The following is a 57671-nucleotide window of genomic DNA, read 5'->3' as shown; positions in this document are numbered from 1 at the left end:
CGGACCCGCGAAGCCGTATTTCCGGAACACCTGTGTGAACTTCATCGAGGCCGCAGACCGCTGATCCGGCTATGCGCCCCCCGCGCATCGACGTACATGGCCGCTGAGTGTATGCGACGATGCGGAGATCGGACGAAGCGGGCAGACGCTGCGCTACCGAACTCGGGCCGCGCTCAGCCGCACATTGCCCGCACCGCTCGGTGGGAGAACACCATGCTGGTCCCGATCGGGTTGCCGCCACCCGGATAGGCGGTTCCACTCGGCGCGGCCATGGTGTTGCCCGCGGCGTACAGACCGCGGATCGGTTTACCGTTGCAGTCGAGGACGCGCGCGTCGATATCGGTGCGCAGGCCGCCCTTGGTACCGAGGTCGGAGATCCCGAATGCTGCAGCATGGAACGGCCCCTGGTCGATGGATACCAGTGGCAGTTCCCCGCCGGAGAAGGCACGGTCGTAGGCCTCGTCTCCGCGTCCGAAATCGACGTCACCACCGGCGGATACCAGCTGATTGAACCGGTCCACGGTGGCGACCAGGTTTTCGGCCGGTACTCCAATCATGGCTGCCAAGTCTTCCAAAGTGTCTGCGGTGTGCCACAGTCCGGCCTCGACATTCTTTTCGAGCGAGGCCATCGTCACGTTCGGGGCTTGCACCGGTGGCACCGCTCCCGCCTTGTCGTCGTAGATCATCCAGAACGGCAAGGTCATCTCGCCGCTCTGCAGCCGATCGACGATCACCCGTCCGAGCCGGTCGTAGGGTGCGGATTCGTTGACGAAACGCCTGCCCGTATTGTCGACGAAGATGCCCCCGGTGAACCACAGCGCGAAAGCGGCGCGTCCGTCCGGATGAATCAAACCCGGTGACCACCACGCCTGATCCATGAGGTCGGTGTCGGCGCCGATGGCGATGGCGGCCTGATGTGCGGCACCGGTACTGCCGGGCGATCCCATCGTGTCGCGGGCATCTCCGGGCACGCCGTACCGCTGCCGGAGCTCAACATTCGCCTCGAAACCGCCTGCAGCCAAGACGATTCCACGGCGGGTGCGGATCTCGCGCCGCGTGCCCTCGTGCTCGACGACAGCCCCGATCACGGTTCCTTCTTCGTCGCGCAGCAACTCCACCAACGCGGTGTTCAGATGCAGTGCGGCCGTTGGGTATTTCTCGATTGCAGTAAGGAACCGGGCGACGAGCGCGCGTCCGCCGACGTAATAGTCGTCAGGCACATCGGCGCCCAACCGCTCGACGTCCAGTGGGCCTCGCACCACATCTCGGTACTGCGGCGCCTTGGCGACTTTGAGCGCTCGCGCGGCAATATGGCGCTGGCCGTCGAGGCGGGCCTTGGGTGCCTTGCCGTAGTAGTCCGGCCACGGCATTGCCTGGAACTTCAGGTTCTCGTCCTGCTCCAAGTACTCGATCAGTGGAGCGCCGCTGCGGACGTAGGTCTCCTGCAGATCGAAGGGAGTTCGATCACCCACGACCGCGTGGTAGTACTCCAGCGCGTCCTCGAGAGTGTCGTCGGTGCCCTCGCGCAGCAGCACCGGATTGCACGGAAACCACATCCCGCCGCCGCCCGAATACGCTGTCGTGCCACCGAATTTGTCGGTCGACTCGACCAGGACGACGTCGAGTCCTTCACGGGCCGCGGTGTACGCGCCGACCAGTCCGCCCGCCCCGGAACCGGCCACCAGGACGTCGCACTCTTCAACCTGTTGAGGCATTAGCCTTCTCGCTTTCTGCAGCCGTTGTAGGTGCGTGCAAACCATGCAGCAGGAACTGGTTGACGAAGGGGCGCATCGAGTCCCGGTCGTCGGTGTCGACTACCCGACTGGGCACGGTGCACATCGACAGCACAATTCGGGCCACCCATTCCGAGGCCAAGTCCAGCGAGATTTCGGGACTGACCTCGCCACGCCTCTGTGCGGCGACGAGGTAGCCGCGCCACGTCGCCGACAGCCAGGGGATGAAGTGCTGCATGCCGATCTCGGCGACTTGGCTGAATGCCGCCGGCTCGGATTCGCGCAGCTTGACGATGAGCGGCCGTTGCTGCATCTGGCGGGCAAGCAGCACCGACTCCACGATCGTGTCCACCAGGGTGGTGGCCGCACGCACCCGCACACCCTCGCTTTGCCAGTGCACGGAGTCGATGCGCACCATCACCGCACCGAACAGGCTGACCTTGTCCTGGTAGAGCCGGTAGAGCCAGGCACGCGATACTCCCGCCGCGGCGGCGACTTCCGCCATGGTGGTCTTGCCGATGCCTCGCTCGAGCAGGCAGACCTCGGCCGCGTCGAGGATGCGGTCGCGATCGGAGCGTGTGGGCACCGAGGGCCGGTCGCGCGCGCCCATCCAGTCATCATCCCCGGCCATGAGTCAGGGCTTGACGTACCCGGTGATCGGCGGCAGGCCCGCCAGGGTGACGATGCCGGGCGGCGCGGCCACGACACGGGAGACCGCGTTCGTCACGGGGAGGGCGGTGTAGATCATGCCCAGTTCCATCCATTGCTCCGGGGTGTCCCAGTCGAACGGCGGCAGGCAATGGATCACCGTGCGCATGTTGGGCACTCCGAAGACCTGGATGACGTGTCCGTCGGCGAGCGGCTTGGGCGGGGTCACATGCTCGCCCATCGTCCAGTTGAAGCCGACACTGACGATGTTGCGGTCACCGACCCAACCGCGGTGGTAGCCGTACACGCTGCCCACGGTGCCCTTCGGAATCTTCATGAAGCCCAGGTCACTGTCGTCGGTGGCGGCGGTGAACTGCACGTCGAAGGTCATCCGGTCGAGCGTGACCCCCATCGCGTCGGCCATCATCGCCGCCGACTCGGCGAACACTTCACTTTCGCGGCGTACCGATTCGGCCAGCCCCGGGGTGTCGGGGTCTTGCGAGAAGCCCATCGCGGTCTGCGTGCCTGCCGACTGATAGGTGGAGCAGTCCACCGACTCGGTAATCCGGATCTCGTCGACGCGCTCGCAGCAGCCGCTCAGCACCATGCCGACCATGTTCGTGATGCCGGGGTGCGCCCCGCTGCCGAACATCGTCGAACCACCTGCCCGACAGGCATTTTCGATTCGATCACGATCGGACTGCGGCAGCTTGCCGCCAGTGATCCAGCCCGCCGTCGTGCACACGTTGATCCCGGCGCTCAGCAACGCCTCGAGTTCATCGACGCTGGACCACAACGGGTTGTAGCAGCACGCGTCCGGCTTCAGTGCGATCAGTTCGGCGATGTCGTTGGTGGCGATCACTCCGGTCGACGTGGGATACCCGCACAGGTCGGCGGCATCCTTTCCGACCTTCTCCTCGCCGTGGGCATAGACGCCCACCAACTCCATGTCGTGGCGTTCGATGATCGAATGCAGTGACCGGCGCCCGATATTGCCCGTCGTCCACTGAATCACCCGCAATGGCGCTCGATCTGTACTCGCCACCGTGCACGCTCCGATCCTCGAGCCGTAGACATCGAATGTCATTTGTCTACACGGTGGCCGGGCAGTGGGGAAGGGGCAATTCGCTCGGCGCGCACGAAAGCGCCCCGGCCCTGCGTAGCAATTGCTACAGCAGGCCCGGGGCGCTTGTGGCGGAGGATAGGGGATTTGAACCCCTGAGGGCGTTAACCCAACCCGCGTTCCAGGCGAGCGCCATAGGCCACTAGGCGAATCCTCCGTCGATGAGCATACCGGGCGACCCCCGGCACCCTCCAAATCGAACCCCGCTACACTTGCCGATGGATCCCGCGCGGCGCGCATCCTGTGAACTCCCCCAGGGCCGGAAGGCAGCAAGGGTCAACGGGCTCTGCCGGGTGCGCGGGGTCCCCTTAACTTTCCGGCCCCCACCTCTCGGGCCGCCACACTTCTCGTGCCCCCGGCTCTCGGCCGACATCGCCGGTCCGCCCCCAGGTAACGTGGTCGCGACAGCTTGCTGTGGACGCGAAGCAGACGAAAGGTGCGCGTGGGATGCCCCGCCAAACGCAGATCGGGTTGATGAGCCGAGACGAGTTGGAGGCCGAGTCCAAGCGGCACACCGCGGACTACGCCAAGTTGCAGGCCGCCGGGCTGAAGCTGGACCTGACCCGCGGCAAGCCGTCGCCCGAGCAATTGGACCTGTCTCGGGCGCTGCTCACCCTGCCCGGCGACGACTTCCGGGACGGCAACGGCACCGACTGTCGCAACTACGGCGGGCTGACCGGTCTACCCGAGCTGCGCGCCATCTTCGGTGAGCTGCTCGGTATCGGCGTCGACAATCTACTGGCCGCCAACAACGCCAGCCTCGAGATTATGCACGACCTGCTCGTGTTCGGGTTGCTGCACGGCACCCTGGATTCCGAGCGGCCGTGGGCCGCCGAGCCGGGGCGCAAATTCCTCTGCCCGGCCCCGGGTTACGACCGGCACTTTGCGCTCGCGCAGTCGCTCGGCTTCGAGTTGATCTCGATCCCGATGGGGCATGACGGCCCGGACGTACAGGCCGCCGCGGAAATCGCCGGCTCGGACCCGCTGGTCAAGGGTCTGTGGGCGGTGCCGAACTACTCCAATCCCACCGGCGCGGTGTACTCCGAGGAGGTCGTGCGCGGGCTGGCGACGATGCGGGCCGCTGCGCCGGACTTCCGGCTGTTCTGGGACAACGCCTACGCGGTGCATCCGCTGTTCGGTGAGGTGGCGCCCGTGTACGACGTGCTCGGGATGGCGGCGGAGGCCGGCCACCCGAACCGTCCGTATGTGTTCGCTTCGACGTCGAAGATCACCTTCGCCGGTGCGGGAGTGAGCTTCGTCGGTTCGTCGAAGGCGAACCTGGATTGGTATCTCGGTCACACCGCGAAGATGAGCATCGGTCCGGACAAGCTCAACCAGCTGCGACACCTGCGGTTGTTCGGCGACGCGGCGGGTGTGCGGGCGCATATGGAGAAGCATCGCGAATTGCTCGCGCCGAAGTTCGCGCTCGTGCTGAAGATCCTCGAGGACCGGCTCGGTGCGTCGAAGGTGGCATCCTGGACCGAGCCGAAGGGCGGCTACTTCATCAGCCTCGACGTGCTCGACGGCACCGCGGCGCGCACCGTCGCACTGGCCAAGGATGCCGGGATCGCGCTGACCGCGGCCGGCGCCTCCTTCCCGTATGGCAAAGACCCGGACGACCGCAATATCCGTATTGCGCCGAGCTTCCCCGGCACGGAAGAACTGGGCACGGCCATGGACGGCCTGGCGACCTGTGTGCTCGTCGCGGCGACGGAGAAGCTGCTCGCCGAGTAGGGAGATCGGGACATGGTGAAGCTCAACCTTGTGGGTGACCGGGAAGCGGACGAGCTGCTGGCCGGTGATGCATTTGCGCTGTTGGTCGGGATGCTTCTGGATCAACAGGTGCCGATGGAAACGGCGTTCCTGGGTCCGAAGAAGATCGCCGACCGGATGGGCGGCATCGATGTGCACCGCATCGCCGAGGCCGATCCGGACGAGTTCGCCACGCTCTGTTCGACAACTCCTGCGGTGCATCGCTTCCCGGGTTCGATGGCGAAGCGGATCCAGGCGCTGGCGGCCTACATCGTCGAGGCCTACGGGGGCGACACCGCGGGGATTTGGACCGAGGGAGATCCGGACGGGCGCGAGGTGCTGAAGCGGCTGAAGGCGCTGCCGGGCTACGGGGATCAGAAGGCCCGGATCTTCCTCGCCCTGCTCGGTAAGCAGATCGACGTGCACCCGGACGGCTGGCGGGAGGCGGCCGGCAGTTACGGCGACGAGGGCTCCCGGCGGTCGATCGCCGATGTCGTGGACGCCGATTCACTCGCCGAGGTGCGCGAGTTCAAACGAGCGGCGAAGGCTGCGGCGAAGAAGTCCTGACGTTCCGGTCATTCTCGGCGCTGGACTCGCACCGGATCCCCCTTCGCCGCACACTTCCTGCGGCGCCGCATAGGGTTTGGGGTGCTACAGCGTGTGCGCGGCCTCAGAAAGTGTGCGGCGAACTGTGGACGAAGGTGAAGTTATCCACAGGTTGGCGTTCGCCCCGGTTTCGGTAGCCACGGTGCTGCAGGATCGACCGCATGGACAGCTCGATGGTTCGCCGCCGAGAAGCGCTGCGGCTGGGACTGACCGACCACGAGATTCGCCAGCAGCGCCGGCATGGCCATTGGGAGCGGATCGGGCGAGGCTGTTATCTCAGCCGATCCGTGTACGAGGAGTCGGACGATTCGCGTCGACATCGCTATCTGGTCGAGGCGACCCTGCCAGGGATGGCGCGCGCGGCCGTATTGAGCCATCAGTCCGCCGCGGTGATGTACGGGCTGCCGTTGTGGAATGCGCCGCTGGATCGTGTGCACATCACCAGGAACCGGCGCAACGGCGGACGACTGCGCACTTCGCTCGCGGTGCACTGTGCTCCCATCGATGACGGGGTGGCGCGGGTCGAGGGGGTGCTGCTGACCTCGCCTGCCCGCACCATCGTGGATCTGGCCAGGACGCTGCCGTTCGAATCGGCGCTCGTGGTGTGTGAGGCGGCCGTTCGACGGTTTGGAATTCACAACGAGACCTTGGCGCTCGAATTGGAGCGGGCCAAGCATCGACGCGGTGCGGCGGGCGCGCGGCGGTTGATCGCGATGCTCGACGCCCATAGCGAGAGTCCGGGCGAGTCACGCAGCCGCGCAATGATATTGCGCAGTCACCTGCCGTTGCCGCTCGGCCAGGGCGTGGTCACCGCCGCGGACGGGCGCTTCCTGGGACGCGTTGACTTCTACTTTCCAGATCACGGGGTTGTCGGGGAGTTCGACGGCCGGACCAAGTATGGCCGCACGCTGCGGCCGGGCGGGGACTCCGCCGAGGTTGTCTATGCCGAGAAGCTCCGGGAGGACAACCTGCGAGATGCGGGCTTTGTCGTGGTCCGCTGGACGTGGCCGGAACTCGACGCCGTAGGTCTGCCGGCGAAAATCCGTCGCGCACTCGAACGCGGTACGCGACTTGCGGACCCCACCGCGACCATCGTGCAGGCACCGCTGCCGAAGCCCGAACCCGTACTGCTGAGTCCCCTCGACGAGCCGCACACATGCTGACGGCGCGCACAAGGTTTGCGGTGCGGGACTGTGTGCGGCGCGTCAGCAAATGTGCGGCGGGAGCGCAGAAACCTGCCCGAAATGCAGTGCGCCCCCGGCACCTTGTGGGTCCCGGGGGCGCTGCCGAACGCAGATCGGCGGTGAATCAGAACGCGGCTTCGTCGAGCTCCATGATGTCGTTGTCGAGGTTCGACAGGATGTTGCGGGTGGCGGTCAGCTCGGGCAGCACGTTGCGAGCGAAGAACGCCCCGGTCGCGATCTTGCCCTCGTAGAACGGCTTGTCCTTCTCCGATGCACCGGTGTCGAGCGCCTTGATGGCGATCTCGGACTGACGCAGCAGCTGCCAGCCGATGAGCAAGTCACCGACGGAGAGCAGGAAGCGGACCGAGCCGAGGCCGACCTTGTACAGCTCGCTGGAGTTCTCCTGCGCACCCATCAGGTGGCCGGTCAGCGTCGCGGCCATCGCCTGCACGTCCTCGAGCGCTGTGGCAAGCAGCTTGCGCTCCCGCTTCAGTCGGCCGTTACCGGCCTCGCTCTCGATGAACGCCGAGATCTGGCCGGCGACGTGGGCCAGCGCGACACCACGGTCGCGGGCGATCTTGCGGAAGAAGAAGTCCTGCGCCTGGATCGCGGTGGTGCCCTCGTACAGGGAGTCGATCTTCGCGTCGCGGATGTACTGCTCGATCGGGTAGTCCTGCAGGAAGCCGGAGCCACCGAGGGTCTGCAGCGATTCGGTCAGGTACTGGTAGGCCCGCTCGGAGCCGACGCCCTTGACGATCGGGAGCAGCAGGTCGTTGACGCGGAACGCCAGCTCCTTGTCCGCGCCGGACACCTTCAGGGCGGTGTCCTCGTTCTGGTGCGCGGCGGTGTAGAGGTAGATCGCGCGCAGGCCCTCGGCGTACGCCTTCTGCAGCGCGAGGCTGCGACGCACATCCGGGTGGTGGGTGATCGTGACGCGCGGGGCGGCCTTATCGGTCATCTGAGTCAGATCGGCGCCCTGCACGCGCTCCTTGGCGTAGCCGAGTGCGTTCAGGTAGCCCGTGGACAGCGTGGCAATTGCCTTGGTGCCGACCATCATTCGAGCGTGCTCGATGACCTGGAACATCTGCGCGATGCCGTTGTGCACCTCGCCGACGAGCCAGCCCTTGGCCGGGACGCCGTGGCCGCCGAAGGTGACCTCACAGGTGGCCGAGACCTTCAGACCCATCTTGTGCTCGACGTTGGTCACGAAGGCGCCGTTGCGCTCGCCCAGCTCGCCGGTCGCCGGATCGAAGTGGAACTTCGGCACGAAGAACAGGCTCAGGCCCTTGGTGCCCGGTCCGGCACCCTCGGGACGGGCCAGCACCAGATGCATGATGTTCGGGAACAGGTCGTCCGAGTCGGCCGAGGTGATGAATCGCTTCACGCCCTCGATGTGCCATGAGCCGTCGTCCTGCTTGATGGCCTTGGTACGGCCGGCGCCGACGTCGGAGCCGGCGTCGGGCTCGGTGAGCACCATGGTGGCGCCCCAGCCCTGCTCGGCGATGACCTTCGCCCATTCCTTCTGCTCATCGGTGCCGTTGTCGTAGAAGATTTCGGTGAAGCCGGCACCCGCCGCGTACATGAACGCGGCCGGCTGCGCGCCGAGCAACATTTCGCCGATGGCCCAGTACACCGCGCGAGGCACGGCCATGCCGCCGAGTTCCTCGTTGATGCCGAGCTTGTCCCAGCCGCCTTCGGCGAAGGTGCGGTAGGACTTCTTGAAGGATTCGGGCAGCGCGACGCTGTGCGTCTCGGGATCGAAGACCGGCGGGTTGCGGTCTGCATCGGCGAAGGACTCGGCGAGCGGGCCCTCGGCCAGCCGGCGAACCTCGGCGAGCATTTCGCGGACGGTGTCGCCGTCCAGGTCTCCGTACGCGCCCGTGGCGAGGGTCTCGTCGATTCCCAGTACCTCGAAAAGGTTGAACTCGAGGTCGCGAACATTGCTCTTGTAGTGGCCCATGCTGTTTTTGCTCTCCGTCGATGGGGTGGGTTGGTGCGGTCCCGCTATTCGGCTGTCGGTTCCCGCCCAGGTTGGTCACGATGGGATCGGGTAACTGCTACCCACCGGTAACTTACGACTCATGTTACTCCCGGGTAAACCAATCTTCAAGCGGTGTAATCCACGTGTGTGTCTAACCTCACAGCAATGTCGAACCCATTGGCTACCAGCGTATTTGAGTGTTTCACGAGGATGAGAATCTGAGGATTCCGTCATGTTTCGGGAGTGTGGCAGGCGTTACGGTGAGGTCATGGATATCGAGACGATTGCGGGCCCGGCGCGAATTCATCTCGACACCGCGACCGATCCGGCCTTCCTCCTTGTCCTCACGCACGGCGCGGGCGGCGGGGTGGACTCGTCGGATCTGCTCGCGGTGCGCTCGCTCGCGCGCGACCTCGGTGGCGTCGTCGCCCGGGTGTTGCAGCCCTACCGGGTTGCCGGCGGACGCGCGCCGGGTTCGGCGACCCGGCAGGATGCGGCCTGGCTCGATGTCATCACCGCGCTGCGCGAACGCGTCGGCGACGTGCCCCTCATTCAGGGCGGGCGCAGTAACGGTGCCCGCGTGGTCTGCAGAACGGCCGCTGGTGCCGGCGCAACCGGAGTGATCTGCCTGGCCTATCCGCTGCACCCGCCGGGCAAGCCGGAAAAGTCCCGAGCCGATGAACTGCGGGCCGCCCGTCCGACGGCGGAGGCCGTCGTCCTCAACGGTGACCGCGATCCGTTCGGTATCCCGGATGCAACCGACGCAGCGCTGGTACACGTGCTGTCCGGCGAGACCCACGCGTTGAAGAAGGCCGGCCCGGAAATCGTCGCGGTCCTCGAACCGTGGCTGCGCCGGTGGAGCGGGCAGCATTAGCCGCCGGTTATCGGTCAGTCAACGACGGGCGGGGGACGGAACGCGAGCAGCACCGCGTCGATCGCATCGCGGCCCTCGGTGAGGCGCCGGCGGAGCTCGGCAATCCGCACGTCGAGAAGGTCCTCGAGTTCGGTGCCGAGTTCGTCCGGGTCGTACAGCACATCGGGGTCGTCGGGTCCGCCGTAGCCCTCCGTCGGGTTGCGCACGTCGTGACCGACCACCACCAGCGTGCCTGCCGGCGCGAGGGCGTCGGCCGCGCGACGCAGCAACTCGCTGCGCTCGATCGAGCGCACGTGCAAGTATGCGACCACGATCAGGTCGGCGGGATCCTCGAACTCGATGGTGGTGACGTCCGCGCAATGCCAGGTGATCCGGTTGCGCACCGACCTGTTTGTGCGGCTGGCCACGGTGCGTGCCTTGTCGATCGCCACCTGGGAGAAGTCGATGGCGGTCACCGTCCACCCGCGTTCCGCCAGCCAGATCGCGTGTCTGCCCTCGCCGCAGCCGAGGTCCAGGGCGCGGCCGGGCGGCAGATCCCAGCACAGCTCGGCGACGACGGTGTTCGGCGGCGCACCCCACACGAGTGCGGACGAGCGGTAGCGCTGGTCCCAGTCCCCGGCGTCCATCAGCCCGGCGTCGCAACGCGGCGACGCCGGGAACTCGGCGTGGTCACCGCAGCGACGTGTGCATCAGCACGACGTTGTACTGCGAGTGAATCGTGGTGAGGAAGTACAGGTCCGAGCCGGTCTGATACGGGTAGATCGACGGGGCGTAGGCGGTGGGCAACTGCCGGGTGTCGATCAGTACCCGCGGCGGGCTCCATGGTCCTTCCGGATTCGGCGAGGTCATCATCACGACCGAGTTGAACGCGTCCGTGGTGAGCATGACGTACTGGCCGAGGAACTGGTTGTAGACCACGGAGAGCTCGCCGACCCCGCTCGGCACGATCGGGATGGCCGCGTTGACGTCGTTCTTCCGCCACTCCTTGCCGTTCCAGTATTCGTATTCGGCCAGGTTGCGGATGTTTTCGGGCAGGACGCGCGCGAGGTAGGCGGAGTTGTTGCGTCCCGGCGGCGTGCCGTACTGATAGACGAATCCATTGCTCTTCAGAAACGCGTTCATCTGGAAATTGAGGTCGCCGCCGACGGGTGGCCGCCGCGTCTCCGGTGCTTCGACCCAGTTCTCGCCGTTGTCTCCGGACAAAGCGAGGGTGGAGAAGTTGGTGTCCCACTGGCCAGGGTCGCCCCAGTTCTTCACCGACATCATGCTCATGTACTGGACGCCGTCGACCGCAATGCCTGCGGTCGGGATCCGGCTGATCTCCACGAGGGGGATCTTCGGGCTCGGAATCAGGTCCTTCGCCTGGCCGGACCCGTCGCGGACCACGCTGTCGTAGGTGATGCCGTTGCCGGGGGTCTTGTCGTTGCTGCGCATCAGGACATTGCTGCGCCATGACCAGAAGCTTCCGGTGAGGAGATTGGGCACCCCGAGTCCCGCAGTGTCGCCGTACGCGGTCAGCATCTGGCCGCTGCCGTTGTCCCACATGATGCCGAGGTCGGTGCCGAGAACGTTGTAGTTCTGCGTGTTGTTCGGGCTGCCGAGCCCGGTCACCTGGAAGATCGCCTGCGTTGGACCGGAAAGTCTCGGCAGACCGACCGTCCCGTTCAGGATCGGGATCGGGTTGACCGCGTTGGGATCGGCCCCTGCCGGTGTGGCAAAGGCCAGCGCAGTGCCCGCTGTCAGCGCGAGCGCGAGCGCCGTCAGGTTCAGTTTCCGGTTCAATTTCGAGTCCTGTTCTCTCGCAATTGCAGGACCGCAGCGGCTTTCGACCAGCGTAATGGGCCGATTTAGTCCGCTGCGAAAGCCACAGAAGTGTAACAAGATTGCGCCTGACGGGTGCCAATTCGGAATCAGCGCATGTCGCAACCGGTCCTGCGAGGGCAGGTCATCGGTCGGCTCGAACGCCCTTCGATCCGCGTGTGCGATCGGGCACGCTGGGGGGATCGTTGCGGTGGCCGTTGTGGATCATCTGGCCGAGAAGCAAGGCAACGGCGATCGCCACCGTTACCCAGACCCCGAGCAGAATCAGCCAAGCCATTTCCCCAGTTTGCCAGGTAACCGGGTGCCCCTGGAAGTTAAACATTCCTTTTCAATTACGAATCGGCGTTTCGGAATGCGATAACTAGCCGAATGCTGTAGCGCTTGCGATTGCGCTCAGCTGACGTGCGACCATGCGCTCGGGCACTCCCGCGAACAATCGGTACGCCATCGGACGCAGCGCGTCCGGGATGAGCTGCACGCGCCCTGCCAGTGCCGACAGTCGCACGTACCGCAGGGCGCGTCGCCGTCGAGCCGACTCGTAGGCCGCAAACGCGTCGACCGGGTGCTGCTGGGCCAGAAGTTGCGCCAGGGTCGCTGCGTCCTCCAAGGCCTGGCAGCCGCCTTGCCCCAGGTGTGGACGCATCGGGTGTGCGGCGTCTCCGACGAGCGTGACTGCGCCCGATATCCAGGTACGCGCGATCGTTCGATCGTAAATGTCGTGTCGTGAGACTGCGTCCCGTTCGGTCGCAGCGAGCAGTGCGGCGACCGGCGCGGGCCAGTCGGCGAGCGCCCCGTGCAGGTGGCCGAGGTCGTCGTCGAAGGCGGTGTCGGCGGGCAGGGTGCTTATCGAGCCGGGCTTATTGTTCGCGGCCGGGCAGCCGCACCAGGGCGGTGATGTGCTCGTCGGCGAACTTGCGCGCTGCGGCCTCGTCGTCGATCGGGATGATGCCATCGGGCGTCAGCGCCAGCGAGAGGGCGAGCCGAGCGCAGATCTCCGCGACGCCGTCGACGTCGAAACTCGGCAGGCCCTCCTCGTTCTGCAGTCGGTGCATCGTCTCCGCGAGATAGGCGCGACCGACCGCGAGGGTCGGCGCGGCACCGGTCGTCAGCTGCGGAAGGATCGTCTCGGGCTCGGTGATCAGCAGTCGGCGCAGCAGCCGGTTGCCGGCAAGCATCACGGTGAACGCGACGAAACCCTCGACCACCTGTTCGCGGGCAGAAGCGGCGCGGTCGACACGGTTGTCCACGGCGGTCACGAACTCTCGTGCTTCGCGCAGGACGACGGCCTCGACGAGAGCGGTCTTGTTGGCGAATCGCCGGTACAGGGTGGCCGGGCTGATGTGTGCTCGCTTGGCGATTTCGTTCATGCTCGCGCGGCGAATGCCGAAATCGAGAAACGCCGATAGCGCCCCGTCGAGAATCGCGGGGTCGGATGTCGGGTCGTCACCGAAGACGCTCGTGAACGAATGGGAACCGGCAGGCACGGGGACGACTCTACCGGCTGCCGGCGCGGCGTAGCGGTGGCGGATATTCACCCAGCTTTAACCGCGCGCGCCCGGGCGGGGTCGAGCCCCTGTTGTTGAATATGCAAACAGCAGCCGGTCGTCGGGGAACCGGAATCGCATCGACGAGCTCCATGCGCGGCCGATCGATGTTCATTCGTGCGCAATTGCACTGCGGCAGTGAGGGTTTCCAGTGAGCTCATCGGTCGTGCCGTCGGTCTTCGACGCGCCTGCGCCACGTACCCGCGCCGCGCACTTGGTGCACGGCGAGCGCGCGCGACGGGTGACGCGACGCCATCTCGGAGCCTTTGCCGGAGTGGTGCTGCTCATCCTCGTCGGCGGGTATTCGGCAGTCGATAGCTTCCGGCACTTCCTCATCGCCGCCGGTGCGTTCTTCTCGGTATTCGCCATGCTGATGAGCATGTCCTTCCTCGTTTCGCTCGCCTATGCCAAGCGGGAGTCGGGGCTGGAGGACGAACTGTTGCTCGCCCCGCCGCGCGGTCCTGCCACCGCGGCGATTGCGGTGCTCATCCCCGCGCGGCACGAAACGAGCGTGCTCGCGACCACGATGCTCAACACTTGTTACACCCAGCTCGACCACGGCAGGCATCGGATCGTCGCAATCACCAACGATGACGATCCCGAAACCACCCGAGTCGCGGCGATCACCGCGGCCGTGGTTAATTCAGCACTGCTGCACCGTGTTCCGCAGGAGATCGGCGCCCGGCAGCTCGACGAGGCACTGGCCCGTGCGGACCGCTCGGTCGCCGTTCTGCTCGACGCGATCGGGCCCGGCCCGCTCGGAGTCCTCGTCTACCCACTGAACGGCCGGCGACCGAACAAGCCGCAGCAGCTCAACTTCGCGTACCGACTCCTGCGTGACGCGGTCGACGTGTTCACCGTGCTCGATGCCGAGAGCATCGCGGCGCCGGGCCTGCTCGCCGCAGTCGATCAGGCATTCGCCGACGATCCGGGCGTCGAAATCGTCCAGGGTGGAATTCAATTGATGGATCCCGACCATCTCGGTTCGTGGTGGCAGCGCACGTGCGGACGGTTGCGTCGCTGGTATGCCTGGCACAACCTGCTGGAGTACCTGCGCTGGTTCAGTTCTCAGATGCGTTACCAATCGGACAAGGGGTTCATGCCGCTCGGCGGCAACACCGTATTCCTGCGGACCTCGTTGCTGGACAAGACCAACGGTTGGCCGATGTCTCTCACCGAGGACTGCGAGCTGGGTGTGCGAGCCACCGCGGTGCACGGCGCGCGGACGCTCACCTTCTACGATCCACGGCTGACCACCCGCGAGGAGACACCACCGGATCTGACGACGCTGATCAAGCAGCGACGGCGGTGGAACATCGGCTTCATCCAGAGTTTCATGGCAGGCAACTGGCGATCGCTGCCAAGGTTCCGGCAGCGGATGATCGCATTCTGGATTCTCACCATGAGCTTGTTTCAGACGCTTGCCTTCGTCATGTTTCCGTTGACGCTGGCGACGACGTTCCTGATCAAATCACCTGCCCCGCTTGCCGTTGCGATGTGTATCCCGACAATTCCGATCCTGCTGGCCATGGCGCTGCAATTGCTGCACATCAATGAGTACGGCCGTGTCTACGGTCGACCCGTGCGTTGGCACGTGCACGTGCTATTCGTGGTGACGTTTTATCCGTACCAACTCGTGCTGTCCTACGCCGCCGCCCAGGCCGTGCTGTGGTACGCGCTCGGCCGGCTCGGCTGGGACAAGACGGCGCATATCGGCGACCATTTTCGGCGGGTCGCCGAATCCGCATCGCCGGCCGCAGGTGTCGCGGTCGAGCCGGCATGAGGTCCGACACCGCCGAGCTGTCGGCCACGCTGTCGACGGCCGCGGGCAGGCGGCCGGTCGCGAGCGAGGACCGCAGGCTCACCGTCGGCATCGGCGCAGTGCTCGTCCTCGTTTGTGGTATCGCGACGGCTATCAATCTTTCGGGGTACCCCGCCAGGTTCGGTGACGAGGGGACCTACGTCGCGCAGGCCTGGGCGGTGCCACATCTGGGTGAACTCGCCCATTACACCTACTGGTACGACCACCCGCCGATGGGTTGGTTGCAGATGTCGGTATGGGCCGAGGTCACCGGCGCGTGGACCCGTTGGCAACACAACACGACGATGATCGGTCGAGAGTTCGTACTGTTCGCGCGAATGGTTTCGTGCGCAATGCTCTTCGTGCTCGCCCGCCGGATCGGCATGCGCCGATTCTGGGCTGCCGCGGCGGTGGTGTTGTTCGTATTCAGTCCGCTCGCCATGCACTACGGCCGGCTCGCGCTGCTGGACAACATCGCGATGCCGTGGGTGCTCGCGGCGTTCGTGCTCGCGCTGTCGCCGCGGTGCCGTTGGAGCGCTGCGATCGGCAGCGCACTGTGTTTCGCGATGGCGGTCACCACGAAGGAAACACTGGTCTTGCTTCTGCCTGCGCTGCTGCTCGCGTTGTGGCAGAACTACCGCGACTCCGCCAACCGGGCATTCGCGTTCACCTCCTTCGCCATTGTCGGTGCCCTGTCGGTGGCGATGTATCCGCTCTACGCCGTCGTCAAGCACGAGTTGTTCTCCGGTGCAGGGCACGTCAGCCTGGTCGACGCCATGCGTTGGCAACTCGGCGAGCGCGCCGGCAGTGGCAGCGTGTTCGACGCGGGCAGTGATGCGAACAACCTGGTGCGCTCATGGCTCGAACTCGACGCGTGGTTGCCGGTGGCAGGCGTCGTCGCCGGAACAGTCCTGTTGTGCTATCGGAGATTCCGACCCTTGATGCTGGCGCTGCTGCTGCAATTGCTGATGCTGCTGCGGACGGGATACCTACCGGCGATGTATGTCGTCATGCTCACGCCGTTATTGGCCCTCGCCATTGCCGGACTCTGCGATCAGTGGTGGCCCCGCACGAGCGATCCGCCCTCCGGTCGTCGCGCCGGCACAGTCCTGGTGGCGACGGCGACGGTGGCGGTCGCCGTGTTCTGGACGCTTTCGCTGACCTGGGCGGGCCCGGCCTGGCAATCCGGGGTGGCGAGGCAGTGGACAACCGACGCGGACGCCCCGCAACGCGATGCCGTGGCGTGGCTACGTGATCACGTGCCGCACGACGCGGTTCTCGTCTCGGAGGCGGAGCTCTGGCTCGATCTGCACAATGCCGGGTTTGTCGGTGACAACAACGTGTGGGTGTACAAGGTCGACAGCGACCCGGCGGTTGCCGAGCAACTCGGCGGCTGGCAGCGCATCGAATATCTCGCGCTGTCGAAGGCCACGCTCGATTCGCAGAATCCGCAGACGATGCCGTGGGTGTTCGAAGCGATCACGCATGCCGTGACCGTGCGGAGCTTCGGCTCGGGTCAGAACACCCTCACCGTCATGGCCGTCACGCCCGGATAGTGCGCGCGCGGCCCGCCGCGTCTCTAGTGTTTTCCAGAGCCGGGTGGGCAGCGGTGACGAGGAGAGCGATGACAACGCGCGATGATGCGGGATCCGGGCATGTCATCGTCTGTGGCGTCGGCGGTATCAGCACGCGCATCGTCGAGCAGCTGGTCGGTGCGGGCGAGCGGGTGACGGTGATCGACGACTCCGGCCGCGGCGGAATAGCCGGCCCGATGCGTGCGGAAGTCGAATGGATCGAGCTGCTGCCCGATCTGCCGCGAACGCTCGACGTCGCCGGCATCGGAAGGGCGCAGGCCATCGTATGCGTGATGGCCGATGACCTGCTCAACCTGGAGATCGCACTGCTTGCGCGCGACCGCAACGCGGTGGTGCGGGTCGTGGCCAGCCTCGACAACACCGCCGTCGCGCGGGCGGTCGCGGTGGGAAACGGCCCGGGCGCGGTGCTCAATATCGCCAGCCTCGCCTCGCCGGCGCTGGCCGAGGCCGCCCTCGGCCGGCACGCGACGGATCTCGAGATCGACGGGATCCGGTTCGTCGCCGCGACGCTCGATATCGACGCAGATTCGACACTGCGGGAGCTTTTCGGTGATTTGACCCCGGTCGCGGTGGTGCGCGGGCGCGAGTCTGTCGAAGTCGTTGCCTGCCCCGGTCGCGACCTGGCGGTGCACACCGGCGATCGGGCGATCATCCTCGGACCCGAACAGCGGGTCCGTTTGCTGGAACGACCGTCCGCGCCGCGGGGCTCGGGGCACCGGCTCGGGCCGCTGATGAGGGCCAGGGCCACGGTGGCCGGCGTCCTCGGTGAATTCGAGCCGGGCCTGTTTCGGGCGCTCGTGTTCATGTTCGTTCTCGTGGCCGGTTCGTCGGTGCTGCTCTGGCAGAACTATCGCAAACCGGGAATGAGCCTGCTCGACGGTGTCTACTTCAGCGTCGAAACCATCGCGACCGTCGGCTACGGCGACTTCAGCTTCAGCGATCAGCCGGCATGGCTGCGAATGTGGGCGATCGCGCTGATGATCGGCGGGATAACGACGGTGGCGGTGCTGATGGCGTTCATCACCGACATGCTGATCAGCCGACGCCTCGGAAACACGTCGGGGAAACGGCGCGTGCGGACGATGGCGGGGCACTATCTCGTGATCGGACTGGGCACCTTCGGACTCGGCGTGGTGCGCGAGCTCATCGCCCGCGGAAAGCAGGTCGTGGTCCTCGAACGCGACGAACGCAACCGGCACCTCACCGAGCTCGCGGTGCTGGGCGTGCCCGCGATCTTCGGTGACGCCACGCTGGCGGTCACCCTCGATGTGGCCCGCGCGACGCACGCGGCGGGAATCGCGGTCGTGACGAGCGACGACATGGTCAATATCGAGACCGGTATCGCGTTGCGGGACATGTTCGGCGACAGTTGGACCGCCGGTCCGGACGTTCCGGTGGTGATGCGGGTCTTCGATCGCTCGTTGCGGCGCACGGTGGCTGACCGATTCGCGTTCACCAATGCGCAATCCACCGAGGAGCTTGCCTCGCCGTGGTTCGTCGGCGCCGCGCTCGGACTCGAAGTAACCGCGACATTCGTCATCGCCGAGCAGACCTTCATCGTCGGCACTCTGGATATCGATCCGGGCAGTGCGCTGGTCGGGACGGCGATGGCCGATCTCGTCGGCGCGGCGCGGGTGGTGGCGTTGCACCGCAAGCGGTCCGGCCGACACGAGTTGCCGCGTCGAGACGCCAGGTTCGAACCGGACGATCGCGCGTACGTGGTCGGGACCGCGGGCGCGGTCATCGCGTTGCAGCAGAGTTCGCGAGCGTCGAGTGGTAGGACGGTGACATGAGCGATGCTGCACTCCCGGCCGGAGCGGATCAGGCCTTCGAGACGATCGTCGGCGGGCTCGACTACCCGATGTTCCTGGTGACGACGAGGGCGGGGGATCGGCTGGCCGGGTGCCTGGTGGGCTTCGCATCACAGACGAGCATCGATCCGCCACGCTTTCTCGTCGGACTGTCCAAGCAGAACCACACCTATCGGATCGCGCTGGACGCGCCGGGTCTGGTAGTGCATGTCCTGGCGACGGACCACCTCGAGCTCGCCGAACTGTTCGGCGGCGAAACCGGTGACGAGGTGGACAAATTCGCGCGGTGCGACTGGTCCGACGGTCCGCTGGGCATACCGGTGTTGCACGATGTCGCCGGGTGGTTTTCGGGTCGCACGCTCGAACATTTCGACCTCGGCGACCACACCGCGTTCCTGCTCGAGCCCGGCGCGGGTGAGGTGGGCCACGGCCTGGACCGGCTGGTGACGTTCCAGGATGTGCGCGAGCTCGAGCCCGGCCACGACGCGTAGTGCTCGCGACCGGGCTCCTTTCGACGCATCAGTTCGGCCGGCGGAACCCGTCGACGATGTCGAACAGATTGCCTTCCCCGGCGCGGAACCGCTGCTGGTCGATGATCTTGAACGGCTCCCAGAGCACCTGACGAAAACGCGGCTCGATGGTGACCGACGGCTCGGGCGACCCGGAGGCGTGCAGGAGGGCGTTCGCGGCAAGCCTGCCGCCCTCGTTGGCGCCCTCCATGCACGCGACATTCATCTGCGTGTGGATCCAGTCACCGCCGAGGAACAGATTGTCGATCTTCGTGAATGCGTCCGGCCGGTCATGCCATGATCCGGGGTTCTGGACGAAAATCGGGTCCTCGTAGGCAATTTGCGGAGTCCCTGCCCCTGTGAGCGCGGTGTCGATCATCCACGAGTGCAGCATGTCGTCGGTCAGCCGGGTGCCACCCTTGCCGTCGACATGTGAGCGAATCTGTAGCCACGTTTCTCGGGCCAGTTCCGCCGGACTGCACTCGCGCGCCGTTTTCCCGGTGAACATACCCGGTGTATCCCAGTCCGAAATAATCGCCGAGACAACATCTTTCACGCGACCGTCGCCGTAGGAGGTGAGCGGCCGGTGCCAGAACTGTCCCTCGCTGATCGAGGTCACGCCCCAGGGCGCGTCGTTGTATCCGACGTGGCCGTTCGCGATGGGAGCGGGTTCGGTGACGAAGTACTGCAGCCCCACCATCCAGGCGGCCTGCAACTCGCGGATACTTTCCAGGGCGGGGTCGGCACGTACCACCTCTGGTGTCAGTAGCGCCGGCCACTTGTCGAGTGGAATCGCCGACAGGTAGTAATCCGCTTGCACGGTCTGGGGTCCCGACGCGGTGCTCACCGTGGCCGAACGAATATGCGAACCGTCCATCTGGAGCCCGGCCAGCTTCGTGCCCAGCCGCAATTTGACACCAAGGGAAGCGAGATAGTTGGTCCACGGTGTGACGAACTGTTCGGTGGTCGGGCCGTTCAGTACCCGGTCATTTCCGCGGAAACTGTCGTCGTTGTTGAGATTGAGCAGCGACCATACGTATTCCTCGCCGACCACGCCGATGGCGTTGGCGCTGCAGTTACTCGACTTGGTGGCAACGAGTTCCTTGATGAAGCCATCGCCGAGGAAACGGTTGTACTCCGGTGAAGAGTTGTCCAGCTTGGCGAATTCGGTCCAGGTGATGTTCTCCCATTGATTCACCTTGCGGGCGTCGCAACTGGTGACGTACACGCCGAGCCGCTCGGCGGCGAATATCGCCTCGTACAACGGCAGTCGGAACAGGGTCTGGAATACTGCGACGGTCGAATCGACGAACTGCTGTGGGGTGAGGGGCAGTTGAGAGAACGGCAGCGGGAGGGGGAGCGGGATAGTGAGATTGGCGCGGTCGTGCCCGGCGATCATCGCCGCGTTGAGCCGGACCAGATTGTCCCATACACCATTACTGTTGCCCGGGAACGGTATTCGGCGCAATGTGTCCGGCAGGTTGTGATAGAAGCCGAAGAAGCTGCGAAATCCATGCTCGCCGGGTAGGCCTGTGCCGGGAGCGTAGAGGCTGCGGCACTTTCCGCCGAATACCGACATCGCCTCGTAGACGGTGACGTCGAACCCGCGTTCGGCCAGTTCGTGCGCCGCAGTCAGGCCCGCCGGTCCGGCGCCGAACACGGCGACCGTCTTACCGTTGGGGCGTCCGCTCGTTTGCGGGGAACCCGCACTGCCGCTGTTACTGCCGTTCTCGTTGCTGAGGGCTCCGCCGCCAGAGGATCCCGTCACCGACTGCGCATTGGCCGCCGCCGCGCCGGCCACCGTTATTGCGGCCGCGCCGGCCGCTCCTTGCAGAAACTTCCGCCGAGATTGTCGCTGATTGGACCCGTCCATCATCGACCCCACCTACGGTATGCGGGCAACTGCCCGGGAACGTCGTTGTCAACAACAAGTTAATCAACGTTCCGCAATTGTTCGGGGCGTTTTCGCAAAATATTTAGTGGAAATCGGGGCGATGCACCCCGTCAATGTGAATGGTGACGCTGATGATGCGAATTGAGGCCGGCGATCAGCCGCCGTACGGGCGGGTGATGATCTCGAGCGAATGACCGTCCGGGTCGCTCCAATACACGCCGCGGCCGCCGTCGTTGTGATTGATCTGCCCTGGCCGGTTGTGGAACGGATCCGCCCAGTACTCGATTCCCCGTTCGCGTATCCGCGCGAAGATGGCATCGAAGTCGTCCACGTCGACGAGGAACGCATAGTGCTGCGGCATTACCGGACCGGTTGAGTCCATGAAATCCAGTGACAAGGAACCTATTTGGACGATGCGGAACGGACCGTAGTCGGTCGGGTCGGGGAGGCCGAGCAGGTCGGCGAGGAACTGGGCCGAATGATTCCGGTCCGACGCGTACACGATCGTGTGATTGAGTTCGACAGACATTCCAGCGCTTCCGTTCGCGGCGGTCAGGTGTCGTGCGCGCCCATCCGTTCACGGACCGCGGGCGCGAACGGACTCCAGAGGAACCAGGTGCCGAACGCACGCTCGAGCGCGGGCGGGCCACCGATCTGCACCGTGCCGTCCCCGCGCGCGGCGGCGAGTGACTTCTGCCCGGAGAACACCCGCATCATCGACACCGCGTCGGTGCGTACGACGAGATCGATGTCGAAGCCGGGATACTTCATGCACACCGATGGTTCGCCGCTGTCGAGGACGAGCCACAGCACCGTCGCCGGGTTGCCCTGGTAGACGAACTCGATCACGACGCGCCCGGCGGGTAGCCGAGTGCGGTCGATCCGGCGATGCATCCACCAGGTGAGCGTGACCGGATCGACGAGGCGGGGTTCGGGTTCGACGAACCGCCACCGCACCGCCCACTCGCCCAACAATTGAATGACCGGTTCCAGGTCCCGCCCGGAATCGGTAAGCCGGTATTCGCTGCCCCGTCCGGTTCGTGAGGGAATGCGATCGAGCACCCCGACACTCTCGAGATGGCGTAGTCGGGAGGACAGCAGGGTGCGCGAGATCCCGGGAAGTCCGCGTTCGATGTCGTTGAAACGAGTGTTGCCGAGTACGAGTTCGCGCAGGATCAGCGGCGTCCAGCGGTCGGCCAGCACCTCGCTACCCAAGGCGACCGGACAGTACTGACCGTATTCATGCATGGGGTCAAGGGTAGGTGCCGGATCTGCGGCATTGAAGTCCAGAATGGATACTAGTTGGACACTCTTGCGCAGCTTAGCGTCATTTGCATGACCATTACCGCCCCCGCTCCTGCCCCCGTCGAGCACACCCTCGACCCGGTTTCATTTGCCACCGATCTGGGTCGAAAGATCCAGCCGTTCAGCGAAAGTCACGATCGCGCTGGAACATTCGTTGCCGAGGCATACGAACTATTCTCCCGCTCCGGATATTTCGCGCTCGCGGTGCCGGAAGAACTTGGCGGATATGGCGCCTCCATTCGTGACGTGGCGGCCGCGCAGCGAACGCTGGCCCGATTCTGTGGCTCGAGTGCGTTGGCCTCGGCGATGCATCAGCACGTCACGCTCTTTACCGCGTGGCGTTACCGGCGCGGGCTCCCCGGTGCGGAGAAGACACTGCGCCGGATTGTGCAGGACGCAATTGTGCTCGTCTCGACCGGCGGCGCCGATGCGACGCATCCACGCGGCAGCGCGCGACGCGTGGACGGCGGCTACCGAGTGAGTGGCCGCAAGATCTTCTGCAGCCAGGCACCGGTGGGCACCGTGATGTCGACGATGTTCCCGTACGCCGATCCCGAGTCCGGGCGCATCGTGTTGAACATGGCTGTGCCGCTCGGCGCGGAGGGGGTCACGGTCCAGAACAACTGGGATGCGCTCGGCATGCGTGGGACCGGCAGTCATGACATCGAACTCGACGAGGTCTTCGTGCCGGATGCCGCGGTGCTGGCGCGCCGTCCCTACGGCGTACTCGACCCGCCGCTGCAAGTGATCTTCAGCATTGCGCTGCCGGTGGTCGCGGCGGTGTATTTGGGCGTGGCCGAAGCCGCACGTGACGCGGCCGTCGCCGCGGTTCGGGATACGTCGAAGGCAGCGAATCCCCTGGTACAGCGGGCGGTCGGGCTGATGAACAACCGGCTGCAGGTGGCGTCCTGGGCACTCGACGGTGCGCTCGACGCGGTCGGTGACGACCCTGCACCGATGATGGAGACGGTCGTTGCGGTGATGGCCGCCAAACGCGAGATCGCCCACGCCTCGATCGAGGTGTGCGATATCGCGATGGAGGTGACCGGCGGGCAGTCGTACTACCGCGGGACGATCGAACGGTGTTACCGCGATGTTCGGGCCGCCAAGTTCCACCCGTTCACGCCGGAGGAGACGCTGCAGCATGCCGGCCTGGTGGGTCTCGGATTGCCCCCCGGCCAGCATTGATGACCGCGGAGCGGCTGAAACGGTGCCGTCGCATTTGTCCGATCCGTAACGAATCGGCGCAGCTTTCGGGATAACTGATCATGGACACGAGCAAGAAACTGGGACGTTTGTGCGCCACGGCGCTTGTCGCTATTGGGCTTGCGACCGCCGCTACAACCGCCGCCGGCGGTATCGCGAGTGCGCAGCCCCCGACCTCGACCACGATGACATGCTCGAGCCTGAATCCTCTGTTCTGGGCACCGTCGTTCACCTGGACCGTCACGGCGTCATCGGGCGCATCGCGCCCGCCGGGCGGGTCCGTACTCGAACCGTCGATTCTGCTCAGCGGCAACAACGAACTTCCCGTGCCGCCGGGCGGTCTCTTCCCGAGTATCGGTCCCAATTGGTATGGCACGCGGTTGTTCGTCGACTGGACCAACCGGGCGAACGGTGTGTCGGGGCGCAGCTTCAGCGATGAGGTGGCCTTGCAACAAAAGCCGGGGATCCCGATCAACCGCACGCTGTCCGGAGCCGGAACGGTGGACTTCACCGTCACCGTTCAGACCGGCGCGGGTTGGTGGTTGATCAATTCGCAGAACGCGGTGTGCCGCGGAACGATCACCGTCGTGCCTGCATAGCGGCTCCGCACTCTCGACCATCCGATCTTCCCAGTAGCGCCTGTCGGTGAGTGCGCTGTGCACGGCGTCGATGCTCCGTGTCGCGTCACGACGAGGGTCTGGCCCGGTACACGCGCCGGGGAGGCGGTGTCCGGGCCAGACCGTGGCCGTGCTGTTGGCGCTGCGTCAGATCCGATCGGGCTTCCAGGCCGTGACGGCCCAGATTCCGAACACGGCGAGGGCGATGACGGTCAACGACCACCACGGGTAGTAGGGAATCCAGAGGAAGTTCGCGACGATCGACAGCGCGAGCGCAACGACACCTCCGATCCTTGCCCAGGTGGCACCGGTGAACAAACCGATCCCGATGAGTACCACGACGATGCCGAGAACGAGGTGGATCCATCCCCACGTTGTCAGGTCGAACTTGTAGACGTACTCGATGCCGACGACGAAGACGTCATCCTTCGCGATGGCTGCAATGCCCTGGAAAATCTCCACCGCGCCGATCGCGACGAGAATGCATGCCGCCGCGATCGAGGTCCCCGCTGCCACGCTGTCCGACGTCGACGGATATTGTGTCGCCTCTTGTGTCATCTGCTTGTTCCCCTTCGGTCCGAGTCCATGCCGACATTGCCCTGCGCAGGCGGTACCGCGCCTCATCCGGTTCGGATGAAGTCACTCAATCCGTGCACTGGCAACATTTGTAGTGTTCGGATTACTGCGGATCGGCTTTCAAAGGGAGATCAGCACGATGAACGAAGCCCCTCCCGCGCCGCCGCGCCGCCCCGGTGCCCCAACCGAGCCAGCGTGGCACGGTCTCGACGCACCGACCGTGGTTGCGGCCCTCGAATCCGACCCGAGCGTGGGCCTCACCACCCGCGAGGCCGCGGCGCGGCAGGATCGATTCGGTGCAAACGTGATCGCCGCCGAGCCCGCCTTGTCGGCGTGGATGATCGCAGTGGCACAGCTGAAAGACCCGATGAACCTCATGCTGGTCGCAGTGGTCGTGGTCAGCTTGATCATCGGGGAAGTTCCGACCGCCATCATCGTCGCAGTCCTGGTGCTGGTGAACATCGTCCTCGGCACACAGCAGGAGTTGAAGGCCCGCGCCAGCGTCGATGCGCTGGCCAAGATGCAGACCCCGCAGGCGCGGGTGCTCCGCGACGGCGAATTGCGCATGCTGCCCGCGACGGAGCTGGTGCCCGGCGACATCGTCGACGTCGAAGCCGGCGACGTCGTACCCGCCGACGGGCGGCTGCTCCGGTCGGCGACGCTGGAGACGCAGGAAGCGTCGCTGACGGGCGAGAGTGCACCGATCCCAAAAGACCCGACGACGGTCGATGGACCCGATGTCGGCCTCGGCGATCGCACCGACATGCTCTACCAGAACACCTCTGTCACCCGCGGTACTGCGCGAGTGGTCATCACCGAAACCGGGATGGCAACGCAGATGGGCCGGATCGCATCGATGCTGTCGGCGGTGGCTCCGAACAAGTCCCCGCTACAGCGCGAACTCGACACGCTCACAAAGGTGCTCGGCATTATCGCGTGGACGTCGGTCGCCATCATCGTGGTGATCGGGCTGCTGCGTGGCCAGAGCCTCACAATCGTGCTGTTGCTGGGTATCTCGATGGGCGTCTCCGCGATCCCAACCGGTCTTCCGACGTTCGTGCAGGCCATGCTTGCCGTCGGCGCCCGCCAACTCGCCGAGGCGAAGGCGGTGGTCAAGAACCTCAGCGATGTCGAGACCTTGGGCGCGACCAGCGTGATCAACTCGGACAAGACCGGCACCCTGACCATGAACCAGATGACGGTGCGGTCGCTCTACTTTCACGGCCAGTGGTACTCGGTGGCCGGCGAAGGCTACGCCAAGACCGGTGCGATCACCCACGCCGCCGGCGCGGCGGTCCCGGATTTCACCCTGCTCGCCTATGGCTTGTGTCTGGCCAGCGACGCCACGATTTCCGACGCCGGCGCGATCGTGGGGGATCCAACAGAAGTGGCCCTCGTCGTCCTCGCGGCGAAAACCGGAGTTGATGCCACGCTGACCCGGCAGAGCTATCCGCGAATGGCCGAAGTGCCGTTCGACTCCGCGTACAAGTTCATGGCCACCTTCCATCACCTACCGGTCGGCGGGACCACGCGGTTCATCGAATTGGTCAAGGGCGGACCGGATGTGCTGCTCGCCCGTTGTGGCGCGGCGTCTCGGGCCGACGGCGCGGTCGTCGACATCGCCGAGGTGCGTGCCGAAATCGACACCGCAAATCGCGAGCTGTCCGAAAAGGGCCTACGTGTACTGGCTTTCGGCTACCGCCTGCTCGATGGTCGCGAGGACGAGGTGCTCGCGGACCCGATGCGGGCCGTCGACGACCTGGTATTCGTGGGCCTGGTCGGCATCATCGATCCACTGCGGCCCGAGGCGATCGAGGCCGTGCACACCGCGCGCGCGGCGGGCATCGAGGTGCGGATGATCACCGGCGACCACGCGATCACGGCGTCGGCGATCGCTGCGGACCTGGGCCTGGGACCGGGCGCGATGAGCGGGTCCGAACTGGCGGCGCTCACCGACGAGGAACTGATTGCCGTATTGCCGAACACGCACGTGTTCGGGCGGGTGACGCCACAGGACAAGCTTCGCCTGGCCGACGTGATGCAGCGCGGGGGCGCTGTCGTCGCGATGACCGGCGACGCCGTAAACGACGCTGCGGCACTGAAAAAGGCCGACATCGGCGTTGCGATGGGATCGGGCAGCGAGGTGACGAAGCAGGCCGGCAAGATCATCCTCACCGATGACAACTTCGGCACGCTGATCACCGCGATCCGCCTTGGTAGGGGGGTCTACGACAAGATCGTCTCCTACATTCGCTATCAGATGGCCAAGCTGTTCTCGCTCGTCCTGCTGTTCCTGGTCGCGAGTATCTTCAACATCAACGACGGGGTGGCATTGTCACCGTTGATGGTGGTCTTTCAGCATTTCTTCATCACCCTTTTCCCGGTGATCGTCATCATGGCCGACCCGCCGGCACCGAACCTGATGGACAATCCGCCCCGGGACCCGAAGGTGCCGCTTACGAACCGCACCTCGATGACGCAATGGTTGGCCTACGGAATCCTGCAATTCGTCGTCGCGCTGGCCGCGATGTTGCTGGCTCCCGGACAGATGAGTCCAACCGAGGCCAATGTTCCGATGACGATGACCTTCGTAGTGCTGTCGCTCGGATCGATCTTTGCCGGACTTGTGATGCGCCGCGATCCGGAATCCGGCCTCACCGCGCCGGTCCTCGGCGCGCTGAAGATTCTGGTTGTCCCGATCGTGGTAACCGTGCTTGCCGTGGAACTCGGCTTCCTGCAGGAACTGCTCCTGACCACCTCGCTCACCGGCGGTCAGTGGCTGGCGTGCATCGGGTGGTCGCTGATTATCCCGGTTGTCATCGAAGGGGCGAAAGTCGTTCGCCGGCAGCGTCGCCCCGCTCCGGTGGTAGCGCTGCCGCCTGCTGCCGCGCTCGTCCCGTCACGGGCGCGCTGAGCTACTACCGGCCACCAGGGTCGCGGTCGCTCGCATCGGCGACCGCTCCCGTCAGGGTCGGCGAAAATCGGTCAGCGTCGAACCGCCCGCCCAGTTCGTAACGGCGCAACTTGTCCTTGACCGGGCCCTTCATCTCGGCGAAGACGAGTGTGATCCCCTGCGCGCCAAGGTAATCGTCGAGCTCGACGAGTTCGTCGACGGCCGTGGTATCGACATCGGTGATCGGCTCGGCGGCAAGAATAACGGTGTGCACCGCGCGTTCGGTGCCGGTGACGACGGAGCGCACGTAGTCGTCGAAGACGCCGCCGTTGGCGAAGAACAGCGGCGCATCCCACCGGACGATCACGACGCCGGGGAATGGCTGTGCGTCGGAGTGGCGAGCGCGGTCGTGGTAGCCGGGTACCCCGGGGCGTTGCCCCAATTCGGCGCGATACGGTCGCCAAGCATTGTTGACGAAGGCGACGAACGACAAACCGACCGCGATCAGGATTCCCTCGAGCACCCCGATCGCGGCGACGCCGACGAAGGCGGCGAGCGACAACATGCACTCGACGCGATCGACCCGCCATAGCGACGCGACCCCGCGGAAGTCGACGAGTCCGGCCGCCGCGACGATGACGACAGCAGCCAGGGTCGAGGACGGCAGATACGCGGTGAGCCCGGGGGCGAGCAGCACGAACGCGATGATGAGAATCGCCCCGACGACACCGCACAGTTGACTGCGTGCACCGGCCTGCTCGGCGACCGGAGTGCGCGAGGAGGAAGCCGACACCGGGAACCCGCCGAGCAGTCCACCACCGATGTTGGCCGCGCCGATCCCGAGCATCTCCTGGCTGCCGTCGACGCTTTCGCCGCGGCGTGCGGCGAACGTGCGGGAGAGGACGCCACTGTCTGCGAACGCGATCAGCGCGATCCCGAACGCAGGACCGATCAGTTCGGCCACGTCCGACCAGCCGATGCCGGATAGCGCCGGTGCGGGCAGACCCCGCGGAAGGGCTCCGACCACCGGGATCTGGTCAGCCAGGCCTGCAACTGCGACGAGGATCATCGCCGCGACGACGGCGACGAGCACCCCGGGGACCTTGCTGCCGACCACGCGCAAGCCGACGATCACCAGCAGCGAGGCGATTCCGATCGCACATGCCGCACCATCGACCTCGCCATCGGATATGCCGCGCACCACCCCGGCCACCTCGCCGCGCAACGTATCGGCATCGACCGAGAACCCAAGGAGCTTCGGCAGCTGCCCGATCACGACGGTCAGGGCGATACCGTTGAGGTAACCGATCCGAATCGGTTTGGACAGCAGGTCGGTGACGAACCCGAGGCGCAGCAGTCCGCCGAGGACCAGTATCAAACCGACCATGATCGCGAGCAGGCCCGCGAGCGCCACCGCGCGATCGGACCCCACCACCGCGAGCGGCAGAATCGCCGCGGCGATGATCGGCGCCAACGACGAATCGGGTCCGAGCACGAGGATCCGCGACGGACCGGCGACTGCGTACACCAGCAGCGGCACGATTGTCGCGTACAACCCGGCCTCTACCGGAAGTCCTGCGGCCTCGGCATAACCCATGCCGGCGGGGATCAGGAGTGCCGTCAGCACCACCCCGGCAACCAGGTCGTTTCGAAGCCACTTCTTCTGGTAATTGCGTGCCACACGCAATCCCGGAAGCCGCGCGGCTATCGCGCTCGGACCGGCCACCGTCCACCCCCACCGAATTCGAGGGACTCGTGATCGCCGTCGATGCCTTCGGTTCGAGCCCGGGAAGCATGCATATGCCGGTGACTTTCACTGCGAGAGCCGATTACGACTCACCCGGTTGGTGTGAGTGCGGGACCCCGACCGTACCGCACAGCGGTGCGTCAAGGGAGCCGGATGAGTCCGCTACCAATCGCGAGGCGCCGTGGCGGGAATGGCGCCAACGCCTTGTGCTACTTCCTGCGTAGGGGTGTTTCGCCATTGTCGCGGGCTGCGTCCGAACTGTTCGCGGAACCATCGGGAGAAATTGCCCGCTGTCGAAAAGCCGAGCAGCGCCGCGACGTCCGTGAGGCTGTAGCGGCGGCCGGTGACCATATGTTCGGCGAGTTCGACCCTGGTGGTGTTGAGCACCGAACTGAAGGTCTCACCGTGTGCCGCGAGGTGGCGATGCACCGTCCGGCGGTCCACGCCCATGCTCCGGGCGACCTGGTCGACCGAGCAGCGCCCTGTCGGGAGTAGCAACTCGACCAGTTCGCGCACCCGGCGAACGGTGGTCGCTTCATCGCGGGCATTGAGGGAGTCGAGGTATCGCTGCACGTAGGGTGCGAACTCCGGCGCGGACGTGACATTCGGCGAATCGAGTTGGTCGGTAGACAACACGACCCCACTGAACTCCTGATCGAAGCGCACCGTCGTGCCGAACACTCGTTGGTGCGTGGTCGCGTCGGCGGGAGCTCGGTGCGTGAACGACACCGCGAGCGGCTGCCATGCTGCGCCGACGAGGTCACGCAGCAGCCGATGCAGCACCCCGACCGCCAATTCGGTGGCCTGGCGAGTGTCGCCGGGTTCGCCGAGTTCGATCCCGAGCCGGATCGAGGCGAGGTTGTGCAGGGGTCGCTCCGCAGGCTCCGCTCGGGTGTCCTCGACCACCCTGATCCGCAACGCCTCGTTGTACATGTGCTGATAGCGGATCAGGAACTGCACTGCGCTGCGGATATCCGGCTCCTCTCGGATGACCAGGCTCACCGGGCCCAGGTCGGCGAACCGCCGCCGCTCCACCAGGCGCAATGCGAAATCGGGGTGCTCGGTCACCGCGGCCGTGATCTCCAGCAGCCGGGTCACCGCGATAGCGGGAATCCAGCGATCGGCCGAGCTCGGCCCCGCGGGATCCAGCCCGACGTATCGCATCAGCGGGTCGGGGTCTTCACCCATCGACCGGACCAGATCGAGATAGCCGGCGATCGAGGCGTATCGAACCAGTGGCTTCATCGATCACGACGCTACTCCGGAACGGCTGTCCCGAAAAGCACAGTTCGTGTCCCGTAGTGATAAGTATTGTCGGAGTTTCCACCGTAGTGTCAGTGACATCACAAAAGCAGGACCGAGGTGAGGGGCCTCACCTCCGAGAACTGCGGTAGGCGCGCCGATCGCCTGCAGGCGCACAGGCCACGCACGAAACCTGTTACGCCGCTACATATTCGAAATCCGATCGAGTTCCGATCGAGGAGAGGAAACACCATGGCGAACGCTGTTCGATTCTACGAGACCGGTGGACCCGAGGTGTTGCGTTGGGAAGACGCCGTAGTCGGCGACCCCGGCCCCGGCGAGGTGCGGGTTCGGCACGGCGCCGTCGGCCTGAATTTCGCAGACACCTACTTCCGGACCGGGCTGTACCCGGCGCCGCTGCCCGCGGGCATGGGCGTCGAAGCCGCCGGGACCGTGGAAGCCATTGGGTCCGGCGTGACCGGTGTGCGCGAGGGCGATCGGGTCACCTACACCGGCAGCCCGCTCGGTGCATACAGCACCGAACGCATCATGCCGGCGGAGCATCTCATCACGCTGCCGGGCGGAATCGGCTTCGACACCGCCGCAGCGACAACGATGCGGGGACTCACCACCGCCTACCTGCTCCGTCGCATTGCGCCGCTGAAGCGCGGTGACACCGTACTGCTGCACGCGGCCGCCGGTGGTGTCGGATCGATCTTCACGCAGTGGGCAAACCTGCTGGGTATCAACGTCATCGGGTCCGTCTCGAGCGACCGGAAGGCCGAGATTGCGCGAGCAAACGGCTGCGCGCACGTGATCGTCTACACCCGGGAGAACGTCGCCGAGCGCGTCCGTGAGATCACCGACGGCGCGGGCGTGCCGGTGGTGTACGACAGCATCGGCGCATCGACCTTCGAGACCTCCATCGACTCGCTCGCCCGCCGTGGCCTGTTGGTCTGTTTCGGCACCGCGTCCGGTCCGACCCCGCCGATCAACGCGATGCAGCTCGCGGTGAAGGGGTCCCTCTACGTCACGCGTCCTGCGCTCGCCGACTACATCGCCGATCCCGCCGAGCGGGCCGAGCTCGCCGGCGAATTGTTCGGCCACATCGCGGCCGGCCGCATCGACGTCTCGATCAATCAGCGCTACGAACTGCGCGACGCGGTCGCCGCGCACCGCGACCTGGAGGCAGGCAAGTCGGTCGGCGCCTCTGTCTTCGCCGTCTGATCATCGCAATCGCAAAACAGGAGAAACTGACATGACCATCACTGCGGTTGATCCGGCCGACACCGGAATGCAATGGCGGGTAGAGCAACTGACCTGCTCGCTCGGCGCCGAGGTGTTCGGCGTCGACCTCGGCGAGGTATCGCGCAGCGAGGAACAATTCGCCGAGCTGAGCGCACTCCTGCTGCGGCACAAGGTGTTGTTCTTCCGGGACCAGGACATCACGCGCGGCGAGCATGTCGCGCTGGCTGAGCGCTTCGGGCCGCTCGAGGACCATCCGGTCGCCGGTAGCGACCCGGAACATCCCGGTCTCGTGCGTATCTACAAGGACCTCGACAGCCCCGCCGAGCACTACGAGAACGCTTTCCACTGCGATGCGACGTGGCGGGTGATTCCGCCGATGGGATCGGTGCTTCGCTGCGTGGAGTCTCCGCCGGTGGGTGGCGACACGATCTGGGTGAACATGGTCGAGGCATACAACAAGCTGCCCGCCGCCGTGCGCGAACAGATCGCCGGCCTGCGCGCCAGGCACAGCATCGAGGCCTCCTTCGGGGCGAACCTGCCAATCGAGCAGCGGCATGCGATGCACGAGCGTTTCCCCGACGCCGAGCATCCGGTGGTGCGGACCCATCCGGAGACCGGCGAACAGGTCCTGTTCGTCAATGCCTTCACGACCCATTTCGTCAACTACCACACACCGGCAAACGTTCGCTTCGGTGCGGATTACGCCCCCGGCGCCGGCGACCTGCTGCGCTACCTGATCAGCCAGGCCGCGATCCCGGAGTATCAGGTGCGTTGGCGCTGGACACCCAACAGCGTTGCGATCTGGGACAACCGGTCCACGCAACACTATGCGGTGCAGGACTATTGGCCCGCCGTGCGCAAGATGGAACGTGCCGGAATCGTCGGCACTCCCACTTTCTGAGCATTCATTCGAAGCCGCCCAACCAACCACAGAACGGAATTACCAATGCATTTCCACGACGATTCGCTCTTCCCGGAGACCCAGGAGAAGCTGGTCATCACCGTCGCTCCGTACGGCCCCGAGTGGGAGATCGACGACTTCCGCGAAGACCTTCCGCTCACCATGGACGAGCACGTCCAGAAGGCTGTCGACTGCTACGAGGCCGGCGCCACGGTGCTGCACATCCACGTGCGTGAACTCGACGGCAAGGGCTCCAAGCGCCTCTCGAAGTTCAACGAGCTGCTCGGCCGGCTCCGCGAGGCCGTGCCGGAGATGATCCTGCAGGTCGGCGGCTCGATCTCGTTCGCGCCGGAAGGTGATGGTGCGGATGCGAAGTGGCTGTCCGACGATGCCCGCCACATGCTCGCCGAGCTGGACCCCAAGCCGGACCAGGTCACCATCGCGATCAACACCAACCAGATGAACATCGTCGAGTTGATGACCCCGAGTGACGTCGCGGGCACCTCCTTCGAGCGCCCCGAGGTCTGGGACGCCTACCGCGAGATGACCGTCCCCGCCGGACCGGGCTGGGTCGAAGAGCACCTGCGTCGCCTGCAGGCCAACGGCATCCAGCCGCACTTTCAGCTCGCCAACGTCGCGCAGCTCGAGACCGTCGAGCGGCTGATCCGCCGCGGCGTCTACACCGGCCCGCTGATGGTCACCTGGGTCGGCATCGGCGGCGGCTTCGACGGACCGAACCCGTACAACATGATGGAGTTCATCCGTCGCACCCCCGACGGCGCCGTGCTCACCCTGGAAACCCTGATGCGGAGCGTGTTGCCCGTCAACACCATGGCCATCGCCATGGGTCTGCACGCCCGCTGTGGCACCGAGGACACCCTCTGGGGCCGGCAGGGCGAGAAGCTGACCTCCGTCCAGCAGATCGAGCAGCTCGTCCGGATCGCCAACGAGCTCGGCCGCGAGGTCGCCACCGGTAAGGAGGCTCGCGAGATCTACCGGCTCGACGAGCACTACTCCAGCGCCGAGGAAACCCTCGCCAAGCTCGGCTACGCGCCGAACCGCCATCCGGGCCAGCGCGGCTTCACCCAGCACGCCTGACCCACTAGCCAAACTCGATGGGGGCGTGGCATAGGCCCTATGCCACGCCCCCAACAAGTATGCCAATCCGGCTCGTCCACAACACTTCTCCACCGAGGAAGAAGATCATGGTCTCTCCCACGACCTCCAAGGCCGAAACGGCCACCACGGCCGCCGCGCCGTCCGCCACCCGCAAACTACTCTCCCGCCGCTACCCGTGGATCGTGTTCGCGCTCACCTTCGGGCTGCTGCTGTCGGACTACATGTCCCGGCAGGTGCTCAGCGCGGTGTTCCCCCTTCTCAAGGTCGAATGGTCACTGACCGATTCGCACCTCGGATCCCTCAACAGCGTCGTCGCGCTCATGGTTGGCCTGCTGACGCTCCCGCTCTCGCTGCTTGCCGATCGATGGGGCCGCGCACGCGCACTCGTTGTCATGGCCACGCTATGGAGCCTTGCTACGTTGCTCTGTGCCGTCGCCGGCTCCTACGACCAGATGCTTGCCGCGCGCTTCCTCGTCGGCGTGGGCGAAGCAGCCTACGGTAGCGTCGGAATCGCGCTTGTGCTCAGCGTTTTCGCGCCGCGACTGCGGGCGTCGCTGTCGGGTGCATTCATGGCCGGCGGTTCGTTCGGCTCGGTGCTCGGCGTTGCCTTCGGTGGCGTCATCGCTGTGCAGCTGAGCTGGCGGTGGTCCTTCGCCGCGATGGCGGTCTTCGGCCTGATCCTCGTTGCGATGTTCCGCGCCTTCGTCACCGACCGCAAGCTCGCTCCCCACGTCCTCGAGCAGACCTCGGACGTGAGCGGTGCTGTGGTGCGTGTGCCGATCTCGAGCCTGTTCACCAACCCCGCGGTGCTGTGCGCCTACATCGGCGGCGGCCTGCAGATGTTCACGGCTGCGGCGCTCATGGCATGGCTGCCCAGCTACTTCAACCGGGCCTACGGCCTGGCCGCTGACAAGGCAGCCGGGATGGCCGCGATATTCGTCCTGCTGATCGGCGCAGGCATGGTGTTCTGCGGCATCCTCACCGACCGGGTCTCGCGTACCGATCCGGGACGTAAGTGGACCACCGCAATCATCTTCTGCGTGCTGTCGTGTGTGTTCCTCGTCGTCGCCTTCCGGCTCGACACCGGCACTGCCCAGTTGGTCCTCATCGGCGCCGGAGCCTTCTTCTCCGCCGGCTCTTCGGGACCGATCACGGCCATGGTCGCCAACCTGACCCACTCCTCGGTGCGAGCCTCGGCGTTCGGGTCGCTCACGCTGGCCAACAGCCTGCTCGGTCTCGCCGCCGGCCCGTTCATCGTCGGCGTGCTCGCCGACAAGATGAGCCTGATCCAGGCACTGCAGCTGGCACCGCTGGTCTACCTCGCGGCAATAGTTGTCCTGGTTCTCGGAAAGCGCTGCTACCCACAGGGACTGCAGAAGCTGGCCACCCTCACGGCGAAGAGTGAGGCCAACGCATGAGCGCGCTCGACTCCACCACCGTCGTCTTCGTGCCCGGTCTGCGTGACCATGTCGCCGACCACTGGCAGACGCTGCTCGCCGACGAACTTCCCCGCACTCGGACCGTCGAGCCGCTGAGGGAGAACAAGGTCAGCCTCGATGCGCGGGTCGCCGCGCTCGACAAGGTGCTCGCCGACGTGGACGGCCCGGTCGTCCTCGTGGCGCACAGTGCCGGCGTGTTGATCACCGCGGCGTGGGCCCAACAGCACTCCCGCCCGATCACCGGCGCGCTGCTGGCCACACCGCCCGACCTCACCGTCGCACTGCCCGACGGCTACCCGACTCGAGAGCAGTTGCGCGACAACGGGTGGTATCCGACCCAGCGCCGGCCGTTGCCGTTCCCGAGCATCCTCGCCGCCAGCAGCAACGACCCGCTCGCCCGCTACGACAGCGTCGTCGCCCTGGCCAAGCAATGGCACTCCCGCCTCGTCGACATCGGCCCGGTCGGACATCTCAACCCCGCCGCCGGATTCGGACCGTGGCAGCCCGCCGAAGCACTCGTGGCGGCCCTCGCCGAGCAATCGTCGAACATCCCCTCCCGTATCAGCTCCAACATCGAAAGTGCATTAGTTTCATGAAGATTCGCAAAGCAATCACAGTAGCGGCACTCACCGTCGCCACCATCGGTTCGGCCGTGGGCACCGTCAACGCAGCGCCCGTCGCGTCGACGACGGCGCCGAGCACGCAGATCGCGCCGCGGATCAACTACACCGCACACAACAACGGGACTGCGGCCGTGATCACGACCGACGCGGGCAGCCTCACCGTCGCGAACGGGCAATTCCAGATCAAGGCCGCCGACGGAACTATCGTCGGAGGCGTCCCGCTCGAACTGCGAGTCGACGACATCTCGATGCCGGTCGACGCCAAGGTGGCCGGCAATACCGCGACCCTGACGCCGGATCCGACCCGGGCGGTGTACAAGCCGGTTGGCCTGCCGTTCCAGGAGAGCGCGCCGTGGAAGACCCCGTACGAGCGTGAGCAGGCCGCCTGGGCGCGGCTGACCACGACGATCACCACCGGCGCGGCGGTCGGCGCCGTCGTCGGCGCCGTCGGTGCAGCTGCCGTCGGCTGCGCCGCGGGCGTTGCGCTCGGCGCCGGTGTCGGTGCATTCGCCTTCCTGGTGGGCTCGGTGCCCGGTGCCGTCATTGGCTGCATGGTGGGCGCGGCGACCTTCCTCCCGTTCGGCACCTTGGGCGGCTCGCTTCTGGTCTCCGGCCCCGTGGTGATCGGAGCAGCGATCCAGTACCTCTCCACGATCAACGCGCCGTTCACTCCCGCGGTACCTGCGCCCACCGCCAAGTAACACCACTCGACCGAACCGATCAGGAGAATGTCCGTGTCGCACATGACAACAGCACCGGAGGACACCGCAGTAGCGGTTCCGGACGCGGACCGGCGCGTCGGTGCGACACGGACACTCGGGGGGCTGCGCACTGCAGTTCCGGGGCTCGCGCTTTGCGCGATCGCCACCGCGGCGGCCTTCGTCCTCGCGAGACTGCTCGGTGGTACGAGTCCGATGCTCATCGCCATCCTGCTGGGTGCGGTACTGGCCAACCTGGTGCCGCCCCCCGCAACGTTCGAACCCGGTATCGCCGTCGCCTCGCGCCGGCTGCTCCGCATCGGAGTTGCGCTGCTCGGCCTGCAGTTGCTGCTGCCTGCAGTGTTGGCACTCGGCTGGGGAACCCTCGCAGTCGTGGTCGCTGTGGTTGTCGGCGGAATTGCCGGCACCCTCGCAATCGGGAAGCTGCTCGGCCTGGACTGGCCGCAACGCATCCTCATCGCATGTAGCTTCTCGATCTGCGGGGCCGCCGCTGCGGCAGCGATCGACGGCGTCGTGAGTGCCCGTAAGAAGGACCTCGTCACCACGGTCGCGCTGGTCGTGGTGTTCGGCACCGCCATGATCCCGTTGCTTCCCGCGGCCGCATCCTTGCTCGGGCTCGATCCCGAGCAGGGCGGAATGTGGGCCGGTGCAGCGATTCACGAGGTCGCTCAGGTCGTGGCGGCCGGCGGCACGCTCGACACCGCGGCAGCCGCCGGCGGCGGCGTCCTCGCCATCGCAGTTACCGTCAAGTTGGCGAGAGTCGCGCTGTTGGCACCCGTTTCTGCCTGGGTCGCGGTGGCGGCTCGGCGCAGGTCCGATGCGCCCGTCAGCGCCCAGCGCCCGCCGATCGTGCCACTGTTCCTGGTCGGCTTCATGGCCTGCGTGGCCGTGCGGACAACCGGAATCCTGGGACCCAACGCCCTCGACTTCGCGCGGACGATCCAGACGCTCCTGCTCACTGCGGCGATGTTCGCTCTCGGAACCGGCGTGCGAATCGCAGTACTGCGCGGACTCGGTTGGCGCCCAATCGTTCTCGCCGCGTCGGCAACGGCGTTGGTGACCGGCATTTCGTTCGCCGGTGTGTTGATCGTCGGATAGTTCCAAGGGCCGTTTCAGGCATCCAGATGCTGCTTTCGCCGCTCACATTCTGTCGTCGCGACAGTAATGTGTGTCGCGAAAGTGTGTGGGCGCCAAGGCTAATTATTCCCGGGGCGTGGATCGCCGCGGGTGAAAAGCGTCACAAATTCAAATCGTTTGGGAATATATCTACGCTGCGCAATTCGGCATTCGCGTGCAGGTGACCAAGGTCCATACGCCGTGTGACAAATGCACACAGAATTGTTGTACAGCCGACGGTAATTTAATAGACGACAAATAATAGTTCAGACAGGAAATTCATGAGTAACAACGTGCCAACCGAATTCGCTCAACAGCCGGGCGGTCAGCAGTCGTATGCCCCGCAGTATCCGCAACAGGGCGCCCCGCAATGGGGGGCGCCTCCACAGCCGCCGCAGAAGAAGAAGAGCCGCAAGTTGCGGTGGGTACTCGGTGCAGGCGTTGCGATCGTCGCCATCATCATCGTCTCGAACGCGGGTGGCGGATCGGACACCGATACGGCGGCGTCGGAAGGCGCGCCCGTGCCGGCCGCAGCCGCAGAAGCCGGTGCACCGGCGCCAGCAGCCGTCGAGGACAGCACACCGGGCATCGGCGCGCCCGTCCGCGATGGAAAGTTCGAGTTCGTCGTCACCAACGTCGAGCAGGGCCTGACCACGGTCGGCGACAATCCCTACCTCGAGTCCACTGCCCAGGGTCAGTACACCGTGGTTCACCTGACGGTGCGCAACACCAGCGACAAGCCCAAGGACTTCCTCCAGATGTCGCAGGACCTGTTCGATACGCAGGACCGGAAGTTCTCGAACGACACGAGCGCCGAGATCGCCATCGAGGCCGGATCGGATATTAATTCCACGATGCTGACCGGCATCAATCCCGGGAACCAGATCGACACCGTTGTCGTGTTCGATCTTCCCGCCGGCGCGGTTGCCGACCACATCGAACTGCACGATTCGATGTTCTCCAACGGCGTTACCGTCAACCTGAAGTAAACGTCGCACCGTCATCGCCCGGCCCTCTTGGGGCCGGGCTTTTGTCGTTCGCGCGCGATCCAGGTTCGTGCAAGACTCCAACGGGGGAACTGACGACGTGGAGCGTCGACGATGGACTTCTACACGGTGCTGGACCAGGTCGTCGAGATGGTCCGCACCCGCGGTCGGGTGTCTTACCAAGGGTTGAAGCTCGAATTCGATCTGGATGACAACCGCTTCAAAGCTGTCGCAGAAGAGCTCCGCTACGCGCATGGTGCAACGATTCGTGACGAGGGTTCCGGATTTGTGTGGACCGGCGAATCCGCGATCCCGTCCGCCACTCCGCAGCCGAGTTCTCCGGCGGCCGAGCGTCGGCATCTGACGATGTTGTTCTGCGATGTCGTGGATTCGACGCCGCTCGCCGGCCGGTTCGATCCCGAAGTGTGGCGCGAGATCATGCGGGCCTACTACGACGCGTGCGGCAAAGTGATCGCGCGATTCGATGGCCACATAGCCCTCTACCTCGGCGACGGACTACTCGTCTACTTCGGCTATCCCGTCGCTCACGAAAACGACGCGCAACGGGCAGTGCGCGCAGGGCTCGGGATGGTGGAGGCCATCGGACGGCTCAACGTCGACCTGACGGCGAAATACGGCTTGTCGCTCGCTGTGCGTCTGGGATGCCACACCGGACTCGTGGTGGTCGGCGAGTTGAGTGGAACCGGTCACGCCGACATGGCACTGGGCGAAACTCCCAACATCGCGGCCCGGCTGCAGGGCATCGCGGAACCGAACACGCTGGTAATCGGTGCCTTGACCCATCAACTCCTCGGCGGCTTGTTTACCTGCCGGTCGTTGGGTAGTCCAGTGCTGAAGGGCGTCGCCGCGCCGCCGGAGGCCTACCAGGTGCTCAACGAAAGCACCGCCAGGACCCGGCTGGAAGCGCTTGGCAAAGCCGGCCTGACCGCCCTTGTCGGTCGTCGAACCGAAATGCAGTGCCTGGAAGAAAGCTGGGCGCGAGTCGTCGACGGCCGGGGACAGGTGCTGTTGCTCAGCGGTGAGGCGGGCATCGGCAAGTCCCGCCTCGTGCGGCAGATCTGCGAACAGACCTCCGACGCCGCATGGCTCGTGCTACTCCAGTGTTCGCCCTTCTATCAGCACACTGCGCTGCATCCGGTGATCGACACATTCGAACGGATGGCATTGGGCTTCGAGCGCAATGACTCCGCCGTTCAGAAGATGCGCAAACTCGAGGGTTGGTTGGTCCAGAACGGACAGCCCCTCGCCGATACGGTGCCGCTGTTTTCGTCGCTGTTGTCGATTCCGTTGACGCCGGAATACACCGGAGTGACCGTGCCGCCCGATCAGCTGAAGCAGCAAACCTTGCAGGCGATCGTGAAGGTCACGCTCGACAGAGCGGCTCAGCAGCCCCTGCTATTCGTCATGGAAGATCTGCAATGGATCGATCCCACCACGGTCGAGCTGCTCACCCTGATCATCGAGCAGGTGCCGGCCGCTCGGATCATGATGCTGCTCACCTATCGACCGGACTTCGAACCACCGTGGCCACCGCTGCCGCACGTTGCCGCAATCACTCTCGGCCGCTTGCCGCCCGGCGATGCTGCCGAAATGGCGAGCCGAGTCGCGGGGCGCAAGCGCCTGCCGGCGGAGGTTATGGGCCAGGTGATGGCCAAGACCGACGGTGTGCCGCTGTTCGTCGAAGAACTGACCAAGATGCTGCTCGAATCGGGGCTACTCGTCGAGCACGCCGAACGCTACGAGTTGACCGGCCCGCTACCCGCGTTGGCGATTCCGAACACGCTGCACGACTCGCTGACCGCGCGCCTGGATCAGTTGTCACCGGTGAAATCGGTTGCCCAGTTGGCTGCGACGCTGGGGCGCGAGTTCAGCTACGCGTTACTGCGGGCCGTTGCGCCGGGGAACGAGCACGATTTGCGGCAGGGGTTGCGCCGGCTGACGGACGCGGAGCTCTTGTACGAAGACGGGTCGCCGCCGGAGTCCACCTACCGATTCAAGCACGCCCTGCTCCAGGACGCGGCGTACCAGTCGCTGCTGATAAGCACCCGGCAACACCACCATCAACGCATCGCTCGAGCGCTCGAATCCGATTTCCCTGGAACAGTTTCCACCCAACCCGAACTGCTGGCGCACCACTACACCGAGGCTGGACTGACGGCACAGGCCATCCCGTACTGGCTCGCCGCCGGACAGCGCGCCCTGCAGCACTCCGCCAACCGCGAGGCCGCCAACCACGCGAATCGGGGCTTGAAACTGCTCGCCACGTTGCCCGATACACCCGAGCGCAACAGGCAGGAGATTTCCCTGCAGATATTGCTCGGCACCAGCTTGGGCAGCGTGGACGGGCCGCAATCCGTGGAGAGCATTTACGCCAGGGCGTGCGATCTCGCGCGCCAGGTTGGCGGCACCCCGGAGCTGTTCCCGGCGCTGTCCGGCCTGCAATACGCACAGATAGTGCAGGGGCATTTGCCGAAGGCGCGGGCTCTGGCGGAGGAGTTCGTGGGGCTGGCCGAACCGAAGCACGACCCGCTCATCATGGGGGTCGGACACCGAATGCTGGCCTATACGGCGTGGTGGCAGGGCGATGTCGTCGACGTGCGTAACCACAGCGCGAAGGGCCTCGCCTGCTATGCCCAGGACCAGCACCAAGAATGTGTGGTCAGCTACCTCCAGGACACGGGGGTGCTGTGCGGATATCTCAGTGCGCTCGCCGACTGGGTGCTGGGTTACCCAACGCAGGCGGTGCAGACGATGGAGCGGACGGTGGCGCATGCGCGCGGGCTCGAACATAGCTACAGCGTCGCGTTGACACTTCTCTTCTCTGCCCAGCTGGCTCAACTGCGCCGGAATCCCGAATCCGCACGGACACAGGCGGAAGCGGCACTTGCGATTTCTCGGGACCATGGCCTTGACGCAGTGGAGCTCTGGTGCCTTCTGCCCCGGGGTTGGGCGCTGGCCGAAGAGGGCGAAGTGACCAGGGGCATCTCGGACATCTGCGAAGCGTTGGAACGCCGCCGTGCCCTTGGCATTGCTGCGGTGTATCCGTGGTTCCATGCCTTGTTGGCCGAGGCGTACGGCAAGGCCGGACAGGTGGAGGCGGGCTTGGCGTCACTCGAGGAAGCGCTCGGGTGGGTGCATCGCAATGACGAGCATCTCTACGAGGGCGAGGTGTACCGGATCAGGGGAGAGTTGCTGCTCGAGCAGGACGGACCTGACACCGCCGCGGCAGAACAGTGCTTCGAGCGCGCGTTACAGGTTGCCCGCGAACAACAAGCGAAGTCCTGGGAGTTGCGTGCGGCCACGAGCCTGAGTCGGTTGTGGCAGGAGCAGGGACGGCGCGACGAGGCGCGGGAATTGCTTGTGCCTGTTTACGACTGGTTCACCGAGGGCTTCGATACCGCCGACCTGCAGGATGCGCGCGCGCTTGTGGACAGCTTGTCCTGAGAGCGGACCGTTTGACTGGAGGGTGGTATTCGTTCATCACCGGGCGCTCCCTCACGGTGGGCCGTTGTTGCCCTTCTCCTTCTTCTCCTTTTCCTTCTGCTGGCCGTTGCCGTTGCCATTGTCCGGTTGCGGGTTCCCGTTCGCAGGGGGTTCGACGGGGGCCACGGGGACCGGGATGCTTGCGGGCGTGGTGGGTGGTGCAGCGCTGGCGGGAACGACCGTTTCGGTGGTGGTGCCCGGTGTCGGCGAGTCTTCCTGCTGCCCAGCGGTGGCGAGGGCGTAGGTGAGGGCGGCCAGGATCGCGACGACCGCTGCGATGACAGCCAAAATCCTGGTGCGCGTGCGCGGCGATGTTCTGTGCGAGGGGTCGGGTGCGGGCGCGCCGATGAGGGTCGCGGCGGGCGGGACAGCAATCGGCATCTGCCTCGGCGCAGGCTGCGGCACGGGTGCACCCTCCGGCGGCGCTGCGAGGGCCGCGAGCATCGTTCGCGCATCGGTGAACCGAAGGTCCCGGTCGTGCGCCATGGCCCTTCCGATGGCGACCGTGAGCGTGGGGTCCAGGCCTGGCCGCACTGTCTCCAGTGGTGGTGGTGGACCGTCGGAGATCGCGCGCGCCATCGCCGCTGGGTTGTTCTGCAGATATGGCCGGCGGCCGGTGAGAGCTTCGTATCCCACGACGCCGACCGCATAGAGGTCATCGGTAACGGCGGCGGGTCGCCCGTAGAGCCGATCGGGGCTGACGTAGGCCAGCGTGCCCACAATCTGACCGGTGCGGGTGTGGTCTGCGTCGCGGGTTTTCGCGATGCCGAAGTCCGTCAGCTTTACCGCACCGGTTGTCGTGAACAAGATGTTTGCCGGCTTGATGTCTCGGTGCAGGATTCCGGCGTCGTGCGCAGCCGCAAGCGCGCCGAGCAACTCGCCGAGGATTCGGCGTACCGTCCGCTCCGGTATCGGCCCGAGCGCGATGTCGTCGGCAAGAGTGCGTCCGGGGAGTCGCTCCATCACGATGTAGGGCACCCCGTTGTAATCGCCCGTGTCGTGGACGGCGACGATATTCGGATGGTTGAGTGCGGCGGCCGACCTCGCTTCGGCCTCGAACCGGCGGCGTTGCTCAGCGTTGGCGCTGCTGAACGCGGGGTTCAGCAGCTTGATCGCGACGGCCCGGTGCAAGCGGAGGTCCCAGCCGTCGCGGACCTCGGCCATTCCGCCACGTCCCAGGACGCCGCGGAGTTCGTAGCGGCCACCGAGAATGTCGGGGACCGGCATGAAATCGAGGCTAGCCGCGGCGGACGAGTGCGCGCAATCTCGGAACGGTCGATGGTTGGTTCACAGAGAGTTTCGATCCGCGGTTGCATGGTGGCCGCGTACTCATGGACAGTTTGTCCTGAATTCCGTTGGTGTTCGGTACGCAGTACCGCTATGCCCGCAACCCCCCAATCAGAGAGTCGACGAGCCCGTCGAAGCGTTTCGAGATTTCCTCGACCGTCCTGACGCGGGTAAGGATGCGGTACACCGTCGCGCCGATAATTGCGTCTGCGACCGCTTCCAGATCGGCATCCGCCCGAATATCGCCCGACTGCGCCGCAGCTTGCAGGCGGCGTACCAACGCGTCATGGTTCGGGTCGGCGAGCTGGCTGTAGAGGGCATCGGCATCAAGCGGATTATCCGCAGTGGCGACGGCGAGCGCGCGGCTGAGGGCGATGTTTCGCGCCGAGCCGAGGTATACGGCCTGTCCTTGCAGCCACGTGCGCAGGTCGGCTTCGATGTCGCCCGTATCGGGCAGTTGCAACGGACCGTGCTGCCCGTAGGCAGCCATCACGGCCTCGGCGACCAACGGTGCTTTCGATGGCCAGCGGCGATACAGGCTCTGCTTCCCGACCCCGGCCGCGCTGGCGACGCGATCCATCGCGACTTCGGCGTAGCCGCCAGTGAGGAGGATGTCGCGCACGGCATTGAGGATCGCGTCGTGTGTTGCCTGACTTCGAGGTCGGCCGAGGCGCGGCACTTCGTCCATGCGGGGAGCCTAGATTAATTACGAGAAATAGTGTCTAGTATCCCCAACGGTAGGTCGCTCCGGTGCCTCCTGAACCCGAACTGAACACACTGAGCTCGATACCCGATCAGCCGACAGATTCGAAGGAACCCATGAGCAAGCTGCGCGTCATTCAATGGACCACAGGCAAGGTCGGAAAGCTGAGCATGCGGGGCATTCTCGACGATCCCCGGCTCGAATTGGTCGGGGTGTATGCCTACTCTGCCGAGAAAGCGGGTACCGACGCCGGAGCGCTGTGCGGACGACCGGACACCGGGGTGCTCGCCACCACCGATATCGACGCGCTGATCGCGCTGGGCGCCGACACCGTGTTCTACAACCCGTTCATGGCCGATGTGGATCACGCAGTGCGACTGCTCGAAAGCGGACTCGACGTCATCAGCACGAATCTATTCCTCAACGTCGGTGGCATCCAGGGCGAGACGAAGGACAGGCTCGCCGCGGCATGCGCCAAGGGCAACAGTTCGCTCTACATCACCGGCATCAATCCGGGCTGGATCAACACCATGGTGACGGGGCTGACGGCCGTCTGTCGCGACGTTCAGCAGGTGTCGATTTCCGAGTCGGCTGACGTTTCGGTCTATGAGTCGGCGGAAACGTGGCAGGCACTTGGCTTCGCGCTGCCCGAGGCGTCGCCCGCGGTGATCGAGATGGCGAAACTGTGGCTCAGCACGTTCCGCGATTCCGTGGAGCGCATGGCAGTCGCGTTGGACTTCGAACTGGACGACCTCGAGTTCTTCATCGAACACCAGACCGCGTCCGAGGACGTCGACCTTGGCTGGCTAAAGATCAGCAAGGACACCATCGCCGCCCTCCGTGCCGGCTGGAACGGCAAGGTGAAGGGCAAGACCGTCATCCAGTCCAATGTCGCGTGGTACCTCACGAAGACGCTCAACGGAGACTGGGAGTTCGACGACGACCACTATCACGTCGTCATCAAGGGCGAACCCGAAGTGCAGACCCGCATCCGCTTCGTCCCGCCCGAAACCTGGGGCAACCACGAATGGGACACCATGACGGCGATGCCGGCGGTCAGTGCCGCACTGAACGTTTCCGCCGCCCCCGCCGGAATCCTTACCCTCAAGGACGTGGGATTGCCTGCTGCGCCCGCAGGAATCTGGCTGGAAGACCGGAGCAACTGAATCGCGATCGGCCACGTCGATCCCGCGTGCGGTACCCGGGCTGTTTCAACTCCGTATCACATGTGAGACTCGCTGACATGGGTCACAACATTGAACGCCCCAAGCTGGAGGGGAACATCGCCGTCGGCGACGATCGGCAGATCGGCTTTGCCGAGTTCGGCGACCCCCAGGGTCGGGCCATCTTCTGGCTGCACGGCACCCCGGGAGCGCGCCGCCAGATCCCGTCCGAGGCCCGACTGTTTGCCGAACTCAACCACGTCCGACTGATCGGCATCGACCGGCCCGGTATCGGCTCGTCGACACCCTTCCTGTACGGATCGGTCGGCGAATTCGCTTCCGACCTACGCGAAATCGCCGACGTCCTCGGTATCGACAAGATGGCCGTGGTGGGGCTGTCCGGCGGTGGGCCGTACACCCTGGGATGTGCTGCCGCGATGCCCGACCGAGTGGTGGTCGCGGGTGTGCTCGGCGGTGTTGCGCCGACGGTTGGCCCCGACGCCATCAGCGGCGGTTTGATGACGCTGGGTTCATTCCTCGCCCCGGTCCTGGAAGTTGCCGGAGTGCCCATCGGGATGGCGGCCGTCACCCTGATCAGGTTGATCAGGCCCGTTGCCAACTCGGCGCTGCAGCTCTACGCCGCGGTCTCCCCGGAGGGCGATCGCCGGTTGCTGCTGCGGCCCGAGTTCGGTGCGATGTTCCTCGACGACCTGCTGAACGGCTCCCGAAAGCAGATGTCGGCACCATTCGCCGATGTCGTCGCGTTCGCCCGCCCGTGGGGGTTCCGCCTGCACGAGGTCAAGGTGCCGGTGCATTGGTGGCATGGCGATGCGGACCACATCATCCCGTTCGCCCATGGTGAGCATGTGGTGTCGCTGCTACCCGATGCACACCTGCACCCGATCCACGGTGAAAGCCATCTCGCCGGGCTGGGCCGTGCCGAAGAGATCCTACGCACGCTGCTCGAGGTATGGGACCGCGAAGAGCAGACGTCGTCGGACGCTTGAGGTCGAGACGCAACCGAGCGCATCATTGCGACGGAGACTCCGTCTGCTCGAATGGAGAGTGTCATGCGCACACAGCGTGGTTCCGGTCAGACCTTTCAACTGGACCGTCCCTGGCAAGCGTTGGCCCCCTTCCTCTTCGCGACCCGTCACGTCGACAACTATCCGAAGGCCACGCCGAAGATGACGCCGGCCGCATCGCTCGCCGGCCATGCGTTGGGCCGCGACTTCGGTAATCCCGAGGGCTGGAGCATGTATCACGGCCAGACCGTGCCCGGCTTCCCCGCGCATCCGCATCGGGGTTTCGAGACGATCACCATCGTCACGCGCGGTTTTGTCGATCACGCCGACTCCACCGGAGCGGCGGCCCGCTACGGCGCGGGTGACGTGCAATGGCTGACGGCAGGCAACGGGGTGTCGCACTCGGAGATGTTCCCGCTGCTGAACGAGGACTCCGACAACCCCTTTGAGCTGTTTCAGATCTGGCTCAACCTGTCTGCCGTAGACAAGAAGGCCGACCCCGAGTTCACCATGCTGTGGAATGAGGACATACCCGTCGTGAAAGTGACCGGACCGGACGGCGGCAAGGCGCAGATCAAGATCATCGCCGGCGGCTACGGCGACACCGAACCCCTTGCGACGCCGTCGAATTCGTGGGCGGCACGGCCAGAATCGGATGTTGCGGTGTGGATGCTGGACCTGCAGCCGCACGCCAGAGTTGAACTGCCGGCTGCGCTGCGCGGCGAAGCGCGTCGGGCGCTCTACGTCTACGGTGACGGCGCTGCGGCGATCATCGACGGAAACGACGTGGCCGACGGTTTCGGATACGCGCAAACATCGCCCGGGGCGACTGTTGTCGAGACAGGTGACTCCTCCGCCCAGCTGTTGCTGTTGCAGGGGGTGCCCATCGGGGAGCCGGTGGCGCAGCACGGGCCGTTCGTGATGAACACGCGCGCGGAGATCGCCGAAGCCTACGACGACTACCAGCGAACACAATTCGGTGGCTGGCCGTGGGATCGGACAGATGTGGTCCATCCGAAGTCCGAGACCCGGTTTGCCCGGCATACCGACGGGCGGCTCGAACGTCCCGAACACGTAGTCATCTGACCGATTTTCACCCGTGGGTGATGGTGACGGAAAGTTGCATGCTGCCGGCGTGATTTTGACCAATCAAAGCGCAGGTGGTGGCGCTGGTGGCGTCGGCGGTGCCGGCAACTCCGGTACCGGCGACCAACGGCGCTAATGGAACAAACGTCGCCAACGCACCCACTCCCTGATCAGGTCGGCGACAACTCGGAATGGAAGGCCCCCGCACCGCGTGCGGGGGCCTTCCCCTGTAGCTGTTTGCGTAGGGTCTAGCTGGTGAGTGCACGCGCGGGCATCGTGGTCACCGGAACCGAGGTCTTGACCGGGCGAGTCCAGGATCGCAACGGCCCGTGGTTGGCCGACCGCTTTCTCGAACTGGGCGTTGAGCTGGCGCACACTACGATCTGCGGTGACCGGCCCGACGACATCGACGCGGCGCTGCATTTCCTCGCAGCGCGGGGCGTCGACCTGATCGTCACGAGTGGCGGCCTCGGCCCGACGGCCGACGACCTCACCGTCGCGGCCGTCGCGCGCTTCTGCGGGCTCGACCTGGTGCTGGACGTCGCACTCGAACAGCGGATCGCCGCGATCGTGAAGCCGCTGATGGCGCGCTTCGACAACGTCGACTTCGAGTCCGTGCGGGCCGCCAACCGCAAACAGGCGCTCGTACCGGTCGGTGCCACGGTGCTCGACCCGGTGGGAACAGCCCCGGGCCTCGTCGTGGCGGGCACGCCGACGGTCGTCGTGCTGCCGGGCCCCCCGCGCGAGCTGCAACCGATGTGGCACAAGGCCGTACGAACCGAGCCGCTGCAGGCGGCGATCGTCGGCCGGACGGCGTACCGGCAGGAGACGATTCGGATGTTCGGGTTGGCCGAGTCGGGCCTTGCCGACACTCTGCGGGACGCCGAACGGCTGGTGCCCGGCATCGGCGGGCTCGAGATCACCACGTGCCTGCGTCGTGGCGAGGTCGAGATGGTCACCCGTTTCGAACCCGACGCCGCTGGTGTGTATGTGCGGCTCGTCAAGCTGTTGCGGGACCGTCATGCGCGCGAGATCTTCTCCGAAGATGGCGCGCTGGTCGACGATCAGGTCGCGCAGCTGTTGACCGGCCGGCGGATCGCGACGGCGGAATCCTGCACGGCTGGAATGCTTTCTGCCCGCTTGACCGAGGTGCCGGGATCGTCGGCGTACGTCGTCGGTGGGGTGACGGCATACGCCGACGAAGCCAAGGTGGGCCTGCTCGGGGTGGACCCGGCGTTGATCGAGGCGCACGGCGCGGTGTCCGAACCGGTTGCGGAAGCGATGGCGGTCGGTGCGCTGCGGCGCTTCGGTGCCGATACCGCGGTCGCGATCAGCGGCGTCGCCGGCCCGGGCGGGGGCACCGCGGCAAAGCCGGTGGGCACGGTTTCGTTTTGTGTCGTACTCGCGGACGGCACGACGCTGCGCCGTACCACGCGAATGCCGGGCAACCGCGCCGATATTCGTGATCGCTCCACCACCGTCGCGATGCATCTGCTGCGGCGTGTGCTGGCTGAGGTGTAGGTGAGCCCGGGTTTCTGCTTCTCGAGGTCCTCGACGAACGCATTGGTTCCGCCCAACCAACGAGCGACTCACGCTCCCAGTCAATTGCGATGCGCCGTTTCACGCCTTCGCGGTGCCGGCGATGTGGGTATTGAACGGGAGGAATGGGGTGTGCACCCGGTAGCGGTCCATGGTGACGCTCTCGAATCCGGCGGCATGCAGGGAATGTTCCAGGTCTCGTTCGCACGAGCAGCCCTCGAAGGTCCAGGCCCACGGCCGGCGAAGGATCCGTTGCGCGGCACGTGTCGGTGTGCCGCTCCTGGCCACCACGTGTTCGACGAAGCGGAAGGTGCCACCGGGGCGCAAGATGCGCCGGATCTCGGTGAGCACGGCCGCGGGATCCTGTACCGAGCAGAGCACGAGCGAGGAGATGACGCCGTCGACACTGTGGTCGGGCAGGCCCGTCTGCTCGGCCGTGCGCTCGCGCAGATCGAGCTGCACGCCGCGGCGGCGCGCTGCGGCGTGCAGCCGGCTATGCATGTACCGGTTCGGTTCGATGGCGACGAGGGTCCCGCCGGCCGGGAGATAGCGGAAGTTGGCGCCGACACCCGGCCCGATCTCGACGACCTCGCGCGGGAGCCCGGCGAACACGCGTCGTTTACGTCGGCGGAGGTTCCATTCCAAGTACGGACCCATGACCTGGAAGAACGCGGCATTGAACCGGCCGCGACCGCCGTGCGGCTCGAAGGTGTTCGCTGACGGGGTGGTGATAGTCCTGTCGATCATCTTTGCTCCAGCGGTGTCTCGTTGTTTGTCGATCTCACAACGATGCGCGACACCGTTAGATCTGTCAGGCGTGGAATTACCTCACTCCGCCGATTCCGGCCGGTCGCGCCGGGCGGCGTACCACGCAGCAATCTGGGCTCGCGAGCGGAACCCGAGGCGCAGGCGGATCCGTTCGACATGACCCTCGGCAGACCGTTCATCGATGCCCAGGCGCGCGGCGAGCTCGCGGTTCGTGCACCCCTCGCTGATCAGCGCCGCGACCTCGCGCTGCCGTGCCGTCAATGTACGGGCGCCCCGCCGCGCGACGCGCAGGCCGAGGAACCGGCGAACCGTCGCCACAAGCGCGTCGGCGTCACCCGCGTACGGCAAATGCGAGCGGCCGGGCAGCACCATGAGCTGCGCACCGGTGATGCCCTCGGCGAGTGCTGCGGCCTGCTCGACGGGAGCGGCCCGGTCGTGGGCTCGGTGCACCACCAACGTCGGAGCGCGCACCTGAACGAGGAGGTCGCTGACATCGAGCTCGTAGCTCATCGCCAAAAGCGCCCGGGCCGTGGCGGCGGTCGAGCAGGCCCGCTGGTAGCGACCGAACTCCTTGCGCGTCGTGGCACCGGCGTCGGGAGCGAAGATCTCGGTGAGCACGTCCGAGCCGAGTCCCCAATGCGACTCGACCAGTCCGAGGACGTGTTCCCGCGCGCTGGGCGGGGAAATATTTGCGCCGGACACCCAGCCGCCGTAGAGCACCAGCCGCCGGACGGTGTCCGGGTGCGCTGCCGCCCACGCCACCGCGACCAGTGCGCCCATCGAGGTGCCGATCAGATCGAAGGGCTCCGGGCCGAGGGGCGCGGTGACCGCGGCAAGCTGATCGAGCTCGTGCGCCAGCGACGGCGACCGCGTCGATGGCGCCGACAGCCCACATCCAGCGCGGTCGTATCGCACGAGCCGACAGCCCTGCGCCAGATCTTCGTAGAACGCCCGCTCCTCCGGCAGCTCCCAGCTCAGCTCTAGATGACTGAGCCAGCCGGAGACGTAGACCAGCGGCCGGCCGGCGCCGATCGTGGCGTAAGCCATGTCGTCGCCGTCAGTCGTCGTCAACCGACCCACGCGTTGCTCCACGCGCCTATTCTGCCCAAGTCGCCACTCAAACGGACCCGATCTTCCTGCGCCACTGGGCAATATCCACACGTGGTCCGTGTAACAGTTAGCGACGGGGCCGCTGAGGCGCCTGCGTTACAGCCACCACGGGAGATTGGGGACCCAAACGGGCATTTCGGGTGGAGTGGGGAAGGGATGAGAGAGCCGATGACGGGAATCGAACCCGCGTATTCAGCTTGGGAAGCTGATGTTCTGCCATTGAACTACATCGGCGCGCGCCGCAGCGCTTCGCCACTGTAGCAAAGAACGCCACGCGGTCCGGCGATTGCCCGGCACTCGCGGAACCGGCCGAAACCGCTCACGCAGAGCATCTCGAGGACACTGGTAGGCCAGTTCTCTTCACGAGAGAATCTAGTTACGCTACATTCGGTAGCGTTGTTGCGTGTCGAGTGGCGCGCGATGCCCGAACTGTGTGGGGCACAGAACAACCGAACCAGTTGTCCAACGAGGGAAGGTCGGCATGACGCTGCAGGCATTACTTGACGAGATTCGTGAGCGACCCGGCACCGGCGAGGTGATCCCGATCATCGATCCGGTCACCGAAGAGCAGATCACCGAGTTCACCGACGGCGGTGAGAAGGCGGTCGATGAGGCGGTCGCCCGGGCCCGCGCGTCGTACGAGGCAGGCGTCTGGACCGGTCTACCGGCCCGCCAGCGCGCGAAGGTCATGTGGCGCATCGCCGACCTGATGGACCAGCACGCCGACGAACTCGCCGAACTCGATTCGCTGAACACCGGGATGCCGCTGGCGCAGGCGAAAATGATCGTGCCCACCTGTGCCGAGTTCTTCCGTTACTACGCCGGCTGGTGTACGAAGCTCAACGGCAACGCCTACGAGGTGCAGATGGAGGGCGGTGTCTCCGGCGAGTTCGCCGAGATGCACGCCTACACTCTCAAGGAGCCGTATGGCGTTGTCGGGCTGATCTTCCCGTGGAACGGCCCGATCTTCAACGCGTGCGCCAAGATCGCGCCCGCGCTGGCCGCCGGCTGTAGCAGCGTCGTCAAGCCGGCCGAGGAAACTCCGCTGTCGGCGCTGCTGCTGGACCGACTCATCAAGGAAGCGGGTGTGCCGGAAGGCGTCGTCAACCTGGTTCTCGGCTATGGCCATACCGCGGGCGCGGCGCTCACCACGCATCCCGATGTCGAGAAGATCGCGTTCACGGGGTCGACGGAGGTCGGCAAGCGCATCGTGGAGGCGTCGGCGGGCAACCTCAAGAAGGTCATGCTGGAACTCGGCGGCAAGTCGCCGGTACTGATCTTCGATGACGCCGATCTGAATATGGCCATCATGATGGCGTCGATGGGCATCTTCATCCACTCCGGACAGGGCTGCGTCTGCGGATCACGCATCTTCGTGCAGCGCGGCGTGTACGACCAGGTCGTCGAGGGCATCGCCAACGTGGCGAACAATTTCAAGCTCGGTGGTCCCGACGAAGAGGGTTGCATGAGCGGCCCGCTAATCAGCCAGAAGCAGCTGACCCGGGTGATGGGCTTCATCGATGAAGGCAAGAGCAACGGCGTCGAGGTCGTCACTGGCGGGCACCGGCTGGATCGGAAGGGGTACTTCGTGCATCCGACCGTGCTTGCCAACGTCGACCCCGGCATGCGGCTCTACCGCCAGGAAATCTTCGGGCCGGTCGTGACCGTGCTGCCGTTCGACGATGACGACGAAGCCGTCGCGCTCGCCAACGACACGACCTACGGTCTGGCCGCCACCGCGTGGACCACGAACCTCAGCCGGGCGCACCGTGTGGCGAAGCGCCTGCAGGCCGGCACCGTGACGCTGAACAGCCAGCTCGTCTTCGATCACAATGTGCCCTTCGGCGGATACAAGCAGTCCGGTTGGGGCCACGAGTTCGGACGCGAAGGCGTCGAGGGGTACCTGAAGACGAAGTCGGTCTGGGCGGCGCTCTAGTCGACGGCCCACCGAGCGGGGTTCGAATGTTCGCCGCGGATAGGCTGCACTCGTGCTGCTCTCCGACCGCGACATTCGGGCCTCGCTTGCTTCGGGCCGACTTGGGATCGAACCGTTCGACGAGTCGCTGGTGCAGCCGTCGAGTGTGGACGTCCGCCTCGACAACCTGTTCCGAGTCTTCAACAACACCCGATACACCCATATCGACCCCGCACAGCGCCAGGACGAGCTGACCACGCTCGTCGAGCCAACGCCGGGGGAGCCGTTCGTCCTACACCCCGGCGAGTTTGTGCTCGGGTCCACCCTCGAGATCTGCACGCTGCCGGACGATCTGGCGGGACGGCTCGAAGGGAAGTCGAGCCTCGGCCGGCTCGGACTGCTCACGCACTCGACGGCGGGCTTCATCGATCCCGGTTTCAGCGGGCACATCACGCTCGAGCTGTCGAACGTCGCGAACCTGCCGATCACGCTGTGGCCGGGAATGAAGATCGGCCAGCTGTGCCTGCTCCGGCTCACCAGCGCCGCCGAATACCCGTACGGCAGCTCCCAAGCGGGCTCCAAATACCAAGGTCAGCGCGGTCCGACGCCCTCGAAGGCGTACCTGAACTTCGTGCGCTGAGCAGCGATTGGTTGCGCACTGAAAATTGTTACTGGAAGTTCGCTACGCGGAGCCAGGTGACCTGTAACAAACCCTCGAGTGGGGGCGACAGGCGGGTAGAACATCAAGTTTTCAACCGCTGATGTCTCGGGGGCTCGTCCTTCGCGACAATTCCGCTCCCTGAGGCTGGTGCGATCCATATGAGTTACGGCGTTCCCGGCGGAGAAACCGTCGATCTCTCTGGTCGTTCCCGTTTCTTTTTCCGCGGGGACCGTAGCGCGCCGCCGTCGGCCTATGTCCGCGGCCGGGTCCGGTCACGCACCTACCTGCGCTCGGATCGAGAACGTTGGCAGGCCGCGTACGTCCGAAACCTGGTGATCAGTGACCTCGTCGTAGTTTGCGTGGCAATTGCGGTGGCTCAGTTCGTTCGCTTCGGCGGTACCGCGAAAGACGAGACGCTCGTGTGGGCGCCCTCGTCGCCCCTCGGTTATACCGCTGTCTCCGCGATGCTCGCCGTCCTGTGGATCGGGTTTCTCGCGTTGTTCAACACCCGATCGCCGCGCGTGATCGGCGCGGGAGCGGAGGAGTACCGCCTGATTGCGTCGGCAACTTTCCGGCTGTTCGGCGTGCTCGCGATCATCTCGTTGATGCTGCGCATGGATATCGCCCGCGGCTACCTCGCCATCGCGTTCCCGCTCGGCCTCGTCCTGCTACTGCTCAACCGTCGCGCATGGCGCCAGTACGCGGTTGCGCAGCGAGCGCGGGAGCGGTATCAGACGTCCGTGCTGGTCGTCGGTGGAAGTCGCGCGGTGCCGGACATGGCCCAGGCCTTCGCCCGGGACAAGGGCTCGGGCTATCACGTGGTGGGTGTCTGCACACCCGAGGGACCGACCGCCACGCGGGAGTCGATCGAGGTGCACGGCGAGCAGATCCCGATCGTCGGCGTCGACCAGGAGATCGTTGAAGCGGTGCGAATCACCGGCGCCGATACCGTCGCACTGACCGCGACCGACCACCTGCGTCCGGATCAGATCAAGCGTCTGGTGTGGAGTCTCGACGAACTCGGCGTCGACCTGATCGTCACCCCGGGCCTGGTCGACATCGCCGGACAGCGGCTGCGCAGCCGGCCGGTCGCCCAGATGCCGATGCTGCACATCGAGAAGCCGCAATACGACCGGGCCAAGTCGATCTACAAGCAGAGCTTCGACTTCGTCTTCGCCCTCGGTGCGCTGCTCCTGATCCTGCCGGTGATTGTGGTCTTCGCGGTGGCCGTGAAGTTCACCAGTCCGGGTTCGGTGTTCTATCGCTCGGAGCGGATGGGTCTGGACGGTCTGCCGTTCCAGATGATCAAGTTCCGCAGCATGTATCAGGACGCCGACAAGCACAAGGACGCTCTCGTCGCGCAGAACGACGGCGCGGGACCGCTGTTCAAGATGCGCGAGGACCCCCGGGTCACACCGGTGGGCAAGTTCATGCGCAAGTTCAGCATCGACGAACTGCCGCAGTTCATCAACGTGCTGCGCGGTGACATGAGCGTCGTCGGTCCGCGCCCGCCGCTGCGCAGCGAGGTCGAGCAGTACGACGGTCACGTACGGCGCCGGATGCTGGTGAAGCCGGGCGTCACCGGGCTCTGGCAGATCTCGGGACGATCGGATCTGTCCTGGGAGGAGACCGTGCGCCTCGACCTGTCCTACGTGGAGAACTGGTCGATGATGCAGGATCTGCTGATCATCAAGCGCACGTTGGGAGTCGTCTCGCGCAGCGAAGGCGCGTACTGACCGTCTCGCCCGTCCCGCACCGCATGTACATGCGAAATTGTTCCGCTCCTCGTTTCGGTGATGCGATCCGCTAACCGGCTGGGCATATCAATCGAGCTATGCGATGCACCGTGTTCGGGACCGGATATCTGGGCGCTACGCACGCCGCGTGCATGGCCGAAATAGGCCACGACGTACTCGGCGTCGACATCGACGCAGGAAAAGTGGCCAAGCTCGGCGCGGGCGAGGTGCCGTTCTACGAACCGGGCCTCGGCGAGGTGCTGCGCCGCAACGTGGACGCCGGCCGACTGCGCTTCACCACGTCCTACGACGATGCGGCCGACTTCGCCGATATTCACTTCCTCGGCGTCGGCACTCCGCAGAAGAAGGGTGAGTACGGCGCCGACCTGCGCAACGTCGACGCGGTCGTGGACACCCTCGCGCCCAGGTTGCATCGGCCGGCGGTGCTCGTCGGCAAGTCGACGGTCCCGGTCGGTACGGCCGCGCACCTCGCCGAACGAATCCGCCGGGACACCCCGCAGGCCGATGTCGAGGTGGCGTGGAACCCCGAATTCCTGCGCGAGGGTTTCGCCGTCGAGGACACGTTGCGCCCGGACCGCGTCGTGCTCGGCATCGACGAAACCGCCGGGGGGCGCGCGGAGCCGCTGATCCGCGAGCTGTACGCGCCGCTGCTCGCGGCCGGCGTCCCGTTCCTGGTCACCGACCTCGCCACAGCCGAACTGGTGAAGGTGTCGGCGAATGCGTTCCTGGCCACCAAGGTGTCGTTCATCAACGCCGTCGCCGAGGTGTGCGAGGCGACCGGGGCGGACGTCGTCGCGCTGGCCGATGCCCTCGGGCACGACGCGCGGATCGGGCGTCGCTTCCTCAACGCCGGGCTCGGCTTCGGCGGCGGATGCCTGCCCAAGGACATCAGGGCGTTCATGGCGCGCGCAGGCGAACTCGGCGCCGACCATGCACTGTCGTTCCTGCGCGAGGTGGACCACATCAACATGCGCCGGCGGACGAAACTGGCCGAACTCGCGGCGCAGGCCTGCGGTGGTTCGCTGCTCGGCGCAAACGTGGCGGTGCTCGGTGCCGCGTTCAAACCCGAATCCGACGACGTGCGCGATTCACCTGCACTCAACGTCGCCGGGCTCACCCAGCTCAACGGCGCTGTCGTGACCGTCTACGACCCCAAGGCGATGGACAACTCGCGACGCCTGTTCCCGACGCTGAACTACGCCACCTCCACTATCGAGGCCTGCGAGCGCGCCGATGTCGTCCTGGTACTGACGGAGTGGGACGAGTTCGTGCAGTTGCGTCCGGACCGACTCGCCGAAGTGGTGCGGCAGCGGTCCATCATCGACGGCCGAAATTGCCTCGACCGGACGCTGTGGCGCTCGCACGGGTGGACCTACCGCGGTATGGGCAGGCCCTGACTCCCCAGGTCACAACACGGAACCGGCTGGTCGGCAACCGTATGTCCGTCTATGCATTCCGCGGAGCGGACCGGTAAAGTCCCAGCATCCGTAGCCGCCAGGCACAGTTTGAGTGGGCTACGGTGCCAGTAAAAGCGCGTGCGTTGTCCAAGGACGATCCAAGGAACAGGCGGCAATGGGTTCGGTACTCGGTGTTTCGATGGGCACGGGCGCCATTCACATGGCGCGGCCGGGCTCGCGGATCAACGGGCATCCGGTGCCGTTCGACCTGCAGCGCGTCGACGTCTCCGAACAACGGCCCGAGAACCTGACCGCCGAGATCATCGGCGTCGCGCTCGCCGGAGGCAACGGGATCGACGCGACCGCGGTCGCGTGCAGGCAGGACGGCCGCGCCGATGCCCTGCGGACCGCGTTGGCTCACGAGAAGCTGGCCAACTATCAGCTCGTGCCCGAAGTGATTGCCTCGCTCGAGTTGTTCGCCTCCACCGGTGAGCTGAACGGCTTCCGCAGCGTCGCCGTCTACGACCTCGGCACCTCCGGGCTGTCGATCAGTGTCGTCGATACCGAACGCAAGATCGTGCACGGCGCGGAGCGCACCACCGACATCAGCGGGCGCGCATTCGACGCGATGATCGGCGAAGCGCAGATCGCCAGCGGCAGGCTCGCGCTGCCCACGGACGCGGACGGATTCAACCGCCTCGACCTGCTGTGCCGTGAGGCCAAGGAACAGCTGTCGACCAGCACCGCCGTCGCCCTGCCCGCGCCCGAAGGGCTGGTTCTGCTGTCGCGCAAGGATTTCGAGATGCTCATCGCCCCTACCGTCGAGGCGTCCGCGCGATTGCTGCGCAATACGATCGTGGGTTCACGCAAACCGGTCGAGGCCATCGTGCTGATCGGCGGTGGCGCACGGATCCCGCTCGTGGCGAACGTGCTGCGCAGCGTCGCGGGTCTGCCGGTCATCGTGGCAAACCACCCCGACACGGTCGCCGCCCGTGGTGCCGCGCTGCTCGCGCACCCGGTGTCGCGCCGACGGGCATGGCAGGAGAGCCGGGAAACCGCGGGGCCTGCGGGCGCCGCAGAGAAGATCCGCCGACGGCGTGAACTGGTCTCGGCGGCTATCGCGGTGGGCGGTCTGGCATTACT

50 protein-coding genes, 2 tRNA genes and 1 other RNA gene (2 of these 53 cut by a window edge) are annotated in these 57671 nt (G+C 65.7%); 30 read left to right on the top strand and 23 right to left on the bottom strand.

What is annotated here, in order from left to right:
- The 5 genes from OG921_RS02655 to OG921_RS02635 all read right to left on the bottom strand — a co-directional run.
- Positions 1-45: the 5' portion of a hypothetical protein gene (locus OG921_RS02655; RefSeq protein ID WP_266110777.1), read on the bottom strand. 768 nt of this gene lie to the left of the window's left edge; 45 of the gene's 813 nt are visible here — the first part of the coding sequence; the start codon lies at positions 43-45; its stop codon lies beyond the left edge, outside the window.
- 128 nt (positions 46-173) lie between these two features.
- Entirely contained in the window at positions 174-1715 is a 1542-nt protein-coding gene (locus OG921_RS02650; protein WP_266110776.1) for an FAD-binding protein, read from the bottom strand.
- Positions 1699-2343 (bottom strand): TetR/AcrR family transcriptional regulator, encoded by a 645-nt coding sequence (locus OG921_RS02645; protein WP_266110775.1) that lies wholly within the window; start codon positions 2341-2343, stop codon positions 1699-1701. Before OG921_RS02645 ends, OG921_RS02650 begins: the two co-directional genes overlap by 17 nt.
- Before the next feature lie 24 nt (positions 2344-2367).
- Positions 2368-3468, bottom strand: a complete 1101-nt coding sequence (locus OG921_RS02640) for a dihydrodipicolinate reductase (protein ID WP_266110774.1) — start codon at positions 3466-3468, stop codon at positions 2368-2370.
- A 105-nt stretch (positions 3469-3573) separates the two neighbouring features.
- A tRNA-Ser gene (locus OG921_RS02635) sits at positions 3574-3661 on the bottom strand.
- Between the two features lie 60 nt (positions 3662-3721).
- Here OG921_RS02635 and ffs point away from each other — a divergent pair.
- From ffs to OG921_RS02615, 4 genes are all read left to right on the top strand, one after another.
- Positions 3722-3816: signal recognition particle sRNA small type (gene ffs, locus OG921_RS02630), an RNA gene on the top strand.
- A 135-nt stretch (positions 3817-3951) separates the two neighbouring features.
- Complete coding sequence (locus tag OG921_RS02625; protein ID WP_266110773.1) at positions 3952-5238, top strand: aminotransferase class I/II-fold pyridoxal phosphate-dependent enzyme; 1287 nt, start codon at positions 3952-3954, stop codon at positions 5236-5238.
- 12 nt (positions 5239-5250) lie between these two features.
- Positions 5251-5823, top strand: coding sequence for an HhH-GPD-type base excision DNA repair protein (locus OG921_RS02620; protein WP_266110772.1), 573 nt, complete (start codon positions 5251-5253; stop codon positions 5821-5823).
- A gap of 200 nt (positions 5824-6023) precedes the next feature.
- Positions 6024-7025, top strand: a complete 1002-nt coding sequence (locus OG921_RS02615) for a type IV toxin-antitoxin system AbiEi family antitoxin domain-containing protein (RefSeq protein WP_266110771.1) — start codon at positions 6024-6026, stop codon at positions 7023-7025.
- 145 nt (positions 7026-7170) lie between these two features.
- On the opposite strand, the gene OG921_RS02610 is transcribed toward OG921_RS02615, so the two are convergent.
- Positions 7171-9006, bottom strand: coding sequence for an acyl-CoA dehydrogenase (locus OG921_RS02610; protein ID WP_266110770.1), 1836 nt, complete (start codon positions 9004-9006; stop codon positions 7171-7173).
- Positions 9007-9295: 289 nt separating this feature from the next.
- Between OG921_RS02610 and OG921_RS02605 the strand changes: the two genes are divergently transcribed.
- The gene (locus OG921_RS02605) at positions 9296-9901 is read left to right on the top strand and encodes an alpha/beta family hydrolase (RefSeq protein ID WP_266110769.1); all 606 of its coding nucleotides are present in this window, start codon (positions 9296-9298) and stop codon (positions 9899-9901) included.
- Between the two features lie 14 nt (positions 9902-9915).
- Here OG921_RS02605 and OG921_RS02600 read toward each other — a convergent pair whose 3' ends face one another.
- The 5 genes from OG921_RS02600 to OG921_RS02580 form a co-directional block, all read right to left on the bottom strand.
- The gene (locus OG921_RS02600; RefSeq protein ID WP_266110768.1) at positions 9916-10527 is read right to left on the bottom strand and encodes a bifunctional 2-polyprenyl-6-hydroxyphenol methylase/3-demethylubiquinol 3-O-methyltransferase UbiG; all 612 of its coding nucleotides are present in this window, start codon (positions 10525-10527) and stop codon (positions 9916-9918) included.
- Positions 10528-10570: 43 nt separating this feature from the next.
- Positions 10571-11665, bottom strand: a complete 1095-nt coding sequence (locus OG921_RS02595; protein ID WP_266111036.1) for a DUF4185 domain-containing protein — start codon at positions 11663-11665, stop codon at positions 10571-10573.
- Between the two features lie 181 nt (positions 11666-11846).
- The gene (locus tag OG921_RS02590; protein WP_266110767.1) at positions 11847-11999 is read right to left on the bottom strand and encodes a hypothetical protein; all 153 of its coding nucleotides are present in this window, start codon (positions 11997-11999) and stop codon (positions 11847-11849) included.
- An 84-nt stretch (positions 12000-12083) separates the two neighbouring features.
- Positions 12084-12674 (bottom strand): FAD-dependent monooxygenase, encoded by a 591-nt coding sequence (locus OG921_RS02585; RefSeq protein WP_266110766.1) that lies wholly within the window; start codon positions 12672-12674, stop codon positions 12084-12086.
- Entirely contained in the window at positions 12580-13206 is a 627-nt protein-coding gene (locus tag OG921_RS02580) for a TetR/AcrR family transcriptional regulator (RefSeq protein ID WP_266110765.1), read from the bottom strand. The genes OG921_RS02585 and OG921_RS02580 overlap by 95 nt, the downstream gene beginning before the upstream one ends.
- Positions 13207-13417: 211 nt before the next feature.
- Between OG921_RS02580 and OG921_RS02575 the strand changes: the two genes are divergently transcribed.
- The 4 genes from OG921_RS02575 (at position 13418) to OG921_RS02560 (ending at position 18964) form a co-directional block, all read left to right on the top strand.
- On the top strand, positions 13418-15049 hold the full coding sequence (locus OG921_RS02575) for a glycosyltransferase family 2 protein (RefSeq protein WP_266110764.1): 1632 nt from the start codon (positions 13418-13420) through the stop codon (positions 15047-15049).
- Complete coding sequence (locus tag OG921_RS02570; protein WP_266110763.1) at positions 15046-16623, top strand: phospholipid carrier-dependent glycosyltransferase; 1578 nt, start codon at positions 15046-15048, stop codon at positions 16621-16623. Before OG921_RS02575 ends, OG921_RS02570 begins: the two co-directional genes overlap by 4 nt.
- A 68-nt stretch (positions 16624-16691) precedes the next feature.
- Positions 16692-18455, top strand: coding sequence for an NAD-binding protein (locus OG921_RS02565; protein WP_266110762.1), 1764 nt, complete (start codon positions 16692-16694; stop codon positions 18453-18455).
- On the top strand, positions 18452-18964 hold the full coding sequence (locus tag OG921_RS02560; protein ID WP_266110761.1) for a flavin reductase family protein: 513 nt from the start codon (positions 18452-18454) through the stop codon (positions 18962-18964). The genes OG921_RS02565 and OG921_RS02560 overlap by 4 nt, the downstream gene beginning before the upstream one ends.
- Positions 18965-18992: 28 nt before the next feature.
- Here the strand turns inward: OG921_RS02560 and OG921_RS02555 are convergent, their stop codons facing one another.
- The 3 genes from OG921_RS02555 to OG921_RS02545 all read right to left on the bottom strand — a co-directional run bounded on the left by OG921_RS02555 (position 18993) and on the right by OG921_RS02545 (position 22124).
- Positions 18993-20858: an FAD-dependent oxidoreductase gene (locus tag OG921_RS02555; RefSeq protein WP_323182643.1), complete on the bottom strand. Its 1866-nt coding sequence runs from the start codon at positions 20856-20858 to the stop codon at positions 18993-18995.
- Positions 20859-21030: 172 nt separating this feature from the next.
- On the bottom strand, positions 21031-21405 hold the full coding sequence (locus OG921_RS02550) for a VOC family protein (protein WP_266110760.1): 375 nt from the start codon (positions 21403-21405) through the stop codon (positions 21031-21033).
- Between the two features lie 23 nt (positions 21406-21428).
- Positions 21429-22124, bottom strand: coding sequence for a helix-turn-helix domain-containing protein (locus OG921_RS02545; RefSeq protein WP_266110759.1), 696 nt, complete (start codon positions 22122-22124; stop codon positions 21429-21431).
- Positions 22125-22211: 87 nt separating this feature from the next.
- On the opposite strand from OG921_RS02545, the gene OG921_RS02540 reads away from it, so the two are divergent.
- The gene (locus OG921_RS02540; RefSeq protein ID WP_266110758.1) at positions 22212-23369 is read left to right on the top strand and encodes an acyl-CoA dehydrogenase family protein; all 1158 of its coding nucleotides are present in this window, start codon (positions 22212-22214) and stop codon (positions 23367-23369) included.
- Between the two features lie 80 nt (positions 23370-23449).
- Positions 23450-23986, top strand: a complete 537-nt coding sequence (locus OG921_RS02535) for a hypothetical protein (protein ID WP_266110757.1) — start codon at positions 23450-23452, stop codon at positions 23984-23986.
- A gap of 165 nt (positions 23987-24151) precedes the next feature.
- On the opposite strand, the gene OG921_RS02530 is transcribed toward OG921_RS02535, so the two are convergent.
- Positions 24152-24562, bottom strand: a complete 411-nt coding sequence (locus tag OG921_RS02530; RefSeq protein ID WP_266110756.1) for a hypothetical protein — start codon at positions 24560-24562, stop codon at positions 24152-24154.
- Between the two features lie 157 nt (positions 24563-24719).
- On the opposite strand from OG921_RS02530, the gene OG921_RS02525 reads away from it, so the two are divergent.
- Positions 24720-27494, top strand: coding sequence for a cation-transporting P-type ATPase (locus tag OG921_RS02525; RefSeq protein ID WP_266110755.1), 2775 nt, complete (start codon positions 24720-24722; stop codon positions 27492-27494).
- A 4-nt stretch (positions 27495-27498) separates the two neighbouring features.
- Here OG921_RS02525 and OG921_RS02520 read toward each other — a convergent pair whose 3' ends face one another.
- Positions 27499-29154, bottom strand: a complete 1656-nt coding sequence (locus OG921_RS02520) for a SulP family inorganic anion transporter (protein ID WP_266110754.1) — start codon at positions 29152-29154, stop codon at positions 27499-27501.
- A gap of 228 nt (positions 29155-29382) precedes the next feature.
- The gene (locus tag OG921_RS02515; RefSeq protein ID WP_266110753.1) at positions 29383-30465 is read right to left on the bottom strand and encodes an AraC family transcriptional regulator; all 1083 of its coding nucleotides are present in this window, start codon (positions 30463-30465) and stop codon (positions 29383-29385) included.
- Between the two features lie 249 nt (positions 30466-30714).
- Here OG921_RS02515 and OG921_RS02510 point away from each other — a divergent pair, with 249 nt between their 5' ends.
- The 9 genes from OG921_RS02510 (at position 30715) to OG921_RS02470 (ending at position 42078) form a co-directional block, all read left to right on the top strand.
- On the top strand, positions 30715-31689 hold the full coding sequence (locus tag OG921_RS02510) for a quinone oxidoreductase (RefSeq protein WP_266110752.1): 975 nt from the start codon (positions 30715-30717) through the stop codon (positions 31687-31689).
- Between the two features lie 31 nt (positions 31690-31720).
- A complete protein-coding gene (locus OG921_RS02505) occupies positions 31721-32611 on the top strand; it encodes a TauD/TfdA family dioxygenase (protein ID WP_266110751.1) in 891 nt (296 codons plus the stop codon).
- A 45-nt stretch (positions 32612-32656) separates the two neighbouring features.
- Positions 32657-33709 (top strand): 3-keto-5-aminohexanoate cleavage protein, encoded by a 1053-nt coding sequence (locus OG921_RS02500; RefSeq protein ID WP_266110750.1) that lies wholly within the window; start codon positions 32657-32659, stop codon positions 33707-33709.
- A 107-nt stretch (positions 33710-33816) separates the two neighbouring features.
- Positions 33817-35148, top strand: coding sequence for an MFS transporter (locus tag OG921_RS02495; protein ID WP_266110749.1), 1332 nt, complete (start codon positions 33817-33819; stop codon positions 35146-35148).
- A complete protein-coding gene (locus tag OG921_RS02490; RefSeq protein WP_266110747.1) occupies positions 35145-35765 on the top strand; it encodes an alpha/beta hydrolase in 621 nt (206 codons plus the stop codon). The genes OG921_RS02495 and OG921_RS02490 overlap by 4 nt, the downstream gene beginning before the upstream one ends.
- Positions 35762-36493 carry a hypothetical protein gene (locus OG921_RS02485; protein WP_266110746.1) on the top strand — a complete coding sequence of 244 codons (732 nt, stop codon included), beginning with the start codon at positions 35762-35764 and terminating at the stop codon, positions 36491-36493. Before OG921_RS02490 ends, OG921_RS02485 begins: the two co-directional genes overlap by 4 nt.
- A 42-nt stretch (positions 36494-36535) precedes the next feature.
- Positions 36536-37609: a YeiH family protein gene (locus tag OG921_RS02480; protein ID WP_266110745.1), complete on the top strand. Its 1074-nt coding sequence runs from the start codon at positions 36536-36538 to the stop codon at positions 37607-37609.
- Positions 37610-37908: 299 nt separating this feature from the next.
- Positions 37909-38616 (top strand): DUF4352 domain-containing protein, encoded by a 708-nt coding sequence (locus tag OG921_RS02475; RefSeq protein ID WP_266110744.1) that lies wholly within the window; start codon positions 37909-37911, stop codon positions 38614-38616.
- Between the two features lie 111 nt (positions 38617-38727).
- Positions 38728-42078: an AAA family ATPase gene (locus OG921_RS02470; RefSeq protein WP_266110743.1), complete on the top strand. Its 3351-nt coding sequence runs from the start codon at positions 38728-38730 to the stop codon at positions 42076-42078.
- A 51-nt stretch (positions 42079-42129) separates the two neighbouring features.
- Here OG921_RS02470 and OG921_RS02465 read toward each other — a convergent pair whose 3' ends face one another.
- Positions 42130-43344, bottom strand: coding sequence for a serine/threonine-protein kinase (locus tag OG921_RS02465; protein WP_266110742.1), 1215 nt, complete (start codon positions 43342-43344; stop codon positions 42130-42132).
- Positions 43345-43495: 151 nt separating this feature from the next.
- Positions 43496-44092: a TetR/AcrR family transcriptional regulator gene (locus tag OG921_RS02460; RefSeq protein WP_266110741.1), complete on the bottom strand. Its 597-nt coding sequence runs from the start codon at positions 44090-44092 to the stop codon at positions 43496-43498.
- 131 nt (positions 44093-44223) lie between these two features.
- Between OG921_RS02460 and OG921_RS02455 the strand changes: the two genes are divergently transcribed.
- The 3 genes from OG921_RS02455 to OG921_RS02445 all read left to right on the top strand — a co-directional run bounded on the left by OG921_RS02455 (position 44224) and on the right by OG921_RS02445 (position 47381).
- Positions 44224-45273: a hypothetical protein gene (locus OG921_RS02455; protein ID WP_266110740.1), complete on the top strand. Its 1050-nt coding sequence runs from the start codon at positions 44224-44226 to the stop codon at positions 45271-45273.
- A gap of 77 nt (positions 45274-45350) precedes the next feature.
- The gene (locus tag OG921_RS02450) at positions 45351-46277 is read left to right on the top strand and encodes an alpha/beta fold hydrolase (protein ID WP_266110739.1); all 927 of its coding nucleotides are present in this window, start codon (positions 45351-45353) and stop codon (positions 46275-46277) included.
- Positions 46278-46340: 63 nt separating this feature from the next.
- Positions 46341-47381 (top strand): pirin family protein, encoded by a 1041-nt coding sequence (locus OG921_RS02445; RefSeq protein ID WP_266110738.1) that lies wholly within the window; start codon positions 46341-46343, stop codon positions 47379-47381.
- Positions 47382-47388: 7 nt separating this feature from the next.
- On the opposite strand, the gene OG921_RS02440 is transcribed toward OG921_RS02445, so the two are convergent.
- A complete protein-coding gene (locus OG921_RS02440; RefSeq protein ID WP_266110737.1) occupies positions 47389-47535 on the bottom strand; it encodes a hypothetical protein in 147 nt (48 codons plus the stop codon).
- Between the two features lie 101 nt (positions 47536-47636).
- Here OG921_RS02440 and OG921_RS02435 point away from each other — a divergent pair, with 101 nt between their 5' ends.
- Positions 47637-48902: a competence/damage-inducible protein A gene (locus OG921_RS02435; protein WP_266110736.1), complete on the top strand. Its 1266-nt coding sequence runs from the start codon at positions 47637-47639 to the stop codon at positions 48900-48902.
- Positions 48903-49001: 99 nt separating this feature from the next.
- Here OG921_RS02435 and OG921_RS02430 read toward each other — a convergent pair whose 3' ends face one another.
- The 3 genes from OG921_RS02430 to OG921_RS02420 all read right to left on the bottom strand — a co-directional run bounded on the left by OG921_RS02430 (position 49002) and on the right by OG921_RS02420 (position 51032).
- Complete coding sequence (locus tag OG921_RS02430) at positions 49002-49667, bottom strand: class I SAM-dependent methyltransferase (protein WP_266110735.1); 666 nt, start codon at positions 49665-49667, stop codon at positions 49002-49004.
- 81 nt (positions 49668-49748) lie between these two features.
- Entirely contained in the window at positions 49749-50780 is a 1032-nt protein-coding gene (locus OG921_RS02425; RefSeq protein ID WP_266110734.1) for an alpha/beta fold hydrolase, read from the bottom strand.
- Positions 50781-50961: 181 nt separating this feature from the next.
- Positions 50962-51032, bottom strand: a tRNA-Gly gene (locus tag OG921_RS02420).
- Positions 51033-51279: 247 nt separating this feature from the next.
- On the opposite strand from OG921_RS02420, the gene OG921_RS02415 reads away from it, so the two are divergent.
- The 5 genes from OG921_RS02415 to OG921_RS02395 form a co-directional block, all read left to right on the top strand.
- On the top strand, positions 51280-52734 hold the full coding sequence (locus OG921_RS02415) for an aldehyde dehydrogenase (protein WP_266110733.1): 1455 nt from the start codon (positions 51280-51282) through the stop codon (positions 52732-52734).
- A gap of 52 nt (positions 52735-52786) precedes the next feature.
- Positions 52787-53353, top strand: a complete 567-nt coding sequence (dcd, locus tag OG921_RS02410; RefSeq protein ID WP_266110732.1) for a dCTP deaminase — start codon at positions 52787-52789, stop codon at positions 53351-53353.
- Positions 53354-53706: 353 nt separating this feature from the next.
- Positions 53707-55110 carry a sugar transferase gene (locus tag OG921_RS02405; RefSeq protein WP_266111035.1) on the top strand — a complete coding sequence of 468 codons (1404 nt, stop codon included), beginning with the start codon at positions 53707-53709 and terminating at the stop codon, positions 55108-55110.
- Between the two features lie 98 nt (positions 55111-55208).
- Entirely contained in the window at positions 55209-56528 is a 1320-nt protein-coding gene (locus tag OG921_RS02400; RefSeq protein ID WP_266110731.1) for a UDP-glucose/GDP-mannose dehydrogenase family protein, read from the top strand.
- 175 nt (positions 56529-56703) lie between these two features.
- Positions 56704-57671 carry the 5' portion of an Hsp70 family protein gene (locus OG921_RS02395; RefSeq protein ID WP_266110730.1) on the top strand. Its footprint extends 385 nt past the window's final position, so only the first 968 of its 1353 coding nucleotides appear in the window; its start codon is at positions 56704-56706; its stop codon lies beyond the right edge, outside the window.

This window comes from Aldersonia sp. NBC_00410, assembly GCF_026342035.1.
Taxonomy (GTDB): domain Bacteria; phylum Actinomycetota; class Actinomycetes; order Mycobacteriales; family Mycobacteriaceae; genus Aldersonia.
The sequence above is the reverse complement of the archived record's forward strand: the minus strand, read 5'-3'. Positions and strand labels throughout refer to the sequence as shown.

What these genes read in the sequence shown, in the direction of transcription:
- OG921_RS02475 (WP_266110744.1), top strand. Translation starts at nt 37,909, where the DNA reads ATGAGTAACAACGTGCCAACCGAATTCGCTCAACAGCCGGGCGGTCAG.
- OG921_RS02465 (WP_266110742.1), bottom strand. Translation starts at nt 43,344, where the DNA reads ATGCCGGTCCCCGACATTCTCGGTGGCCGCTACGAACTCCGCGGCGTC.
- OG921_RS02415 (WP_266110733.1), top strand. Translation starts at nt 51,280, where the DNA reads ATGACGCTGCAGGCATTACTTGACGAGATTCGTGAGCGACCCGGCACC.
- OG921_RS02490 (WP_266110747.1), top strand. Translation starts at nt 35,145, where the DNA reads ATGAGCGCGCTCGACTCCACCACCGTCGTCTTCGTGCCCGGTCTGCGT.
- OG921_RS02650 (WP_266110776.1), bottom strand. Translation starts at nt 1,715, where the DNA reads ATGCCTCAACAGGTTGAAGAGTGCGACGTCCTGGTGGCCGGTTCCGGG.
- OG921_RS02615 (WP_266110771.1), top strand. Translation starts at nt 6,024, where the DNA reads ATGGACAGCTCGATGGTTCGCCGCCGAGAAGCGCTGCGGCTGGGACTG.
- OG921_RS02565 (WP_266110762.1), top strand. Translation starts at nt 16,692, where the DNA reads ATGACAACGCGCGATGATGCGGGATCCGGGCATGTCATCGTCTGTGGC.
- OG921_RS02485 (WP_266110746.1), top strand. Translation starts at nt 35,762, where the DNA reads ATGAAGATTCGCAAAGCAATCACAGTAGCGGCACTCACCGTCGCCACC.
- OG921_RS02560 (WP_266110761.1), top strand. Translation starts at nt 18,452, where the DNA reads ATGAGCGATGCTGCACTCCCGGCCGGAGCGGATCAGGCCTTCGAGACG.
- OG921_RS02545 (WP_266110759.1), bottom strand. Translation starts at nt 22,124, where the DNA reads ATGCATGAATACGGTCAGTACTGTCCGGTCGCCTTGGGTAGCGAGGTG.
- OG921_RS02600 (WP_266110768.1), bottom strand. Translation starts at nt 10,527, where the DNA reads ATGGACGCCGGGGACTGGGACCAGCGCTACCGCTCGTCCGCACTCGTG.
- OG921_RS02540 (WP_266110758.1), top strand. Translation starts at nt 22,212, where the DNA reads ATGACCATTACCGCCCCCGCTCCTGCCCCCGTCGAGCACACCCTCGAC.
- OG921_RS02460 (WP_266110741.1), bottom strand. Translation starts at nt 44,092, where the DNA reads ATGGACGAAGTGCCGCGCCTCGGCCGACCTCGAAGTCAGGCAACACAC.
- OG921_RS02645 (WP_266110775.1), bottom strand. Translation starts at nt 2,343, where the DNA reads ATGGGCGCGCGCGACCGGCCCTCGGTGCCCACACGCTCCGATCGCGAC.
- OG921_RS02585 (WP_266110766.1), bottom strand. Translation starts at nt 12,674, where the DNA reads ATGGCATCATCCCGATCGACGACGAGGCCGCAGCGCGCAAGTTCGCCG.
- OG921_RS02535 (WP_266110757.1), top strand. Translation starts at nt 23,450, where the DNA reads ATGGACACGAGCAAGAAACTGGGACGTTTGTGCGCCACGGCGCTTGTC.
- OG921_RS02495 (WP_266110749.1), top strand. Translation starts at nt 33,817, where the DNA reads ATGGTCTCTCCCACGACCTCCAAGGCCGAAACGGCCACCACGGCCGCC.
- OG921_RS02570 (WP_266110763.1), top strand. Translation starts at nt 15,046, where the DNA reads ATGAGGTCCGACACCGCCGAGCTGTCGGCCACGCTGTCGACGGCCGCG.
- OG921_RS02525 (WP_266110755.1), top strand. Translation starts at nt 24,720, where the DNA reads ATGAACGAAGCCCCTCCCGCGCCGCCGCGCCGCCCCGGTGCCCCAACC.
- OG921_RS02610 (WP_266110770.1), bottom strand. Translation starts at nt 9,006, where the DNA reads ATGGGCCACTACAAGAGCAATGTTCGCGACCTCGAGTTCAACCTTTTC.
- OG921_RS02550 (WP_266110760.1), bottom strand. Translation starts at nt 21,405, where the DNA reads ATGTCTGTCGAACTCAATCACACGATCGTGTACGCGTCGGACCGGAAT.
- OG921_RS02450 (WP_266110739.1), top strand. Translation starts at nt 45,351, where the DNA reads ATGGGTCACAACATTGAACGCCCCAAGCTGGAGGGGAACATCGCCGTC.
- OG921_RS02590 (WP_266110767.1), bottom strand. Translation starts at nt 11,999, where the DNA reads ATGGCTTGGCTGATTCTGCTCGGGGTCTGGGTAACGGTGGCGATCGCC.
- OG921_RS02430 (WP_266110735.1), bottom strand. Translation starts at nt 49,667, where the DNA reads ATGATCGACAGGACTATCACCACCCCGTCAGCGAACACCTTCGAGCCG.
- OG921_RS02480 (WP_266110745.1), top strand. Translation starts at nt 36,536, where the DNA reads ATGACAACAGCACCGGAGGACACCGCAGTAGCGGTTCCGGACGCGGAC.
- OG921_RS02400 (WP_266110731.1), top strand. Translation starts at nt 55,209, where the DNA reads ATGCGATGCACCGTGTTCGGGACCGGATATCTGGGCGCTACGCACGCC.
- OG921_RS02640 (WP_266110774.1), bottom strand. Translation starts at nt 3,468, where the DNA reads ATGACATTCGATGTCTACGGCTCGAGGATCGGAGCGTGCACGGTGGCG.
- OG921_RS02500 (WP_266110750.1), top strand. Translation starts at nt 32,657, where the DNA reads ATGCATTTCCACGACGATTCGCTCTTCCCGGAGACCCAGGAGAAGCTG.
- OG921_RS02625 (WP_266110773.1), top strand. Translation starts at nt 3,952, where the DNA reads ATGCCCCGCCAAACGCAGATCGGGTTGATGAGCCGAGACGAGTTGGAG.
- OG921_RS02510 (WP_266110752.1), top strand. Translation starts at nt 30,715, where the DNA reads ATGGCGAACGCTGTTCGATTCTACGAGACCGGTGGACCCGAGGTGTTG.
- OG921_RS02605 (WP_266110769.1), top strand. Translation starts at nt 9,296, where the DNA reads ATGGATATCGAGACGATTGCGGGCCCGGCGCGAATTCATCTCGACACC.
- OG921_RS02555 (WP_323182643.1), bottom strand. Translation starts at nt 20,858, where the DNA reads ATGATGGACGGGTCCAATCAGCGACAATCTCGGCGGAAGTTTCTGCAA.
- OG921_RS02470 (WP_266110743.1), top strand. Translation starts at nt 38,728, where the DNA reads ATGGACTTCTACACGGTGCTGGACCAGGTCGTCGAGATGGTCCGCACC.
- OG921_RS02515 (WP_266110753.1), bottom strand. Translation starts at nt 30,465, where the DNA reads ATGAAGCCACTGGTTCGATACGCCTCGATCGCCGGCTATCTCGATCTG.
- OG921_RS02530 (WP_266110756.1), bottom strand. Translation starts at nt 24,562, where the DNA reads ATGACACAAGAGGCGACACAATATCCGTCGACGTCGGACAGCGTGGCA.
- OG921_RS02455 (WP_266110740.1), top strand. Translation starts at nt 44,224, where the DNA reads ATGAGCAAGCTGCGCGTCATTCAATGGACCACAGGCAAGGTCGGAAAG.
- OG921_RS02445 (WP_266110738.1), top strand. Translation starts at nt 46,341, where the DNA reads ATGCGCACACAGCGTGGTTCCGGTCAGACCTTTCAACTGGACCGTCCC.
- OG921_RS02505 (WP_266110751.1), top strand. Translation starts at nt 31,721, where the DNA reads ATGACCATCACTGCGGTTGATCCGGCCGACACCGGAATGCAATGGCGG.
- OG921_RS02620 (WP_266110772.1), top strand. Translation starts at nt 5,251, where the DNA reads ATGGTGAAGCTCAACCTTGTGGGTGACCGGGAAGCGGACGAGCTGCTG.